This window comes from Dysgonomonas sp. UBA7630, assembly GCF_002483985.1.
Lineage (GTDB): Bacteria > Bacteroidota > Bacteroidia > Bacteroidales > Dysgonomonadaceae > Dysgonomonas.
Genome location: NZ_DLIY01000027.1, coordinates 12,814 through 54,161, shown reverse-complemented (window position 1 = coordinate 54,161; position 41,348 = coordinate 12,814). Strand labels below are relative to the sequence as shown.

Below are 41,348 nucleotides of genomic sequence, written 5' to 3'. Positions count from 1 at the left end.
GGTTCGTTCATCTGACCGAAAACAAGGGAAATCTGTGACTTCTGAAGCTCGTCGTAGTCAACCTTCGACAAATCCCAGTTGCCTTCTTCCATGCTTTTCTTGAACTCTTCTCCATAACGGATAACATTTGACTCTATCATTTCCCTTAGCAAGTCGTTACCTTCACGGGTACGCTCTCCTACTCCGGCAAATACAGAATATCCATTATGTTTTTTTGCAATATTGTTGATAAGTTCCATAATCAATACAGTCTTACCCACACCGGCTCCGCCAAACAGACCCACCTTACCTCCTTTTGCGTATGGAGCTAATAAATCCACTACTTTGATTCCGGTGAATAACACCTCGCGCGTTGTTTGCAGTTCTTCAAACTTAGGCGGTTCTCTATGGATAGGCGCACCATCTTGATTGCTCAAAGGCTTCATTCCATCGATAGAGTTACCGACAACGTTCATCAGACGTCCTTTTACATGGTCACCGATAGGCATTCGAATAGGCGATCCCAGAGGAATCGCTTCAAGCCCACGGCTTAATCCGTCTGTACTGTCCATAGCTACGGCACGCACTGTGTCTTCGCCTATGTGTTGCTTTACTTCGAGAATCAAAGAGCGACCATCAGGTCTTTTAACTTCAAGGGCATCATTGATCTGCGGCAGGTTTAGGGATGGATTGGCTGTATCAAAAAATACATCCACCACCGGCCCGATAACCTGGGATATGTGCCCGACTAATTGTGACATAAGCTTTTGTATTTATTATTGTTTATTTCTAATTTCTTTTGCTTCAACAAATAAAGCCTTATTAACTAAATAAGGTAAGAAGAACTATAATGATATAATCCTATAAATATTTCAAAAACCTCCTTATCTACAGGGATTTTGTGTGAATTAATAAAAGCTTGAGGTATCTATGCGAAATCAATATGGTACCAGACCCCTCTATCAATTGCCGAAGACAAATATAAGCAATATTAATATTTAATAGTATTTTTGTTGGCAGATTTTATAAGTAAACTTATTTTTTTTAAACCTAATTTAACCATAAATAATAAAGTCTTGAACAAATGCCAGCGATAGATACAGGGCATTGAGACAATAGAGCCAAGGGGCTATGATATTCAGTATGGTTTTAGAACAAAGAAAGAGTTTATAGATATTCTTAACAGGAATATTGACATTTATAAAGAAGAATATGATCGTTTTCAAGAAAAGAAATATCCTAATGATTATTTTTAGAATATCTTTGAACTTTGAAATAGACAAATTACAGGTTGTACAAAATAATTATCAATAAATAAAAATAGAGACATGGGAAAAGTATTAATTATCGGAGCCGGAGGAGTCGGAACCGTAGTTGCACATAAGGTCGCACAAAACATGGATGTGTTTACCGAAATAATGCTTGCCAGCCGTACAAAATCGAAATGTGATGCTATTGCTGCGGCCATAGGCGGCAACAAGATACAAACAGCACAGGTAGATGCTGACAACGTGGAAGATCTGAAAAGACTATTCAATTCCTTTAAGCCTGAACTTGTGATCAATGTGGCATTACCTTATCAGGATCTTACTATTATGGACGCATGTCTGGCATGTGGGGTAAACTACCTTGATACTGCTAATTATGAGCCGAAGGAGGAAGCTAAATTCGAATATAAATGGCAATGGGCATATCAGGATAAATTTAAAGAAGCCGGACTTACTGCAATATTAGGTTGTGGTTTTGATCCCGGTGTAACAAGTGTATTTACTGCTTATGCAGCTAAACATCATTTCGATGAGATACATTATCTTGACATTGTAGACTGTAATGCCGGAGATCATGGAAAAGCTTTTGCGACAAACTTCAATCCGGAAATCAATATTCGCGAAGTAACCCAAAAAGGCAAATACTGGGAAAACGGAGAATGGGTAGAAACCGAACCACACGAAATACACAAGCCGTTGAATTATCCTGAAATTGGGCCAAAAGAATCGTATGTTATCTATCATGAGGAACTGGAATCTCTGGTAAAGAATTACCCGACCCTCAAAAGAGCTCGCTTTTGGATGACATTCGGACAAGAGTATCTTACTCACCTTCGTGTAATTCAAAATATCGGTATGTCACGTATCGACCCTATTATTTACAATGGTGTTGAGATTGTCCCAATCCAATTCCTGAAAGCCGTGTTGCCTGATCCGGGCGAACTTGGAGAAAATTATAAAGGTCAAACTTCTATCGGATGCCGCATAAAAGGAATCAAAGATGGAAAAGAACGCACCTACTATGTGTACAACAACTGTTCGCACGAAGATGCTTACAAAGAAACAGGCACACAAGGAGTAAGCTATACAACAGGAGTTCCGGCTACCATAGGCGGTATCATGTTTATGAAAGGCCTGTGGCGCAAACCGGGTGTATTCAATGTTGAAGAATTTAATCCCGATCCGTTTATGGAGCAACTAAACAAACAGGGTTTGCCTTGGCACGAATTGTTTGATATAGATTTGGAAATGTAATAACAACGATATTAAACTTACAGCCCTACAAAGATTAATTTCTCGGTAGGGCTGTTTTATTTTACACCAAAAGGTTGACTTATATTAAGAATCTGTTATTTAAAAGCAAAAAGCTTTTCAGCATTTTCTGTTGTTATTTGTCCAACCTCTTCGGCTGGCAAGCCATATATTTCGGCTAGCTTATTTACGACATTCAATGTATAAGAAGACTCATTCCTTTTTCCTCTGTAAGGAACGGGAGCCAAATAAGGTGAATCTGTTTCGATGATTATAGAAGACAAATCCGTTTCTTTAAGAACTGTTGGCAATGTAGAATTCTTAAACGTGACAACACCGTTGATACCCAACATAAAATTCTTCAACGAAAGAATCCCGTCAAGCTCTTCTAGCGTTCCTCCAAAACTATGAAATACTCCTCTTAGGTGCTGTTCGCCTACATTCTTAATGCAGGATATACATTCGGCTATTGCATCCCTTGAATGTATTGCTACAGGCAAATCATATTCGATACTCCAACGCAGTTGTTCTTCAAAAACTAGCCTCTGCTGCTCCTCAAAAGTTTTATCCCAATAAAGATCAATCCCTATTTCTCCAATTGCAATATATGTGCGTTTAGAAAGCTCTTTTCGGATAATATCTAATTCCTCTTTCCAGTTTTCACCTACACTGGTAGGATGCAACCCCATCATTGGTATACAGTAGCCTGTATATCGATCAGATATATTGTGCAAGCGATTTATAGAAGAAGCATCGATGTTAGGTAGCAGTATTTTCTCTACTCCTGCTTGTTTTGCCCGTTTAATAACATCGTCTATATCGTTGTCAAATTCTTCAGAATAAATATGTGAGTGCGTATCAATAATTCTCATTTCGATCTGTCTGGTTCTCAAATTTTTCTTTTTCTTCTTTTCTCAAATAATATACAACTCCGTACTCCTTACACCTCTCCAAGCGTTCTTTTGGCCGCAAACCGGCAAAGGCTTTCTCTATCTGGTTCCACACCAAAGTCAAAGTAGCGTCTATATCTTCGCGTTGCTGACTTAAACTTTCCAGCTGGCGGGAAGTCGTATTTTGATATGTTTTTTGTGCAAAATATGCATCTTTAAACAGCGAAAATGCGACGTTCACCCGGGCAATTGTAGGATTGTAGATCGGCGTTCCTCCTTGTGAGATACGTGTCTGCTCTCCTTTTATTATATTTTCACCCCAAAAGAGTAACGAATCGTTGCTGGTAAGATCGGGCACAGTAAAATCGCTCGGATCAATCCCGTATAGTTGTTTCACTTCTTTTTTTATCTCATTGCGGATAACACTGAAGTTGAAAACTTGTATAAAATGTGATATATACAATCTTGCGTTTTTTACTAATCGCTGAAATTTACGATTAGCGGTAGCCTGTACTTCGAGGCTATCTCGATATCTCACCTGAGCTGTTTCAAAGTTGCGTAGTAAATGTTGTAGTTTATAAATATCCAGAGTAATTACATTCTGACTAAAAAATGTATTGCTCTTTTCTATTGCCGTTTTCAAAGCCCTTATCCGAGCATTATCAGTATTGGGTAAGCGTCTGTAAGGCATAGTTATAATGTTTCGTGTTATGAAATTCTTGTCATGAGGCTTTCTGCTAATTTATAAAGCTCTTTTTTCCGTGAGGCATCTATACTTACTTTGTCCAGACATGTCACCGCCTGCTTATAGTAATCATTTATTAGATCTTCTGACTTCTGTTTCAAATTCAGTTTATTATATATGGCTGTCACAGCTTTTATTTTCTCCGCTGCATCATAATTCTCTTTATTAACCCAGCTAATCAGATCATCTTTCACTTCTTCGCTCAATAGAGCATTGATAAACAAGAAGGTTTTCTTATTGCAAAGAATATCTCCTCCTATTTTCTTTCCAAAGTTGGAGCTATCTCCGTAAACATCAAGCAGGTCGTCCATAAGCTGAAACCCGAGTCCTACATGAATGCCATAATTATATAGATTTTCAGCATCCTCAGCCGAGGCTCCGGCAACGATAGCACCTTCCTTTAGCGAGCAAGCCAAGAGCACGGCAGTCTTCAAACGTATCATCTCCAAATATTCAGCGATAGTTACATCCATACGTTGCTCAAACTCCATATCGTATTGCTGCCCGCAACATATTTCGGTTGCAGTAGTAGAAAACAAATCTAAAACAGGCTTTAAATATTGGGAATCTATCTTTGCTATCTCTTTATATGCCTCTATCAACATGGCATCGCCCGATAATACAGCAGTATTGTCATTCCATTTGATGTGCACCGTTGGATTTCCTCTGCGCATATCGGCTCTATCCATCAAATCATCGTGAAGCAATGTGAAATTATGAAATATCTCTATACCCAGAGCAATTGGGATCACACGCTCCACATCTTCTTTATACAGGTTGTAAGACATAAGGGATAATGCCGGACGAACACGTTTCCCTCCAAGTGACAGGATATAAGATATTGGCTCGAAAAGAGACTTAGGTGCAGAACTGTATTCTATCTTTTTTATCTCTGTATTTACTATACTCAATATCTCATCAAAAGTATATAAAGAAGCCATGATTTCGTCTGGATTTTAGAGGTTGGACACCGTGATTTTTCGTGTGATAAATTTTGCTTATCTTGATCCCAACAAAGATAACTTTTTAGCTAGAAAAATCAAAATATTATAAAAACTGAATCTATCTAATCAAAAAAGTCCTATTTTTATGGTTCGGTAATAAAAAATGTATTATTAAATGAAAAACAATTATTTACTTATTTTTGCATGTCTCTCTATCATGCAGGCTTGTACGCCCAAGCAAGCCAACCCTGAACAAAAAGTCACCGCAGGAAACCCAATCGTCGAAGGATGGTATGCCGACCCTGAAGGCATAATCTTTGACGACAAATATTGGGTATACCCGACTTATTCTGCACCATATGACGAGCAAGTCTTTATGGATGCCTTTTCATCGCCAGACCTCGTAAACTGGACTAAACACGAACGGATAATCGACACTGCATCTGTCAAATGGGTTAAACGAGCCATGTGGGCTCCGGCAATTCTCAAAAAAGACAACAAGTATTTTCTTTTCTTTGGAGGAAATGATATACAAAGTGATAACGAGTACGGCGGTATTGGTGTAGCCGTTGCCGACAAACCGGAAGGGCCATTCAAAGACTACCTTGGCAAACCTCTGATCGACAAGTTCTATAATGGAGCTCAACCTATCGATCAGTTTGTGTTTAAGGATAAAGATGGTAGCTACTATATCTATTATGGTGGCTGGAAACATTGTAATGTAGCCAAATTGAATGATGACTTCACAGGCCTAGTTCCATTCGAAGATGGAACAATCTATAAAGAAGTAACACCTGAAAACTATGTTGAAGGCCCATTTATGTTTATACATAACAATAAATACTACTTTATGTGGTCGGAAGGCGGATGGACAGGCCCTGACTATAGCGTAGCTTACGCCATCGCAGACAGTCCGTTCGGCCCATTCAAACGTATAGGTAAGATTCTGCAGCAAGATCCAAAAGTAGCTACAGGAGCAGGACACCACTCTGTGATACATGAACCGAAATCGGACAAATGGTATATCGTATATCATCGTCGCCCTCTTACGGAGACAGACGGAAACCACAGAGTTACCTGTATCGATGAAATGCAGTTTGACGAGAACGGATACATAAAACCTGTGGTTATCACCAACGAAGGAGTAAAAGCAAATCCTCTTAAATAATAATTAAATCTAAGTTATGAAGAAAACGTGTTTAGCTGTATTAACAGTATTACTGTTGGCTGTTAGTTGTACAGAAAAAGCTCCCGTAAGCAAATTGACTGAGTCGGGACTCGACAAAGAGAATTTTGAAACAGAAGTAAATGGTAAAAAAGTAGGCCTGTTTGTCTTAAAAAACACAAATGGAATGGAAGTATGCGTTACCAATTACGGTGGACGCATTGTTTCTGTACTTGTACCGGATAAAGATGGCAATAAGAAAGATGTCGTAATCGGGTTCGACTCTATACAAGATTATATTAATGTACCCGGAAATAATTACGGAGCAGCAATAGGTCGCTACGGAAACAGAATCGGAAACGGAACTTTCGAACTTGACGGTGTAAAATATGACTTGCCTAAAAACAACTTTGGTCACACGCTACACGGCGGCGACAAAGGTTTTCATACTGTAGTATTCGATGCCAATCAAATAGATGATAAAACAATCGAACTGACTTATCTTTCGAAAGATGGTGAGGAAGGTTTTCCGGGAAACTTAAAAACCAAAATCACTTATACATTGAAAGATGACAACGCTATTGACATCAANNCAGATAAACCAACAGTGGTAAATCTGACAAACCATACATACTTCAATATGGATGGAGATCCGGACTCAAAAAATACGGATTGGTTACTCATGCTGAATGCTGACAAATACACTCCGGTAGACTCTACATTTATGACTACAGGCGAAATACTTCCTGTAGAAGGAACAGATATGGATTTCCGCACACCAACTGCTATTGGTGCAAGAATAGACAATTATGACTTTGTTCAGTTGAAAAACGGAAAAGGGTATGACCACAACTGGGTATTAAATACAGGTGGAGACATCAATAAAGTAGCAGCTACACTAGAATCGCCTAAAACAGGAATAGTATTGGAAACATATACTACCGAACCGGGACTGCAATTCTATGCGGGCAACTTTATGGATGGTAAAGACAAAGGTAAAAAAGGCAAAGCAAATCAATACCGTGCTGCTGTTTGTCTAGAAACTCAAAAATATCCTGATACACCGAACAAAAAAGACTGGCCTTCGGCAACTCTACGTCCCGGTGAAAAATATACAAGCGAAACAATCTATAAATTCTCTGTAAAGAAATAAGAGATTGAGCTTAAAGAACAAAAAAGAGAAAGATTTGATCTTTCTCTTTTTTTATATTAATCAGCTCATTGCTGTTGATATACAATTAATTTCTCATCAATATTTTGTAGGCGTATAGTCAATGAACTTTTCTAGCCTCTTTATATATACATGCAAGAAGTATAGAGGTATTAATCCGAACACAAAAAAATTTCTTCTCTTCTGTTTGTATAGCTCCGTTTAGTTTCATAGGGCAGGTTCTCTACTTCTTATTTTTCTTGACGCTTTTCTTTACTTCTTTCTTCTCCTCTTTGTCAAATTCTACAGGCTTTACTTTCCACATCAAATCTAATATTTTTGCCTGACGCCTCTGTATATAAGCAGATGGTTTTGCCGAATTAAATCGGATAGGATTAGGAAGCGTTGCCGCTATCAGCGCAGATTCTCCTGCTGTAAGAGCTTTTGCCGATTTCCTGAAATTCACCTGAGCGACAGCCTCAGCACCATATATATTTTTACCCATCTCGATAGAATTGAGATAGACCTCCATAATACGCTCTTTACCCCAGATATGTTCTATAAGGAATGTGTAATATACTTCCAGTCCTTTGCGAATATATGAATGACCCGACCAAAGGAAAACATTCTTTGCTGTTTGCTGACTGATTGTACTTGCACCCCTCTGTCGTTTTCCTTTTTCAGCCTCATTCAAAGCCTTTTCTATCTGATCGAAATCGAATCCTGAGTGGTCGAGGAATAAGTTATCTTCGGAAGCTACTACAGCAAGCGGCAGGTAACCTGAAATCTTATCTATCGAAACCCATTTGTGATGGCAAACGACAGCTTCTCCCGAGAACAATTGCCCCATATTGTTCCATACCATCAATGGAGTATAGTATACAGGAACAAATTTGAATAAAACGACTTGAAATATACTGAACAGAAAAAGAAATATTACAATTCTTTTAGCCCATTTCAACAGTTTCTTTACCATATACGAAATTTAGTATAAACGTCTCACTTTGAACTGCAAAGTAAGTAAAAATTCAATAATTAAGGAAGTAATTAAGAATATATTTTTTATGCAGTTCGGGCTTACAGTAACAAGTTAGACAGATAAATTTCGGCAGTTTAATTCCGAACGATATCAAAAACCTTTCAGGATAATACAGTTTCCAACTACAAATTAAAAAGCCTCTTAAATTACATGAATTTAAAAGGCTCTTCAAACGATTGGTTTACAAAATCAGTTATTATATAACTCCTTGCGCTATCATTGCCCGGGCTACTTTCATAAATCCGGCAACGTTGGCTCCTTTCACATAATTAATATATTCACCTTTGTCTTTTCCAAATTTGAGACATTGTCCATGTATATTTTTCATAATACCATGCAAACGTTGGTCAACTTCTTCGGCACCCCATTGTATATGCATTGCATTCTGACTCATTTCTAAACCAGATGTAGCAACGCCGCCTGCATTCACAGCCTTACCCGGAGCAAAGAGCGCATGCTGCTCGATGAAAAAGTCTACAGCTTCTGCCGTACAGCCCATATTAGACACTTCGGCTACACATGTTACCCCATTAGCTATCAAAGCCTGAGCATCCTGAAGATTCAGCTCATTTTGTATAGCGCAAGGTAAAGCAATGTCCACTTTTTCACCCCAAGGTTTTTTGCCTGCATGAAATACTGCATTCGGAAATTTCTCTGCATAAGGTGCTACAATGTCATTACCCGAGTCGCGCAATTCAAGCATATACTCTATCTTTTCACCACTCACTCCGTCTGCATCATAGATATAACCGTCAGGTCCGGAGATAGTCACCACTTTTGCTCCCAGCTCGGTAGCTTTGAGTGTTGCACCCCACGCTACATTTCCAAAGCCTGAAACAGCGACGGTCTTACCTTTAATGTCTATATTTTTTGCTTTAAGCATTTCATTCACAAAATAGAGAGCTCCAAATCCTGTTGCCTCAGGACGTACCAATGAACCTCCGTATTCCAATCCTTTCCCGGTAAAAGTACCGGTATTTTCACGAGCCAGTTTTTTGTACATACCATACATATAACCTATCTCGCGAGTACCCACACCTATATCTCCGGCAGGAACATCTGTATCAGGGCCAATATTGCGCCAAAGCTCGAGTATAAAAGCCTGACAGAAACGCATAATTTCGGCATTTGACTTTCCTCTCGGACTAAAGTCTGATCCTCCTTTACCACCACCCATCGGCAAAGTAGTGAGCGCATTCTTAAACGTCTGCTCAAACCCTAAGAATTTGAGTGAAGAAAGATTTACCGAAGCGTGAAATCTTAGACCTCCTTTATAAGGGCCAATTGCATTATTGAATTGTACCCGATAGCCGATATTCACCTGAATATCGCCGCGGTCGTCTACCCAAGGCACCTTAAATGTGAATATGCGGTCTGGCTCTACCAGACGTTCTATAATCCGGTTCTTTTCAAATTCGGGGTGTTGGTTATAAACATCTTCGATGGATACAAGCACCTCTTTTACTGCTTGCAAGAATTCGGATTCTCCTGGATGTCTTGCCTCTAAAGATGATAAAATGTCATTAATATTCATAATATAAAGGATTATGTCGGTTATTTTACTATACAAAAATATAAATAAAGAAGTTATTTATATCAATTTATTTTTAAAAAATTCATCTATAATAGCATGATTTATAACATATAATAATTTAACATTATCAAATTTCCAGAGATATTGTTTTAATTCTTATTTTTGTTTTCCACAACACTGAAAATCATGACTAATATTTACGAAATAGCGAATAAATTAAGAGCAGAATCAAAACATTTACCAATTAACAGAATAGAACTGGAAGATGCTTTGAACACATTGATACACCGTGTACTATTCCCTATTTGCGATCAGGAAAAATCGAGAGAGAAAAAGCTGTATTACTTTTACTCCATTATGGTGGAGAATATTTCAGCTTTGCTGGATAGGGCTCAAGCAGAAGAAACAGTCGGAAAATTCATTTCTCATCTACCGGAACTACAAGACCAACTATATGACGAAGCGGAAGTATATTACAAAAACGATCCGGCTGCAAAATCGATAGAAGAGGTAATCTTAACTTACCCCGGTTTTTTTGCGCAGGTAGTTTACCGTATATCGCATGAGTTCTACAAGATGAAAACGCCAATTATCCCTCGCCTATTTTCTGAATATGCACACTCTAAAGTGGGAATAGACATCAACCCCGGAGCAGAGATAGGAAAAGCTTTTTATATAGACCATGGTACGGGGATCGTTATCGGCGAAACAACAATCATCGGCGATAATGTAAAAATATATCAAGGCGTTACTCTCGGAGCTTTATTTGTAACCAAAGGTTTAGCGAACGAAAAAAGGCACCCGACCATCGAGAACAATGTGGTTATATATGCAGGAGCAACAATCTTGGGAGGTAATACCGTTGTAGGACACGACTCTACCATCGGAGGTAACGCCTGGCTGACAAAGAGTGTGGTACCATACTCATTAGTACAACAAAATGCAGAAATCAGAATACACAATACCCTAAAAACAGGTGAACATATTCTGGATTTTAATATATAGTTCAAAGCAGCCAATATTAATACAATGAAAAAGCTTTTGGTTTTAGTTGCTTTTTTGGTTTTATACGCTTGTATGATTCATGCACAGCTCCCCATCCCTGAATTTAAATGTGGGGTAGGAACTCTTTCAGGAAAGATACTCGGAAATGTACCAAAAGAACAAAAAACTGAAACACTTAATATCCGAATAAATAGAATAGGCTTCGACAATATTGGCTCTGAAATACCAATTGAGGACAACGGTACATTTAGTTTTAATATACCTATATTTACAGTTAGCCTCTGCGTTATAGAATCTCCTATTTACAGTGGGCTTATATATCTGTTACCAAATGAAAATACAAAGCTTAATATTTCTTTTGATAATAATGGCGAAAAGCACGTCAGTATAGAAAACAGCCTAAGTCCTCCGTTTAATTATATGAACATGGGAGACAAGCTGCTGGAAATATGTATGGGTAAAGATTTTGGTGTAGATGTAAATGATTACAATATTACCCCTAACGAATATGCACTAATTAGTAAGAAAGCATTATCTAACATCCTAGAAAAGCTGGAAGAAAGAAGTGACTTATCTGAAAACTTGAAGCTTATTATGGGCTGTGAGTTAAAAGCTCTTTTTTCTAATTTTTATATTTTAAACTACTCTCAAACAATAAAGAATAAATATAAGTTACATGACGACGAGAGTAATTACACGCCAACCGAGCCTGATATTTCGTATTATTCTATATTGAAAGACTTAAAGTTGAACAACCCATATTATCTATACTCGCCTTCCTATCAAATATTAATACAAAACTTACTAAATATCAACAACATTGGAATACCTCCTATTGAGATGTACTCTCTTGACGTGTGGAAAGATAAAACAGACTCGATCGTAAAATATATTATTGATGATGATCATTCTTTTTTCGACAAGATGTTAATTCTAAATGCATATACAAAGCAATTGAATGAATTAAAACCTCTGAGTGAATCGCAAAAAAAAGATATAAAATCTTATTACAAAGAAGAAGCTTTCTCTGAGATGTTATTTACGGAGAATGAAAAAGTAATAAAACTCATTCAATCCGATAGCTCTTCGAAAGATTTTAAGATTAATGAAACACCCAAAGTTTCAAAAGAACTGTTGATAAGCAGAATATTACAAAAATATGAAGGCAAAGTTGTTTTCATTGACTTTTGGGCAACATGGTGTGGTCCATGTTTGAAAAACATGAAACAAATAGAACCTGTAAAAAAAGAACTAACAGGAAAAGATGTTGTATTTGTATATATAACAAATCATACTTCTGTACGGAAGGCTTGGGAAGAAAAAGTTTCACAAATAGGAGGTGAACATTATTATCTGGACGAAAAAACATGGGATTATCTCAAAAATGATTTACAATTAATAGGAGTTCCAACCTATCTAATTTATGATAAATCAGGAGCACTGAAACATAAGGGTAACTCGATGGAGCCGAACAAAATGAGAAAGTGGATAAATGAATTATTGTAATACATTTTGAAATCCAAAGAAATAGGATAATAGAATATTTTTCGTACTTTCGTATAAAATAACTTTGTAGCTGAAAAAAAGCCAATGGAAGAAGTTCGTAAAAGTCCCTCATCGCTAATCAGAAGCACTTTTGTAGAGGCAATAGATACCCTATCAAAAGATTACCAAGGCAGCTCACTCACCGATGTATTTATTACTGTAGATAAAGAAAGTGGTGAAGTTGCATTCTATGATGATGAAGAGAACAAAGTCGCTGAAATCGTTATTTTCGACTGGGTAGATAAAGTTGAAGAGTTGAGCGACGATAAGGTTATTTCTATTCTAAGAGAAGTTACAGAAGAGTTGGATAAAGAAGAAATGTTTTCATCTTTAGACCTATACAAACCTTTTTCTGTAAACTATGCCGACGACAATCTTGAGGTAATAGAAGAGTTGTTGCTTATAAACGAAGATTCGACAATCAAGTTAGACAACGACCTGATGGAAAAGTTTGATCGTGAATTCGACGACTTTCTTAATAAGTTATTGAATGAGTAGAAGTTTTTATACCTCTACTCCTATCATCAGTTTACCCTTTTCTACATAACTCATATCANNAGAAGCATTGCCAATATACTCATTCCGTGTGATATAATAAGGATATTACCATTTCCTTTTCGTATCTCCTTTTCGGCAATCTCTTTCAAACTGGCCTGAGTACGTTGTTCTACCTGAGAAAAATTTTCAGCCATCCCCAGCTTATCTATTTTTTTTATGGCATTCAACACATCTCTGTAATTGATTTTCTTCGCTAATATATCTTTATACATTGCATCTACAGATGTGTAATGCAGATAAAGAGCCGCACTATTCCACATCGTATGATTGAAATCGGCTTCGAAACCACCAAAACACGCCTCACGCAGTCCGGACATTTCATATACAGGTATATCTTTTTGCCCTTTGGCCTCCAGAATAACCTCTACAGTTTGTCTTGTCCTGCGAAGATCGCTACAATATGCGGTTCTAAATACCACATCATTGAGACCATGTCCCAAATAACGGGCTACATCAATCCCCTCATCAGTAAGAGGAGAATCACACCACCCCTGAACTCTATCAAGAGTATTCATCAACGTTTTGCCGTGACGGGCAACATATAATGTTATTTTTGAATTCATTTTTTCTTATTCCCAATTTATATAATCAGCAAAAGCCTTGTCAAACATATCCGGCTTTGCCACTTTACCATTAATCAAACAAACTACCTCTATAACAGCGTCGGCACACAAAGTGTTGTCGGGCACACGGACGATTTGTTGATGAAAAAGATACCGAAGACCTTTGCGCATGATCTTAATACTACACACAAATTCTTCCGATCCCCGTAAAGAATTCCGATAGCTAATATTTACATTACGCACCACAGGTAGTATATTCGCTTCGGTGAGATCACGCAAACGAAGTCCACACTTCTCCATCAACTCGTGACGTGTAGCTTCAAAATAATGTAAATAAATAGCATTATTAACCACACCTTGCGAATCGCATTCGTAGTCGCGAACTTTCATTTTGTTTTCAAACGTGAGTGCCATAAGCCTATCTGCTAATATTCCGTTTATTGTAAAATATATTTACCCAAAACCTCATCAAAAATTTGAGGCTTTCCTACTTTACCATTCACCATACAGGCAATCTCAAACCGAGCTGTAGAACAAACCTTGTTATCCCTTAAACGAACTATTTTCTGATTGAAAATAGTTCGTATTCCTTCTCTTTCGATAGAATCGACGGTACAAATAAAGTCGTTACTACCACGCAAAGAATGCTTGTAACGGATATATACACTCACTACTACCGCATCTACACCTTGCTGATGCAATTCATAAAAATTAAGATTATGCTTTTCCAAAAATTCATGGCGCACAACTTCGTAGTAATGTTGGTAATTAGCATTATTGACAATACCTTGTGCATCGCATTCATAGTCGCGCACCTTCATTGCCTGTTCGAATAGAGTTTTTTTCTCTTCCATTTTTATATTTTAGTTCTACGAAACTTCAAAAAAGGAATAAAGGCAACAGCTATTTATAATATTTTAGCTGTTACCTTTCTATCCTTTACTTATGAATATCATTCGATATCCAAATGCAGATAATTTTATTTTTTAGTGATTACATTTTTCACCCACTCTCTTGCATTTACAAATGCTTCTATCCAAGGAGTAAAATCATCTCTACGATGTTCGAATGGCAGATATGCACATTGCCAAGGGAACAAAGAGCGTTCAAGGTGAGGCATAATAGCCAAGTGACGCCCATCCTTAGAAACAACACCTGCAATATCATAATCAGAACCATTAGGGTTGCCCGGATATTCGCTGTAAATATATTTAGCTATAACATTGTATTCCGATTCAGCCTTTGGCATCGAGAAACGTCCTTCACCATGTGCTACCCATATACCAAGCTTACTGCCCGATAGAGAACCAAACATAACAGATTCGTTCTTAGGAATCTCCACACTAACATACGTAGATTCAAACTTATGAGAAGCATTATGTTCCATCTTAGGTTTCACATCATGGTCTGGATATACCAGCCCAAGCTCCATCATCAGCTGACAGCCGTTGCACACACCAAGACTCAATGTATCTTCACGTTGGTAATACTTGCGAAGAGTATCTTTCGCTTTTTCGTTGTACATGAAGCTTCCTGCCCAACCTTTAGCCGAACCAAGTACATCCGAATTAGAAAAGCCTCCGCAGAATACAATCAGATTGATATCCTCAAGCGTTTCTCTACCAGAAGCTAAGTCTGTCATATGTACGTCTTTCACATCAAACCCTGCAAGATACAAGGAATATGCCATCTCACGTTCTCCATTAGTTCCTTTCTCTCTGATAATGGCCGCTTTTAGTCCGGTAGGATTTACTCTGTCCGGATCGATACCAAACTGAGCAAATTTGCCTGTAAAAGATGGATTATAGTTAAACTGTAATGGCTGATTTTTATAGTTCTGGAAACGCTCTGCGGCTAGTTTCTCTCCGCTTTGCTTTTTATCGAGCAAGTATGAAGATTCGAACCATACGTCACGCAGCTCGTCTATATCAAATTCTTGAACAAATGTATCTTTCTGAATTACCAGTTTTCTCTCCTCGATTGGTCTGGCAATAATCGCAAAACCAATACCATAATCATCAAGGATTTTTTCTACCAGATGATGATGTTTTACCTGAATAAGAATACCCGGATTTTCGGAGAACAATACTTTTATTATATCTGCATGATGCAACTTATCTAAGCGAGATTCAAGACCTCCCTGAGGATTTGCAAAACACATTTCAAGCATTGCGGTAACAAGACCTCCAGCTGAAATATCATGTCCAGCAAGTATCAGTCCTCTGTCTATTAACTCCTGAACAGCATTAAATGCATTTTTGAAATATTCAGTATCCTGAACGGTTGGCACTTCCTCTCCCAGCTTATTCATAGTCTGAGCAAAAGCCGAACCTCCAAGTTTGAAGGTATCGAAAGAGAAATCTATATAATAGAGGTACGTTCCTTTTATGTATGCCAATACAGGAGAAACGATCTTGCGTATATTCTTTACTTCACCTGCTGCCGAGATGATCACAGTGCCCGGTGAATATACTTTTTCGTCTCCGTATTTCTGAGTCATCGAAAGAGAGTCCTTACCTGTCGGAATATTTACCCCCAGTTCGCAAGCAAACTCAGAGCATGCTTCTACAGCTTTGTATAAGCGGGCATCTTCTCCCGGATTTTTACAAGGCCACATCCAGTTAGCACTCAAAGAAATACCCTTCAACCCATCTTCGATAGGTGCAAAAATTATATTTGTAAGCGATTCGGCAATAGCAAGCACCGAACCTGCCGCCGGGTCTACCATCGCAGCCTGGGGCGCATGTCCTATAGATGTTGCTATCCCTGCTTTTCCTTTATAATCTAAAGCCACAGCTCCAAGGTCACTCAGTGGTAACTGAATTTCTCCTTGTGTCTGCTGACGGGCAACTTTACCTGTCACCGAACGGTCAACCTTGTTTGTCAACCAGTCTTTACAAGCAACAGCCTCTAGTTGTAGTACATTTTTTATATAGTCTTCCAGTTTTGAGAGATCATATTCCGGATTGGTATATTCTTCTTCAAGCGTATCGTCGCGCATTATTGTTTTAGGCGCTTTACCAAAAAAGTCTTCCAACTTCAGGTCTATCGGACGTTTTCCGTCAGCTTGTTCAAACACCAACTTCATATCGTTAGTAGTTTCACCTACGACGTACATCGGTGAACGCTCACGTTGAGCAATTCGTTCTATTTTATCTACAGCTTCTTCTGGAATAAGCAAGCCCATACGTTCCTGACTTTCATTTCCTACAATTTCTTTCGAAGACAAAGTAGGGTCTCCCACAGGCAGTTTAGATACATCTATCTTTCCTCCCGTAGCTTCTATCAGTTCCGATAAACAATTCAAATGCCCTCCTGCTCCATGATCGTGAATAGACACGATCGGATTGTCTTTCGATTCTGCTAAAGCACGAATAACATTAGCTGCACGCTTTTGCATTTCGGGATTTGCACGCTGTACGGCGTTCAGTTCTATTCCGCTTGAGTACTGACCTGTATCAACAGAAGAAACAGCTCCACCGCCCATACCGATACGATAATTATCACCACCCAGTATTACTACTTTTTCTCCGGGTTTAGGTTCGCCTTTGAGCGCATCGCGCTTGTTGGCGTATCCTACCCCTCCGGCTAGCATAATTACTTTATCGAAAGCAAATTTCTTTCTGTTTTCTTCATGCTCGAATGTAAGTAATGACCCACAAATCAGCGGTTGACCAAATTTATTTCCGAAATCAGAAGCACCGTTAGATGCTTTTATCAGTATCTCCTCCGGAGTCTGATATAGCCAAGGTCTTTCTTCAATAGCTTCCTCCCATGCTTTTCCTTTTTTGGTTCTTGGGTAAGAAGTCATATAAACGGCTGTTCCTGCAATAGGCAAGGAAGCTTTACCTCCACCCAGACGGTCACGAATTTCGCCTCCCGAACCTGTAGCCGCACCATTGAACGGCTCTACAGTTGTAGGGAAATTATGCGTCTCGGCTTTCAGAGAGATAACCGATTTGATCGGTGTTACCTCAAAATAACTTGGTTTGTCTCCTTCTGTAGGAGCAAACTGTTCTATTTGAGGCCCCATATTGAAGGCTACATTATCTTTATATGCCGAAACTAATTTGTTCGGATTTGTTTGAGATGTCTTTTTTATCAGTTTAAATAAAGAACTTTCTTTTTCTTCACCATCAATGATAAAAGTTCCATTAAATATTTTGTGGCGGCAATGCTCTGAATTCACTTGAGAGAATCCAAACACCTCGCTATCTGTCAACTTACGCCCCAATCGTTGGCTTACACTGTTCAGATATTCAACCTCATCTTCACTTAAGGCTAAACCTTCCTGCTGGTTATATGCTTCGATATCATCGATCTCTATAATAGGTTCCGGCGTCTTATCTATTGTAAAAATACGCTGATTAAGCCCATTGTATATACGTTGGAGCATAGAATCATGCTCTGCATCGGTACTTGCGACAGAAAAAAATTCTTCGATACGCACAATTCCCTCTATCCCCATATTCTGGGTAATTTCCACAGCATTTGTACTCCATGGGGTTATCATCTCGCGGCGAGGACCAACAAAAAAGCCTGAAACTTCATCAGAATCAAGCATAGTTGCACCACTGAATGCCCATGTCAGGCGTTGGATAAAATCATCGTTGAGGGTGGAGCTTGTTTGAACAGCAATAATGTTCCCGGAAGGGGTTTGAAAGAAAGAAACCATATTTTTATTTCAAGTTAATGATTGACTTATAATAGGCATACAAAGGTAATGAAAAGTGACAATATATAGAAAGAAAAAGGAAAAATAGCAAACGCCTTTTATTACAGCTTTATATTATATATTAAACCTTTGCTACAAAGCGAAGTCTTAATGTTTGAACCTTAAAAAAAAGACAAATGAAAAAACTATTACTTTACATCGTACTATGCACCATTGCCTTCAATCTATACTCTCAAGAATCATATACATCTTTTGGCATCAGAGGTGCTATTGGAATATCCCAATTAAGAGGAATGAAGCCTTATGAATCGGCAGGGATTATACCGGGAAGTTATTTTACTACAACAGGGGCATATCAATCGGGCGTATTACCAACATGGGATATAGGCTATAGCATCCAAAAAGGAAAAAACAACTTTGTACTACAGATAGATTATCTTGTAACCTATATCAATACCGGTCTAAAAAATGCTTATATAGGAGAGTCTAAAAAAATAAAAAGAATAACGGGATTCTATACGAACTTAGCGTTCAACTTCGGCGTAAAATGGTCTATTAAAGACGATTATCGCTTGGTATTTGGTTTAGGTCCATACGTCGGTATGGATATTATGGGATCAATAGCAGGGACTGATCGCTCGTACGGAAAAGATAAAAAACCTAGCTCAGGTGTATATGATGAGGAGCTGAAAACAGATGATGCCAATTATAAATACTTTGATTGGGGTGGCAGTATATTGCTCGGAATAGAACACAACAATTATCAGTTTGCTCTCAATTACCATCACGGTTTATATAATATTGTATATGACCAATATCCGTTGTACAACAGAACCCTAAAGCTAAGTGTCACATATTTCTTTTAACAGACAGAGCCAAATATAGATTTAAGATAAAAGATTAATACTATATTTGTATTTCAAAATTAAGCACTACAAATATTTAGTTATTTATAATATTTAATTCAGGCATGAAAATCGCTATTGTTGGTACAGGTTATGTAGGTCTCGTTACGGGAACTTGTTTTGCTGAAATGGGAACGGAAGTTTTTTGTATCGATATCGATCAAAACAAGATAGATAAACTGAAGAATGGTATCATTCCTATTTTCGAACCGGGACTTGACGAAATGGTGGAACGCAATCATAAAGCGGGACGCCTAAATTTCACGACCGACCTTAGCTCTATCCTCAACGAGGTTGATATTGTATTCTCCGCAGTGGGTACACCTCCGGATGAAGATGGAAGTGCAGATCTGAAATATGTGCTTGATGTGGCACGTACTATTGGACAAGAACTAAACAAATATATGGTTATTGTAACCAAAAGTACAGTACCTGTAGGTACAGCCAAGCTGATAAAGAAAACCATTCAGGACGAATTAGACAAAAGAGGTTTAACGGATCTGAAATTCGATGTGGCTTCAAATCCCGAATTCTTGAAAGAAGGTGCAGCCATTACAGATTTTATGCAACCCGACCGTGTTGTGGTTGGTGTTGAGTCTGACCAAGCCAAGCAATTGATGGAAAGACTATACAAACCTTTCACATTGAACAACTACCGCATTATATATACCGATATTCCTTCGGCCGAGATGATAAAATATGCAGCGAATGCTATGTTGGCTACCCGAATCAGTTTTATGAACGATATTGCTAATATGTGCGAAATTGTAGGAGCTGACATCAATATGGTACGAAAAGGAATCGGAGCAGATGTGCGCATCGGTTCTAAATTTTTATATGCTGGATGCGGATATGGTGGAAGCTGCTTTCCGAAAGATGTAAAAGCACTTATACATACAGCTCAAAATCTGGGCTATGAAATGAAAATCCTCGAAGCGGTTGAAGAAGTGAATGAGTTCCAGAAGAAAATTCTCTTCGAGAAACTAATGAAATACTATGATAACGATATAAAAGGAAAAACTATTGCCGTATGGGGACTGGCATTTAAACCAAAAACGGATGATATGCGTGAAGCGCCATCGCTGGTTATCATTGATAAAATTTTAGAAGCAGGAGGAAAAGTTAAGGCTTATGACCCTGTAGCAATGGAAGAGGCTAAACGAATTCTAGGCGACAGTATTACATACGCAAAAGATATCTACGATGCTACATTAGAAGCAGATGCAATATTGATGGTTACCGAATGGAACGAGTTCCGCTTGCCGACATGGGAAGTAATAAAGAAAACCATGAAGAAACCTGTCGTTTTTGATGGAAGAAATATATACAACAAACAAGAAATGAACGAAATAGGATTTGACTATTTCGGTATTGGTATAAAATAAAACAAATGATTACTGTAGAAGGAATAACTAAAAGTTTTGGCTCGCTTAAAGTTCTCAAAGGCATAGATCTTCATGTAGAAAAAGGGGAGATAATATCGATTGTAGGTGCTAGTGGAGCCGGAAAGACGACCCTTCTGCAAATCATAGGGACACTGGATAAGGCTGACAGTGGTACAGTACACATTAATGGACAAAAACTGAACTCACTAAGAGATAGCCAACTGTCTGATTTCAGAAACAAAAACATTGGATTTGTATTTCAGTTCCATCAGCTTTTACCCGAATTTACAGCGCTGGAAAATGTAATGATACCTGCACTGATAGGAAAGGTTAAGGATTCTCAGGCAAAGCAAAAGGCAAAAGAATTACTCGACATGCTGGGCTTAGCCGATAGACTTGGTCATAAACCAAACGAACTATCGGGAGGCGAAAAGCAACGTGTTGCTGTAGCACGTGCCTTAATTAATAATCCGGCAATCATCTTGGCTGATGAACCGTCGGGTAGCCTCGACACTGAAAATAAAGAAGAACTACATCAATTATTTTTTAAGCTTCGCGATACATTAGGACAAACATTCATTATAGTAACTCACGACGAAAATCTGGCTTCTATAACAGACAGAACCGTACACATGAAAGATGGTCAGATTTTTGACCCTTTAAAAGAATCTATCTAAGAGATGAACCTTTCCTCTGATAAACGTATTTATCAGATTGCCCTCACCCTCATTCCGGGAGTGGGTGATATTACTGCTCGTAATCTTTTACAGATAATGGGAGATGAGGAAGCTATATTCAGAACAAACAGAAAAACTCTGATCTCTAAAACAGAAATCTCTCATAAGCTGGTTGATGGCATACTTAATCCGAAGGTTCTTATAAAAGCAGAAAAAGAACTCTCCTTTATAGAGAAGAACAAGCTTAAGACTTACTTCATCAATCAGACGGACTACCCTAAACGACTAAAAGAGTGCGCAGACGCTCCTGTATTATTTTATTTTGAGGGAGATATCGATTTCAACACCGAGAAGGTAATAAGCATAGTAGGAACAAGAAACTCCACAAATTATGGCAATAGTTTTTGCGATACTTTTCTGGAAGAAATTGCACACCTGCTACCTAATACCCTAATTGTAAGCGGACTTGCTTACGGAATAGATATCAATGCACATAGAGCCGCTCTGAAACATAATTTACCGACAATCGGGATACTGGCTCATGGCTTAGATAGAATATACCCGCATGTACACAAGCAAATAGCTCGAGAAATGGTCGCTAAAGGAGGGTTGCTTTCTGAGTTCCCAAGCAATACAGAGCCCGACCGATACAATTTTGTAAAAAGAAACCGGATAGTAGCAGGCATTGCCGATGCTGTTATTGTTGTTGAGTCTGACGTAAAAGGGGGTTCGTTGATTACGGCGGAAATTGCGAATTCATATTGTAAAGATGTGTTTGCCGTTCCGGGAAAAATGACTGATAAATATTCTCAAGGATGTAACAAGCTTATCTCGTCACACAAAGCCGATTTGTTCCGATCAACAGAATATTTCCTGCAACAAATGGGGTGGGATAACGAATCGTCAAAAAGGAGGAAAGCCCCTATTCAACAAAGTCTTTTCACCATATTGACCGATGATGAGCAAGCCATCGTTAATAAATTATCAGAAAAAGAATCTATACATATCGATCAGTTAGCCAGAGAGCTTGGTGTTCCGGCATACTCACTGTTTTCTACATTACTGGAGATGGAGATGAAAGGAATGATAAGAACACTCCCGGGAAACTTATATACGATATCCTAACTAGAAATCTTTCAGATTCGCCATATTCCACAAATTAAGATAGGTGGCTTTAGTAATATTTACCACTTTCTCATAATTAATTTTATCGGCATGATCGGTCGGCTTATGATAGTCTTCATGCAAATCGGTATTGTAAAATATAACAGGTATCTTTCTCATCGAAAAAGGAATATGATCACTTCCTCCGGGAGAATCATCCATAGAGCGAAAATCGGGAACCAGATTCAAATTATATGCGGCAATATCGTTCTGCAACCATTCTTTAAATACAGGTTTCTCAGGGGAGAAAAAACATGCTACATAATTATAATCAGCCTCCGTCTTATTTCTACCAATCATATCACAATTGATATAGCCTCTTATTTTAGGAGCTGTGAGTAAAGGAAAAGTTATGTTCTTAAAGTAATCTTCAACAAAATAAGATGAACCCAACAAGCCCAATTCCTCTCCATCCCACAAAGCAAAAATGACAGTGCGCAATGGTTTTTCGCCGGAAGCCAAAAAGGCTTCTGCTATCTGCAGAATCGCCGATGTCCCCGAAGCATTATCATCAGCTCCATTGTATATACTGTCATTCGTTTTGTTTGCTTTTACACCTATATGATCGTAATGTGCACCAACTATCACAACCTCATCCTGATACTCTCCGGGGATATATCCCAATACGTTACGCATCTTTAGAGAAGGATAGCGATCACTTTCGAAAGGTTGATAATAAGCATCTCTCCAAGGCTTAACACCGACTTTTTGAAGTGTACTTTTTATATATTCTGAGGCCTTCAATCCGCCCGATTCGCCGGCTTTACGCCCCTCTAAACTATCACTAGCCAAAACTCCTATATACTCCTTTGCCTTTTGCAAAGATATTGCTGCCAGACCTTTTTCTTTAGGTGTTTGTGCAAATAAAGAAAATGGAGTAAAAAAGAATACGACAAGGATAAGTTTACACCTCATGGTTTAATATGTTTTCAGGTTTGCTAAATTCCAGAGGTTAAGATAAGCAGCTTTCGTTATTTCGACAAGTTTATCCCAATTTATTTTATCGGCATGATCGCTCGGTTGATGATAATCGGGATGTCCGTCTGTATGATACCAAATCACAGGAACATCTCTTTTTGCGAATGAAGCATTGTCACTACCACCAATAGGCTTATCCCAAGCGCGATAATTAGGTTCTAAACCTAGTCGGTATGTCTTAATATCGCTCTTCAACCATTCACCAAACAGAGGGTGTGCTTCGGTATAAAAATACACGACATAATTTGGTTTCTGCTCGTCATTATTTCGTCCAATCATATCAAAATTAACATATCCTTTAATATCTAATGCGAAAGGGCATGTCTGCATAAAATACTCCGAGCCTAACAGTCCTAGCTCTTCACCATCCCATAGTGCAAAAATAATTGTACGTTCGGGCTTTTCTCCACTCGCAAGAAATGCTCTCGCTATTTGCAATACAGCAGAAACTCCCGAAGCATTATCATCGGCACCATTATATATCTTATCCCCATCGAGGACTTCATCCATACCTAAGTGATCGTAATGAGCACCCATTACAACATATTCATTCTTATTTTTACCTTCAATATATCCCAATACATTCCTTAACTCTAACTTACGATGAGCCGGAAGTTGACTATACTTCTGAATAGAATCGGGATGAACAGAAAAACGCACTCTTTTTTGTCTCTCGGGACTATATGCTTCAAAAGGCTGGAAATAAGAATCCTCATTCAGAGGTTTAAGTCCCATATCTTGCAACACAGACTTCACATATTCTCCGGCAACACGTCCACCATGCCTACCGGCCTCTCTGCCTTCTACTGCATCGCTTGCCAGAAAGCCAATATATGCTTTTGCGCTTTCTTTATTAATTGTTGCAAAACCTTTCTCTTTCGCCGACTGAGAAAATAAAGAAATAGATATAAATAATAAAAAAGGAAATATTGTCTTCTTCATATCAGTGTAATCCTAAAACCATATTGGCTACAATAATTAATAATACGACGATGGTTATCGCCACGTACATATAATCTTTCTCAATAAGGAAACCTATCACCGAAAATGCTACGCGCAAAATAGGCGTGGCAATGAGTACACAAACGCCTAATTGTATGATAGCCGCACCATCAAACTCTAATACCCGGGGAATAATCGTTGACAACTCACGTAGATATTGAGAAACTCCCGGAAAGGGCTGATCATCGGGTGTAGGTTTATAATGCTCGATAGGCAAACCGTGATTCTGGAATAAATAGATCAGACCTCCAAATACGGTAATACCACATGCCAACATAACTCCATATCGCAGCAACTTGCCAATAAGAAGCTCCATGTCTCTTTCTTCCCAAAACTCTTTAGAAAAAACTTTCTTCATCTTATTACATTTTACCGGTTAAAGCATTATAAATCATAGAAACAGCCAAGAAGAAAATGACAACACTAAATAGCAGTCTTAAATTTCTTACATTTGCTTTAGGTAGTATTTTAGAGCCAAAGAATGCCCCCAAAAGTACTCCCACAACAATAGGCATAGCTAATCCCGGATCGATATATCCTCGTTGGAAGTAGATTACAGCACTGGCAGCAGCTGTAACACCAACCATGAAATTACTGGTTGTTGTAGATACCTTGAAAGGAATTTTCATTGCCGTATCCATAGCCAATACCTTCAGTGATCCCGAGCCAATACCAAGCAGCCCTGATAAAACACCCGCAACCGTCATCAGTGAATACCCTCCGATTACATTATGAACATTATATTTTTCTACCTTCCCATCTTTGGTTGGGTAAGAACCATTTAGTTTCAACTTATCGCCCAATTTATCGCCCGGAGCAGAATAATCGATGCCATCTTCTTTCTTTGACACAGAACGTATCGCAGAAAAAATAAGAACAACACCCAAAATTATAGCGATATACATCTTATCAAGATACATAGCTACAATTGCACCTGCAACAGCTCCCGTCGTTGTTGCTATTTCGAGAAACATACCAATGCGCACGTTGGTTATCCCTTCTTTTATATATGCCGCGGCAGCTCCTGAAGATGTGGCAATAGATGTAACCAATGCAGCTCCTACTGCATATCTGATATCTACACCAAACCCAAGGGTTAAGATAGGGATTACAATAACACCTCCTCCTAAACCTGTAAGCGAACCTATAAATCCGGCAAAACATGCCCCGATAAATAAAACCAGGGAAAATATCTCTAAATTAAAATCCATATTATTTTGTTTTGACGCCGTAAAGGTAATCTTTTTAGAAAAGATACAAGGAAACACAGCATCAAATACTATAAAATATAATGAAGATGTAACACGGTTATTCTATATTTATTAACAAAACATTCTGCATATACTAGTTGTTTTAAGTATAGTCACTAAATAAATAATACAATATGAAACATTTAATTTTAGCAACTCTATTCAGTGTAATTTCTACAGTTATGATAGCACAAGTATCCTTATATGATTTTAAAGTAAAAGATATTGACGGTAACAATTTTGACCTTTCAAGCCTAAAAGGTAAAAAGGTTTTGGTAGTAAATGTTGCGTCTAAATGTGGGCTTACTCCTCAATATGACAAATTACAAGACCTTTACGAAAAATACAAAGACAAGAATTTTGTTGTAATAGGTTTTCCCGCTAATAATTTTAACGGCCAAGAACCCGGAACAAATGAAGAAATAAAAACATTCTGTACACTCAATTATAATGTATCGTTCCCTATGATGAGCAAAATAGACGTAGTAGGCGACAAGAAAGCACCGCTCTATAAATGGCTGACAGAGAAATCACAGAACGGGAAAATGGATGCAGAGGTACAATGGAATTTTCAGAAATTTATGATTGATGAGAATGGTCAACTTGTAGATTTTGTCGCTCCACGAGAAGATCCTTTTTGTGATAAAATCATCAACTGGATAGAAAAGTAATTCTTATATTCATATAAATATAGAAGTCCCATTTGTCGTATGGCACATGGGACTTTTATGATATTGGTATAGGAGAATGTTAATTAACACTCTCCTATTTTATCATTATAGACTCGTATTAGAGATTATTTCTTCTTTTTGAAGTCGTAACTCCTCTATAAGCGAAATAAATAACTAACGCAAATAGAATTATAGGAAGTGTAATATCTCCTATCGGAGCTGCTTCTCCTACTTGACCCGGGTCCGTTACTTCACCTCCTTGTCCAGGCAAGTCTGGATCTGTCCCCCAGTCTGTAAGGGCTCTTGTACCACCAACCTTATTTAATGTTGTAGCCATCGGAGAATTATCTGTCCTGCTTGCAATTGATAGATTTTCAATCTTTGATAAAGTTACAGCAGAAGGAGACTTGCTGGATATTACTTGCGCATCCATCGCATCCGTCTCTGCAGCATTTATTGAAACCGTTGGTATAGACAGCCCAAAGCATGTTATCAAAAACATAAATATCACTAGTTTTGTTTTCATTTGTTATATTTTTCGTACGTCTGTGTTCTAAAAAGCTAGTTGTGTAAGTTCACAAATTTTGTTGTAAAAGTTCTGTTTCCTGCTATTTTTACTATGTATGTTCCTAAGTTTAATGTTTTAGAATATTCCATTGATGGATAGTCATTTTTACCAACTCTGGTTTTTCCCATCAATCGTCCTTGCATATCATAAATCAACACATCGCTATTCACATCTTTCTCATTCAAGCCGGAAATATGCAATACCGGTTCATTATAATAGCAGGTTATTTCAGTAGTTTCTTCTTCTAGAATATCTTTAGTTTCGAAAAAGCGTAATATAAATCGATTTTCGTCCACAGCTTTCAGATCAGACGGACCTGATGAATACTCGTAAGATATACCCGGAGTCAGTTTCACTGTCTTATTGTTCTGGTAACGGTCTATCAACCAAACATCCTGAACAGATGTAACATTCTCCAAGTTATAAAAATTCAAAGACATTGTCTGTTGTGTAGCCGGAGGAGTCACATACAATGCTAACTCTTTAATATTTAGCGGAACTACATTCCCTAACATATTTACACCGTCACTCGATTTTGTGTAGATAAAAGTAGAACCCTCTTCAGGATATATCTTATCACTTTCATTTGGTACAGTAATCGACTTAGAGAGATTCTTCGGCGTATCCAGATTATCATCACTTGTCATTTTTGCGTTATCACGCAGTACTATTGCAGTTCTGTCTGCCGCCTTATCCGCAGAGCTGGCAACTTCAACCACAAAGAAGTCTGATAATAGATTCGATGTAGCACCACTCTTCAAATATCTTGTTGTTCCAAATGTTCTTAAAGCAGGGCTTAAAGAAATATCAAAGCTTTTGTTAGCCTGTACAATAAACATTTGCATAGGGGCAATTAAGAATTGTAGAGGATCTACAATATTCCTACCCGGGTCTGCCGGATCTGCCGATCCACCGGTTACAGTAACTCCATCTGTACTGATATAATCATAGCTAACCTGCATATGATATAGCTTATCACTATTGTCATATCTGATCAACCCATTATTTACAATCCAATATTTAGACCTTAGTACATTTTTTGTAGTTTCATTTTTAGCTGATGTATTTACATCTTGCCCAAAGTATTGCGACACATCCAAAACTCCGGCACTTAAATCTGTACCGAGTGAAGTTCCTTTGATATCATATCCTAATAACGGATTCAAACTGATTGGCGCCATGAAGGGGTTTCCTAAGAAGTTAAGTCCTTGCTCTAGAGTCACCGTTACAGCATCTGTTTTAAACTTCTCTGTTTCGAGCAATTCGATCCTATCTCTTCCAAAATCAGGCCAGTCTCCCAAGCCCTTCCAACCTCCGGGTTTTGTGCCTGCCAAGTCCGGTGAAAAGCGGGCAAAGCCCATTAAATAATCAGTAGATTCCGGATTAGGAACTCCACCGGCAATTGTATTACCACTTATTTTAGTGAAGTGATATCTCATCAATCGGCGATTGAATTCAAAACCTCCTCTTGCTCTATTGGCAGATTTGACATTCAAAACAGCCCATCTATCGTCAATATTCTTACTTCCATAATTCGTCACATCCATACTCATAAAGTACCCGTATCCGGCTTTCATCTTGTATAGAGGATCAAGGATAGTACCTTGATTCGAAGTCAGACTATTTTTGTTTGGCTTCATAAATACATGATAAAACAAATAGTCTGTACCCATTTCTTCAAATGGTGGAGTAAACCCTGTCAAGTAATTCCATACTTTCCCGTTTACTGTCTTACGGAGTGTATTAGCTCCGGTAGCAGCCTCATGAGTTGAAGAATTTATAGCTCCATCATCCTCACTGGTACCATTATATTTGTAATATGTCAGATTCACCTGACTATATCCGGGAAGGTCTGAACCGGTATCACTTACGATAAGTGCCTGCCCCAAATTCATTTTTTGCGTAATCGTAGCATCATAGCCTCCCTCTACAACAAACCTATTACCTCCCAGAACATTTGAACCATTGAGTGGTGATAATAATTTATTCACAACAACGGCAGCAGATGTATCAACAGCCACAAATCCTACCAATCGAGGATCAGCAGCATTAATATCTGTTACTGTTTTATCAACATGCAGCGTCGGGAAAGCTATATAATTGTATTTTTTTTGAGAGCCTTTGTTAGCTAAAAGACCTGTAGATCTTCGAATCGTTTGTTTATTATCCTTACCAACAAAAGCTACTACACCGATGCTCGTATTGGGGTCTTTAAACAAATGCGCATACTCACCGCCAACATCAGCACCATTACCTTGAACTCCGGGATCTTTTCCATTAATAAAATCCCCGGTCAACTCTGTACGGCCATTCTGAACTATGCCTGAACCATCAGCAAATTCAGCAGAACCTTTAACATACAAAGTTGTTGACTTAGACTGCGTTCCATCAGTCTCACTTCCGTACTTAACGTACATTTTACCCTTAGAGTAAAACACGACATCTGGCGAAGTAGATTGCCCTTTTATAAGTAAAGGCAAGAAGAGTAGTACAACTAATCCTAATCGAAATTTCATTATTGTAGTTTTAATAAAGTCAGTAATAGTCTAATAAAAGTCTGTAACGGTCAAGCAGTTATACTCGATCCTAGCTTTAGGAAAAGCTATATTGTAATAATGTAAAAATTCTTATTTCCGAGCAAAGATAATCCTTTTTTCTTTAAATAAAAACTTTGGCTATATTTTTTTAAGAATTACATACACAATCTTTTACATTTGAAAAAACAGAGTAAAAGACAAAAAAAGTCACAAATGGCAATCTCTTAGCAAATCATTTACAGTTTTTACAGGATTGAAAGTTTCGACCGGAACTTCAACAAATATTGTGTTCCAATCAGACATCGCACCATTCCATAAGCCGGGAAGTTCTAAAGCTTTAAGTTCCTTTCCGCTTTTTGATTTGATTGATATAAATCCGGTATTATAGTCTACATAATCTTTCAGATTGAAATGATTACCTCTGTAGTCTTTAATCCCACAAACTAAATCAACAGGATTGAAGTGAGTCCCTTTTTTAAACATCTCCTGTTTCGCAGGATCGGACATATCAATTTGCGAGCTTTCCATAATTTGAGGAGAGATAGTTCCATCTGAATTTACGGCTAGAAAAGGTCCACCTCCCGGTTCTCCCACATTTTTCACCATACCACATACACGACAAGGGCGATCGAGTTTTCTTTTCAGATAAAGTACAAGCTCTGCATCTTCCAGCAATTTTGTATCGGGATTTTTTATATTTAATTCTTTTTGTAGAAAATAAAGAATTTCTATTAGCTGATCATGTGTATATTTCCCGCTATCGAGAAGTTTCAAATAATCAAATATTTTTCTCTGAGTATCAACCAATACTCCCGCCAGTATCTTTTTATATTTGGTCTCTGTCTGCTTATATTTATCGGGGACAGTATTATCTATGTTTTTTATAAAAACGATATCCGCATTTAAGTCGTTCAGATTTTCTATCAGTGCGCCATGTCCTCCCGGACGAAATAATAATTTTCCATTTTCCCTGAAAGGCTCATTATCGGCATCCACCGCAATTGTATCTGTACTCGTTTTTTGTTCGCTAAACGTAACGTCATATTTTACATGAAGTTCGTTTTCAAACTTTTGTTTTTTTGTCTTTATCAGGTCGTCAAACAATATTCTATGCTCAGGCGATACAGTAAAGTGAATATTCACTTCTTCTTTATCATTCTTTGCATAAAGATACCCCTCCATCAAATGCTCTTCGACCGGAGTTCGGGATGTATCACTATATTTATGAAACTTAAGAAGTCCCTTTGGCAGATTTCCANAGTTAAGCCCTTTTGGCTTCAGCAAATTCTCAACAATTGATTTATATTTCCCTTCCGAAAGCAAAGCAGCAAGGGGTTGCCCTTCATTTTTCAGACACATGGCATCCAAATCGTTATAAAACGCGAACTTCTCTATCTCTTCAAAGAATTTCTTTTCAAAGCCTGAAGTCGGTACGGAATAAGGCGCATCCAAAAACTCGAACAAGTCTTTGAACATCCTGCTTGCGGCACCCGAAGCAGGAACAAATTTAACAATTTGTTTTCCCGATGACGCTTTGTACTCATCCCAATCGGTCAGATATTCTTTTTCCTGTTCAGGAGATATCACCTTAATACCTTTTTCTACTGACGCAGCAGCGGCAATACCCAAGAAAGGAAATCCTTGTTTAAAGTTATCCAATTGTTTGTTCAGTTGGTCTTCGGTAATACCTTTTTGTGCGAGATGGTTTTTATCTGATTCGGTTATCATAGCATAGTGTGTTATATACGTCTTATATGCAAAACTAGGAAAAATATTGGTAACTTACTTCAATTGTTTAGAAAATTCCCATATTACCATCCCGGCAGCCACCGAAACATTAAGAGAGTGCTTTGTTCCATATTGAGGGATTTCAACACAACAGTCGCAACGGCTCACAACATCCTGCTGCACACCCTTTACCTCATTTCCTAAAACAACAGCATATTTCTTTTTAGAATCCAATTGCAATTCATCCAGCATTATGCTATTTTGAGCTTGTTCCACAGCACAAAGAGTGTAGCCATTTTTCTTCAGTTCTTCTACAGCCTGATCTGTATCTGAGTAATATGCCCATGCAACCGAATTTTCAGCTCCCAAAGCTGTTTTATGAATCTCCACATTGGGCGGTGTTGCCGTAATTCCGCATAGATAAACAGTCTCTACAAGAAATGCATCCGAAGTGCGGAACACAGATCCGATATTATTAAGGCTTCTTACGTTATCCAATACAATGATAAGTGGAATTTTAGGTTCAGACTTAAACTCTTCGACCGAAAGCCTATTCAACTCTGTTATTTTTTTTACTCTCATCCGCTTAATCTATTAAAACAACACTGGCACAATCCAACTGAGCTCCCATCGGTGGATTTCGTTTCGAAAGCTTAATTTCCACATGTTCGATTTTTTTATACTTCTGCTTCAGGCATCGAACGATCCGATATGCGACATGCTCTAATAACTTGGAGGGAATTTGCATTTGCTCCTTCACATCATTGTATATATCGGCATAGCTGACCGTATCTTCCAACGAATCGGATTGAGCTGCATCTGTTAGGTTTACTTCTAATTTCAGATTGATCACAAATTCGTTTCCAACCTTCGTTTCATGAGGTTGTACGCCGTGATAAGCATAAAAAACAACATTCTCAAGCAAAATAAAACTTTTCATAAAGAGTCAAAATAAAACGGCACAAAGCTAAGTTTTTTATCTATATTTGTTCGTTATTGAGTTTACAAAGATATAAAACCTTGTGAAAACAGAGAATGAAAATTATGAGTAAATCAAGAGAAACAACACCTTACACAACATCCGGCACACACAACATTTTAGCGTCGGGCACACAACTAAAAGGAGATATATCTTCGGAGGAAGATTTCCGCATCGACGGCGCAATAGAAGGCAATATCCAGTGTCGTGGTAAAATTATCGTAGGTCAGAGCGGCTGCGTTATCGGCAATATAAATTGTTCGAATATAGACTTATTCGGCAAAGTAAAAGGAAACATTATATGTTCCGAAAATATTGTTCTGAAAGCGAGTTCCCTTCTTACCGGCGAGATTAAAACACGTACGATTGAGATAGAGCCGGGAGCCAATTTTGAAGGAACCTGTTCGATGCTAAACAATAGCGTAACCGGTTCTTTGGATGAGTAAGATAATACCAAAACAATATAGTTATGAATATAAATAAAAGACTTGCCGCACTACGCGAATTTATGGGAGAAAAAGGCTTACATGCTTTTATCATCCCCAGCACCGACTCCCATCTAAGTGAATACCCGGCTTCGCACTGGGCTTCGCGCGAATGGATCAGTGGATTCACAGGGTCGGCCGGAACAGTTGTAGTCACTCGCGAAAAAGCAGGGCTGTGGACAGACTCCCGCTATTTTCTGCAAGGAGCAAAAGAACTGGAAGGAGCTGATATCGAATTATTCAAAGAAGGACTTCCTTCAACCCCAAGTATAGAAGAATGGCTAACCTCCGAACTGGGAAAAGGAGAATACGTTGGTATAGATGGCACTGTGTATGCAGCTAAAGAAGCCATGAACCTTACCCACAAATTAAACATGAAAGGATTGCACCTTATCAGTGATTACGATCCGTTCAGCAAAATATGGAACGACAGACCCGAAATACCTACGAATGCAATCTTTGTTCTGCCTGAAAAATATGCGGGCGAAGCGGCACATAAAAAAATAGCACGTATTTGCGATGCTGTAGAGAAAAATGGAGCAGAATCTTTGCTTGTAGCATCATTAGATACAATTGCCTGGATTTTTAACATCAGAGGTAACGACGTGAAGTGCAACCCTGTAGCGGTTAGTTACGCCTATGTTTCGAAAGAAGAAACAGTATTGTTTATCAATCCTAAAAAACTAACATCGGAAATTTCCGATTACCTGAAAGCAGAAGGGGTTACAATTGCCGAATACGATAAGGTATTTGATTATGTATCGAAACTAAAGACACCTGTTTGTTTGGATGCGAACAAAGTAACCTTCAAGCTATATAATACGATACCCGACGAATGCCGCATCATCGATATGCCATCTCCGGCAGACCTGATGAAGAGTATCAAAAACGATACAGAGGTTCAGGGTATCCGCAATGCGATGGAGCGCGATGGTGTTGCATTGGTACGCTTCTTCATGTGGCTCGAAAAAGCAGTACCCGGTGGTAATGTGACGGAAATTATGATACCCGAAAAACTGGTGGAATACAGAAGTCAACAGAAAAACTTTGTAGGAGAAAGCTTTGATACAATCTCGGGCTATGGTCCTAACGGGGCAATCGTTCACTATCATGTAAGCAATGAAAGTTCACTACCCGTTAAACTCGAAGGTTTGCTGCTTGTAGACTCCGGTGCTCAATATTTCGACGGTACAACAGATATAACCCGTACACTGGCTGTAGGCCCGCTTACCGACCAGATGAAAAAGGACTATACCATGGTACTGAAAGGGCATATCAATCTGGCAACAGCAATATATCCTCAAGGCACAAGAGGAAGCCAGTTAGATATCTTGGCTCGTAAGGCATTGTGGGATGAAGGGCTAAACTACCTGCACGGAACAGGGCATGGTATCGGACATTTCCTCAATGTACACGAAGGACCTCAAAACATAAGAATGAATGAGAACCCTACAACTCTGCAACCGGGAATGGTAACATCCAATGAACCGGGACTGTACAGAGCAGGACAATACGGTATCCGTATCGAAAACCTCATTCGTACGAAGCATGAAATGACTACCGAATTCGGAGATTTCTATTCTTTCGAAACGCTGACTCTTTGCCCTATAGATACGACACCTATAGTGAAAGAAATGTTGACAGAGAAGGAAATCGTCTGGCTTAACGAGTATCACAAATTTGTATACGATCGTCTTTCTCCACTATTGACCGAAGACGAAAAACAATGGTTAAAAGAAAAAACTCATGAGATTTAAAATAACTGTTATATTATTGAGCCTCCTTTTCACGTTTGAGATGGAGGCTCAAACTATTAAAAGTCCCGATAACAAATTCAACTTAGAAGTGACTTATCCGGGACAGAGTGGCAAAAAGCTATATCTGGGACAATATTGGCGGGGCGCTACATACGCAAAAGACTCCGTTGTACTTTCTGCGGCAGGTAAAGGTGTATTTACAGCAAAAGAGAAGTATCCCGAAGGGCAATATTTTCTTTACATAGCACCTGACTTCAGAACAGACATGCTCTTTGGCAGCGAACAGAGCAAAATGCAGATAACAATCAACAAGGATAATTTCTTAAAAAGCACTGTAACAGGAAACGATGACACGCGCCTACTGTGGAGCTATCTCAACAAGGTAGCAGAAAATGATGCTTTGAGAGAGACACTCGAAGATCAGCTATCGGCATCAGATCTTACTCCGCAAAAAAGAGCCGGCATAGAAAAGGAAATAGCAACCGAAGAGCAAATAGCGCAGACCTATGTAAACAATCTTATCAAAGAAAATAAGACGAATTGGTTTGGAACTTTCCTAAAGGGTATGACTCCGATCACGCTACCTTACACCGACCCTAAGAATGATAAAGAGTTTGCAGAAAACAACAAGTACGGAAAAGTACATTATTTTGATAATATAAACCTTACCGACCCTCGTCTGTGGCGAACAAATTATTTGACCAGCTATATAGAATCATATATGACTCAGTGGGTAAATCCTACGCCCGATTCTTTGGCGATAGCAGCAACTAAGCTTGTAAGCAGAACAAAAGAGAATGAAGTGTGTTTTAAAGAAATGTTGTCTTATCTGATAAATACAACCACTTCGAGCGACAGAATGGGCGATGAGAATATCTGGGCAAAGCTTTGCGAAGATTACGTCTTCGGCAAAAACCTGGCGTGGATAGATAGTGCTCAAGTGTCGGGATTGCAGTATATGTATGAGCATATCAAAAACAATCGCATAGGCATGAGAGCCCGCAATATAAAACTGACAACAATAGACGGTAAGACAATTGAGACAAACGATATAAAAGCCGAATACCTGATATTGTATTTCTATGGTCACGACTGTAATCACTGTATAGAAGAAACACCTCGCATATACAATGAGGTATATACCAAATACAAAGACAAAGGATTGCAGGTAGTAGCCATCGACATAAAGGGAAGCGACAAAAAAGAATGGGATAAGTTTGTAAAGAATAATAAGATGACCGGCTGGATCAACGCCGCCGACCCGAATAATATATCACAATACTGGCTGAACTATGACACATCATACATTCCGTCAGTGTTTGTGTTGGATAAAAACAAAAAAATAGTTGCAAAGAAAATAGATTCTAAAGGACTGGAACAGTTCTTCGATTATTATACAAAATAAAAGATAATGGCATTAATAAAAGAAGTCAGAGGGTTTACACCTGAGATTGGAGAAAATACATACATGGCCGAAAACGCTACAATAATCGGCGATGTGGTAATAGGTAAAGATTGTAGCATTTGGTTTAACACCGTATTGCGTGGCGACGTAAACTCTATACGCATCGGAAACAGGGTAAACATCCAAGATGGCAGTGTGTTGCACACTTTGTACCAAAAGTCTGTAGTAGAAATAGGCGACGATGTATCCATCGGTCATAACGTGGTAGTGCATGGTGCAAAAATAGAAAACGGTGCACTGATAGGTATGGGAGCCATTGTTCTCGATCATGCAGTGATAGGCGAAGGTGCGATTATTGCAGCAGGATCAGTGGTACTGAGCGGCACACAGGTAGAGCCGGGAAGTATCTATGCAGGTGTACCTGCCAAGTTTGTAAAAAAAGTAGATTCGGAACAGGCGAAAGAAATGAACCAGAAAATAGCAAAAAATTACCTGATGTACTCGGGCTGGTTTAAAGAAGAATAAAACCGATTAAGGAAAATACTTATAATTAAATATGGGCAGAGGAATTTCACACCCTGAGAGATACGCTACATGAAGCAATCAATCAGTCGGAAAATGAAATTCCTCTGCCTAGAATAAAATACAAACAACATTCACTAAGCATAGATAAAAGGAATCGTGCGGTAAGATAAAACTTTCAGATCAAAAAAAGAAAACGAGCACGAATCCCCCAGACTATTTAAACTAAAACAATAATATGAGCTTAATAGAAGATCTTAAATGGCGACATGCATGCAAAGGCATGAATGGAGCCAAAGTTCCACAAGATGTAGTAGAAAGAATACTTGAAGCAATCAACCTCACCCCTACTTCTTTGGGAATGCAGGCATTCAAAGTATTTGTAATAGAGAACAAAGAATTAAAAGAAAAGATATACAATGAAGCATGCGAGCAACAGCCAATTACGGGATGTTCTCACCTACTGGTATTTGCTTCATATACACAAATTACAGAAAAGTACCTTGACGACTATTTCGATTTGATAAACAAAAAACGGAATCCGAGCAAAGAGTGGTGCGATAAATATAGAAAAAAGATAGAATTCTTTATTGAGAAAAATGGCAGCAATGTGAAAAATTGGCTTTCTCAACAAACTTATATCGCACTGGGAGTGGCGTGTACAGTTGCAGCGAACGAGCGCATTGAGACACTTCCTATCGAGGGCTTTGACAGGGATGCATTGAACCGTATCCTCGACTTACCAACACAGAACCTTTCTGCAACATTTATTCTTCCTCTGGGATACAAAGATGAAAACCTCGACTGGCTCCAGAATCAACCAAAAGTAAGAAAAGACCTCAACGACCTGATTGAAGTCATCAAATAATTTTCTGTGAGAATAATTATCTTTTTATATACAGATACTAAACAAAAAGCGGGGAAATAAGGTTACAAATAGAAACAGGGTAAAAACTGTCACTTTTGTCACTTTTTACATTATTGGAAATGACAGAAAAGAAATATAGTAATCTGGTTAATGTTATCATAGGAATATTACTGATAATACTAAATATATGCTGGATATATTTCCAACTCAGATTACTATATAATTATAACTTTGGCAACATCCTCTATCTTTACAAGATACCGGAATGGATACTGGTTTTGAATACAATTTGCGGACTGATCGGAGTTTTACTTGCAGTCAGGCTAATCAAAGACAAGATAAGCGCATGGACAGTAATACCCGCCAACTTCGGGCTTTTCTGCATCTGCATTTTGATTGAAAGTTTCCTAGCATAATAGAACTATAAATTAAATAGTTATGAAAAAAGAAATTCTGAAAAGGATAATTGCAAAACCCGGAGAAAAGCATAAAGTATCCAACTTCAAAACAGATTACACCGCCGGATTATCAAAACAGAAAGGGGAAAAGCTTCTTGAAGAAAGTATAGATAAACTGTCGAAACTGCAAGATAAACTTTATGCACAAGACCGCTATTCTGTGCTGATCATATTTCAAGCAATGGATGCTGCGGGAAAAGATGGCACAATCAAGCATGTGATGTCGGGTATCAACCCGCAAGGCTGTCAGGTATTTGCCTTCAAGCAACCATCGGCTGAGGAACTCGACCACGACTATCTGTGGCGCATCTATAAATGCTTACCCGAGCGCGGAAGAATTGGTATATTCAACAGGTCTCATTACGAAGATGTACTCGTAGCAAAGGTTCATCCGGCGATTGTATTAAACGGAAAATTACCCAATATCACAAAGACGGAAGATATCGATGATAAGTTTTGGGAAAAACGTTACAGGCAGATAAACGACTTTGAAAGGCATCTGACTGAAAATGGAACAATCGTATTGAAGTTCTTTCTCAATGTTTCGCACGATGAACAGGAGAAACGCTTTCTTGCCAGATTGAATGATGAGTCTAAGAATTGGAAATTTTCGGCAGCAGATCTCAAAGAGCGTGGATACTGGGACAACTATATGGAGGCATATTCAGATATGCTGACACATACATCGACCGACGAAGCTCCTTGGCACGTTATTCCGGCAGACAACAAGTGGTTTATGCGCTATATTATTGGTCAAATCATCAGTGACAGAATAGAAGAACTAGACCTTCACTATCCCGAACTGACGGACGAAGCCAAGATAGAGATAGAGAATGCCAAGAAATCCATGTCAAAACCGCAGGAAGAAAAGCCTAAGATAAAGAAGGAAAAGAAAGACAAGAAAAAATAAAAAAGAAGGCAACGCTGATTATCTCAACGCTGCCTTTATTTAAGTAATCAATTTACATTTAGATAATTACAACCACTTCTGTCGTCTAAAATAAAAGAGAATAACGGCAACAGCGGCGATCATCAGTCCGATAGAAAATTCGTAGCCATATTTCCATTCCAGCTCGGGCATCTCTCCAAAGTTCATCCCATAAATACTTGCGATAAGTGTAGGCGGCATAAATATAACGGAGATCACGGTAAACATTTTGATGATCTTATTTTGCTCGATATTAACAAACCCGAGGAATGTGTCTTGCAGGTAGTCAAGCCTGTCGAAGCTAAAGCGGATATGTTCGAGCAGTGAGTTTATGTCCTTTATCAGAATCGTAATTCTGGCATGCAGCTCTCTTGGCATCAATTCACTTTTGAGCATACTCGATACAGCCCGCTGCTTGTCGATAATATTCTCCCTCAGCATCATGGTCTTTTCCTGCAAGTCTTTGATTTCCATCAAAAGCTCTTCGTCAGCCTCTTTTATACTGATGCTATTAGACAACGACGTAATCTGCTGAGTCATGCGTTCGATCATGTCGGCATCGAGTTCTACCCGTGTCTCCAAAATAGCGACAAACACATGATAGCCGGTAGGATACATCTTAGGATTAGCCGAGATTTTCTTTATTGTCTCGTGGAAGGACGATAAGTCCTCACTGCGGACAGTAATAAGAATATTGTTCTTTATGATAAAAGAAACCGGCTCTCTTTCGAAAGTTCCAAGTAAGAAGTTGGAATTCACAACCAATGAGTCTGCTGTCTCCATATAACGGGACGACATCTCGATCTCTACCATCTCCTCTTCTTCCTGGATATATATTTTCAGATAATCTTCTAACTCGCTTTCTATCTCCTCATCTACATTATTAAGGTCGATCCACAGAAAATCCTTAATAGGGGTGGCTTTCAAAAATTCAATGCTACGGCTCATTCGTATAACATTGTCTTTGTGATAGAATAATTTTACTTCTGACATGAGCTATTCTTTTTTAAGTGTTAGGACTTCCTTTACTTCTCACTACTTCTCCCGGGCAGAAAAGCTGAGACTATATTTGTCAACTTTTCGAAATCTGCAACCGAGAGGCGCTCGGGTCGTTCGTCAAAGATAGGGTCGGCATACGCTTCGCAATCTTTTCCCAACAGAGGCTTCATAGAGTTTCTAAGGGTCTTCCGACGCTGATTAAATCCTGTTTTCACAACAGTTTTAAACAACTTCTCATCACAGTCCAGATGTTCCCTCTTATTGCGAACCAGCTTAACCACGGCGGATTTCACTTTCGGCGGAGGGTCGAATACCTTTTCGCTCACCGTAAATAGATATTCTATATCGTACCATGCCTGTAGCAAAACACTTAATATGCCGTATGTCTTGCCTCCCGGCTTAGCGGCTATACGTTCGGCAACTTCTTTCTGGAGCATTCCTGAGCAACACGGAACTTTGTCTTTATACTCAAGAACTTTAAAAAATATCTGGGACGAAATATTATAAGGATAATTCCCTATCACACAGAATTTGTCCGGATAGATAGCCGACAAATCAAGGGTAAGAAAATCGCCTTCTACTATACGCCCATGCAAAGCAGGATAATGGTCGTTAAGATATGGCACAGAATCGCGGTCGATCTCAACAACGGTCAAGTCTTTCTCCTTTTCGATAAGAAATTGAGTCAGCACACCCATTCCCGGACCAACCTCAATTACCGGCACATCGGTAAAATCATCCAATGTATCGGCAATCCGACGTGCAATATCCAGATCTTTGAGAAAGTGCTGTCCTAAGAATTTCTTCGGCTTAACTGCCCCCATACTTATAATTATCATTATATTTGCAGCGGCAAAGGTAGTATTTATTACTGAAAATCGTTCGTATTAAAAGACCTTTATTCTGAAACCACTACATTTAAATTTGGAGAATGGAAGAAACAGATGAAGTTGTAACACAAAAGAAAAGCTCTTTATTAAACAATCTTATAAAAGTCGTATTACCCCTAGGATTAGGAATTGCGATCATATATTATCTTATTAGTAAAATTGACCCGAGTCAACTTTGGGAAATATTGAAAGATGCCAATTGGGGGATACTATTATTCTCTCTATTCTTTGGGCTTCTAGGAAATACCATCAGGGGATATCGTTGGGCTCTCTTCATTACTCCATTGAGATACTCTCCCAAAATATCAAACCTCAATTATGCAATCTATGGCGGGTACGCCGTAAACTTTGCATTGCCACGAGCGGGCGAAATATGGAGATGCGGTGTAATAGCAAAAGAAGATAACATCCCTTTCTCCAAATTATTCGGAACGATGATTCTCGATCGGATATTTGACACAATTACCGTTGCTATAATATCTTTGGTGGCCTTTTTGTTCAACATGCAATTCTTTTTGACGCAACTGGAACAAAACCAAACGACATTCAATACCATATCCGGTATATTCAAGTCCCCTTTATTATACTTAGCTATCGGCGCTGCAATAATAACCACATACATTGTCTTTAGGTTTTTCAAAGAAAATGTTATTGTACGTAAGATAAAAGGATTCCTGTCAAGTATCGCAAGTGACTTGAAAGCAATTTGGAAAATGAATACCAAAGGGCGTGTATTCTTATATACGATAGGCATCTGGGGTTCTTATTTTTGTTATTTCTACATTACATTCTTCGCTTTCGATTTTACAGCCGACTTGGGAATCACCGCCGGACTCATCGCTTTTGCCTTGAGTAGTATAAGTATGGGAGTACCATCTAAC

General features: G+C 38.5%; 39 protein-coding genes and 1 pseudogene. 19 read left to right on the top strand and 21 right to left on the bottom strand.

Annotated features, from left to right (window positions below; all coding sequences use genetic code 11):
* A pseudogene (locus B3P17_RS12085) lies at nt 1-740 on the bottom strand (F0F1 ATP synthase subunit beta); the annotation flags it as partial.
* 567 nt (nt 741-1,307) lie between these two features.
* Between B3P17_RS12085 and B3P17_RS12080 the strand changes: the two are divergent.
* Entirely contained in the window at nt 1,308-2,501 is a 1,194-nt protein-coding gene (locus B3P17_RS12080) for a saccharopine dehydrogenase family protein (RefSeq protein WP_135103691.1), read from the top strand.
* Between the two features lie 95 nt (nt 2,502-2,596).
* Here the strand turns inward: B3P17_RS12080 and B3P17_RS12075 are convergent, their stop codons facing one another.
* From B3P17_RS12075 to B3P17_RS12065, 3 genes are read right to left on the bottom strand one after another with little or no spacing between them, the layout of a single operon-like run.
* On the bottom strand, nt 2,597-3,370 hold the full coding sequence (locus B3P17_RS12075; protein WP_252639187.1) for a TatD family hydrolase: 774 nt from the start codon (nt 3,368-3,370) through the stop codon (nt 2,597-2,599).
* The gene (locus B3P17_RS12070; RefSeq protein ID WP_252639189.1) at nt 3,357-4,079 is read right to left on the bottom strand and encodes a hypothetical protein; all 723 of its coding nucleotides are present in this window, start codon (nt 4,077-4,079) and stop codon (nt 3,357-3,359) included. The genes B3P17_RS12075 and B3P17_RS12070 overlap by 14 nt, the downstream gene beginning before the upstream one ends.
* Before the next feature lie 17 nt (nt 4,080-4,096).
* Nucleotides 4,097-5,074, bottom strand: a complete 978-nt coding sequence (locus B3P17_RS12065; protein ID WP_252639190.1) for a polyprenyl synthetase family protein — start codon at nt 5,072-5,074, stop codon at nt 4,097-4,099.
* 178 nt (nt 5,075-5,252) lie between these two features.
* Between B3P17_RS12065 and B3P17_RS12060 the strand changes: the two genes are divergently transcribed.
* Together B3P17_RS12060 and B3P17_RS12055 are read left to right on the top strand one after the other, a co-directional pair.
* Nucleotides 5,253-6,245 carry a glycoside hydrolase family 43 protein gene (locus B3P17_RS12060; protein WP_252639192.1) on the top strand — a complete coding sequence of 331 codons (993 nt, stop codon included), beginning with the start codon at nt 5,253-5,255 and terminating at the stop codon, nt 6,243-6,245.
* Between the two features lie 16 nt (nt 6,246-6,261).
* The gene (locus B3P17_RS12055; RefSeq protein ID WP_291105636.1) at nt 6,262-7,395 is read left to right on the top strand and encodes an aldose epimerase family protein; all 1,134 of its coding nucleotides are present in this window, start codon (nt 6,262-6,264) and stop codon (nt 7,393-7,395) included.
* 241 nt (nt 7,396-7,636) lie between these two features.
* Here the strand turns inward: B3P17_RS12055 and mtgA are convergent, their stop codons facing one another.
* The gene (mtgA, locus tag B3P17_RS12050) at nt 7,637-8,368 is read right to left on the bottom strand and encodes a monofunctional biosynthetic peptidoglycan transglycosylase (RefSeq protein WP_252639194.1); all 732 of its coding nucleotides are present in this window, start codon (nt 8,366-8,368) and stop codon (nt 7,637-7,639) included.
* A 259-nt stretch (nt 8,369-8,627) separates the two neighbouring features.
* Nucleotides 8,628-9,965, bottom strand: a complete 1,338-nt coding sequence (gdhA, locus tag B3P17_RS12045; protein WP_252639195.1) for an NADP-specific glutamate dehydrogenase — start codon at nt 9,963-9,965, stop codon at nt 8,628-8,630.
* A gap of 186 nt (nt 9,966-10,151) precedes the next feature.
* On the opposite strand from gdhA, the gene epsC reads away from it, so the two are divergent.
* From epsC to B3P17_RS12030, 3 genes are all read left to right on the top strand, one after another.
* Nucleotides 10,152-10,970, top strand: a complete 819-nt coding sequence (gene epsC, locus B3P17_RS12040; RefSeq protein WP_006842265.1) for a serine O-acetyltransferase EpsC — start codon at nt 10,152-10,154, stop codon at nt 10,968-10,970.
* A gap of 24 nt (nt 10,971-10,994) precedes the next feature.
* Nucleotides 10,995-12,476, top strand: a complete 1,482-nt coding sequence (locus B3P17_RS12035; RefSeq protein ID WP_252639196.1) for a TlpA family protein disulfide reductase — start codon at nt 10,995-10,997, stop codon at nt 12,474-12,476.
* Between the two features lie 84 nt (nt 12,477-12,560).
* Complete coding sequence (locus tag B3P17_RS12030) at nt 12,561-13,013, top strand: hypothetical protein (RefSeq protein ID WP_252639198.1); 453 nt, start codon at nt 12,561-12,563, stop codon at nt 13,011-13,013.
* A 50-nt stretch (nt 13,014-13,063) separates the two neighbouring features.
* Here B3P17_RS12030 and B3P17_RS12025 read toward each other — a convergent pair whose 3' ends face one another.
* The 4 genes from B3P17_RS12025 to purL form a co-directional block, all read right to left on the bottom strand.
* Nucleotides 13,064-13,588: a histidine phosphatase family protein gene (locus B3P17_RS12025; protein WP_422653396.1), complete on the bottom strand. Its 525-nt coding sequence runs from the start codon at nt 13,586-13,588 to the stop codon at nt 13,064-13,066.
* Between the two features lie 54 nt (nt 13,589-13,642).
* Entirely contained in the window at nt 13,643-14,050 is a 408-nt protein-coding gene (locus tag B3P17_RS12020) for an acyl-CoA thioesterase (RefSeq protein ID WP_252639202.1), read from the bottom strand.
* A 23-nt stretch (nt 14,051-14,073) separates the two neighbouring features.
* On the bottom strand, nt 14,074-14,490 hold the full coding sequence (locus B3P17_RS12015) for an acyl-CoA thioesterase (protein ID WP_252639203.1): 417 nt from the start codon (nt 14,488-14,490) through the stop codon (nt 14,074-14,076).
* A 125-nt stretch (nt 14,491-14,615) separates the two neighbouring features.
* Nucleotides 14,616-18,311 carry a phosphoribosylformylglycinamidine synthase gene (purL, locus tag B3P17_RS12010; protein WP_291105629.1) on the bottom strand — a complete coding sequence of 1,232 codons (3,696 nt, stop codon included), beginning with the start codon at nt 18,309-18,311 and terminating at the stop codon, nt 14,616-14,618.
* Nucleotides 18,312-18,487: 176 nt separating this feature from the next.
* Here purL and B3P17_RS12005 point away from each other — a divergent pair, with 176 nt between their 5' ends.
* The 4 genes from B3P17_RS12005 (at nt 18,488) to dprA (ending at nt 22,403) form a co-directional block, all read left to right on the top strand.
* Nucleotides 18,488-19,177 (top strand): hypothetical protein, encoded by a 690-nt coding sequence (locus B3P17_RS12005; protein WP_252639206.1) that lies wholly within the window; start codon nt 18,488-18,490, stop codon nt 19,175-19,177.
* A 104-nt stretch (nt 19,178-19,281) separates the two neighbouring features.
* A complete protein-coding gene (locus B3P17_RS12000; protein WP_252639208.1) occupies nt 19,282-20,601 on the top strand; it encodes a UDP-glucose dehydrogenase family protein in 1,320 nt (439 codons plus the stop codon).
* A gap of 5 nt (nt 20,602-20,606) precedes the next feature.
* Nucleotides 20,607-21,278 (top strand): ABC transporter ATP-binding protein, encoded by a 672-nt coding sequence (locus B3P17_RS11995; protein ID WP_252639209.1) that lies wholly within the window; start codon nt 20,607-20,609, stop codon nt 21,276-21,278.
* Between the two features lie 3 nt (nt 21,279-21,281).
* Entirely contained in the window at nt 21,282-22,403 is a 1,122-nt protein-coding gene (gene dprA / locus B3P17_RS11990) for a DNA-processing protein DprA (protein WP_252639211.1), read from the top strand.
* Here dprA and B3P17_RS11985 read toward each other — a convergent pair whose 3' ends face one another.
* From B3P17_RS11985 to B3P17_RS11970, 4 genes are read right to left on the bottom strand one after another with little or no spacing between them, the layout of a single operon-like run.
* Nucleotides 22,404-23,357 (bottom strand): M28 family metallopeptidase, encoded by a 954-nt coding sequence (locus B3P17_RS11985; RefSeq protein WP_252639213.1) that lies wholly within the window; start codon nt 23,355-23,357, stop codon nt 22,404-22,406.
* A 3-nt stretch (nt 23,358-23,360) separates the two neighbouring features.
* Nucleotides 23,361-24,362 carry a M28 family metallopeptidase gene (locus tag B3P17_RS11980; RefSeq protein WP_252639214.1) on the bottom strand — a complete coding sequence of 334 codons (1,002 nt, stop codon included), beginning with the start codon at nt 24,360-24,362 and terminating at the stop codon, nt 23,361-23,363.
* Between the two features lies 1 nt (nt 24,363).
* Nucleotides 24,364-24,780 carry a DUF1634 domain-containing protein gene (locus tag B3P17_RS11975; RefSeq protein WP_006842252.1) on the bottom strand — a complete coding sequence of 139 codons (417 nt, stop codon included), beginning with the start codon at nt 24,778-24,780 and terminating at the stop codon, nt 24,364-24,366.
* A 4-nt stretch (nt 24,781-24,784) separates the two neighbouring features.
* Nucleotides 24,785-25,633, bottom strand: coding sequence for a sulfite exporter TauE/SafE family protein (locus B3P17_RS11970; RefSeq protein ID WP_252639216.1), 849 nt, complete (start codon nt 25,631-25,633; stop codon nt 24,785-24,787).
* 221 nt (nt 25,634-25,854) lie between these two features.
* On the opposite strand from B3P17_RS11970, the gene B3P17_RS11965 reads away from it, so the two are divergent.
* Nucleotides 25,855-26,343, top strand: a complete 489-nt coding sequence (locus B3P17_RS11965; protein ID WP_393924982.1) for a glutathione peroxidase — start codon at nt 25,855-25,857, stop codon at nt 26,341-26,343.
* A gap of 118 nt (nt 26,344-26,461) precedes the next feature.
* Here the strand turns inward: B3P17_RS11965 and B3P17_RS11960 are convergent, their stop codons facing one another.
* The 5 genes from B3P17_RS11960 to folB form a co-directional block, all read right to left on the bottom strand.
* On the bottom strand, nt 26,462-26,869 hold the full coding sequence (locus B3P17_RS11960) for a hypothetical protein (protein WP_291105623.1): 408 nt from the start codon (nt 26,867-26,869) through the stop codon (nt 26,462-26,464).
* Between the two features lie 35 nt (nt 26,870-26,904).
* The gene (locus B3P17_RS11955; protein ID WP_252639220.1) at nt 26,905-29,427 is read right to left on the bottom strand and encodes a T9SS type A sorting domain-containing protein; all 2,523 of its coding nucleotides are present in this window, start codon (nt 29,425-29,427) and stop codon (nt 26,905-26,907) included.
* 228 nt (nt 29,428-29,655) lie between these two features.
* Nucleotides 29,656-31,176, bottom strand: a complete 1,521-nt coding sequence (locus B3P17_RS11950; protein ID WP_291105621.1) for a DUF4301 family protein — start codon at nt 31,174-31,176, stop codon at nt 29,656-29,658.
* Between the two features lie 54 nt (nt 31,177-31,230).
* Nucleotides 31,231-31,758, bottom strand: a complete 528-nt coding sequence (locus B3P17_RS11945; RefSeq protein ID WP_252639224.1) for an RNA methyltransferase — start codon at nt 31,756-31,758, stop codon at nt 31,231-31,233.
* 4 nt (nt 31,759-31,762) lie between these two features.
* Complete coding sequence (folB, locus tag B3P17_RS11940; protein WP_252639226.1) at nt 31,763-32,116, bottom strand: dihydroneopterin aldolase; 354 nt, start codon at nt 32,114-32,116, stop codon at nt 31,763-31,765.
* A gap of 104 nt (nt 32,117-32,220) precedes the next feature.
* On the opposite strand from folB, the gene B3P17_RS11935 reads away from it, so the two are divergent.
* From B3P17_RS11935 to B3P17_RS11905, 7 genes are all read left to right on the top strand, one after another.
* Nucleotides 32,221-32,601, top strand: a complete 381-nt coding sequence (locus B3P17_RS11935; RefSeq protein ID WP_228093655.1) for a bactofilin family protein — start codon at nt 32,221-32,223, stop codon at nt 32,599-32,601.
* A gap of 23 nt (nt 32,602-32,624) precedes the next feature.
* Nucleotides 32,625-34,397: an aminopeptidase P family protein gene (locus tag B3P17_RS11930; RefSeq protein ID WP_252639227.1), complete on the top strand. Its 1,773-nt coding sequence runs from the start codon at nt 32,625-32,627 to the stop codon at nt 34,395-34,397.
* Complete coding sequence (locus B3P17_RS11925) at nt 34,387-35,802, top strand: TlpA disulfide reductase family protein (protein ID WP_135103661.1); 1,416 nt, start codon at nt 34,387-34,389, stop codon at nt 35,800-35,802. The genes B3P17_RS11930 and B3P17_RS11925 overlap by 11 nt, the downstream gene beginning before the upstream one ends.
* A gap of 6 nt (nt 35,803-35,808) precedes the next feature.
* Nucleotides 35,809-36,327: a gamma carbonic anhydrase family protein gene (locus tag B3P17_RS11920; protein WP_135103660.1), complete on the top strand. Its 519-nt coding sequence runs from the start codon at nt 35,809-35,811 to the stop codon at nt 36,325-36,327.
* Between the two features lie 235 nt (nt 36,328-36,562).
* A complete protein-coding gene (locus B3P17_RS11915; RefSeq protein ID WP_252639229.1) occupies nt 36,563-37,192 on the top strand; it encodes a nitroreductase family protein in 630 nt (209 codons plus the stop codon).
* A 119-nt stretch (nt 37,193-37,311) separates the two neighbouring features.
* A complete protein-coding gene (locus B3P17_RS11910; protein WP_252639231.1) occupies nt 37,312-37,608 on the top strand; it encodes a hypothetical protein in 297 nt (98 codons plus the stop codon).
* A gap of 22 nt (nt 37,609-37,630) precedes the next feature.
* The gene (locus B3P17_RS11905; RefSeq protein WP_252639232.1) at nt 37,631-38,560 is read left to right on the top strand and encodes a polyphosphate kinase 2 family protein; all 930 of its coding nucleotides are present in this window, start codon (nt 37,631-37,633) and stop codon (nt 38,558-38,560) included.
* A 66-nt stretch (nt 38,561-38,626) separates the two neighbouring features.
* Here the strand turns inward: B3P17_RS11905 and corA are convergent, their stop codons facing one another.
* Nucleotides 38,627-39,571, bottom strand: a complete 945-nt coding sequence (gene corA / locus B3P17_RS11900; RefSeq protein WP_135103656.1) for a magnesium/cobalt transporter CorA — start codon at nt 39,569-39,571, stop codon at nt 38,627-38,629.
* Between the two features lie 32 nt (nt 39,572-39,603).
* Nucleotides 39,604-40,401, bottom strand: coding sequence for a 16S rRNA (adenine(1518)-N(6)/adenine(1519)-N(6))-dimethyltransferase RsmA (gene rsmA / locus B3P17_RS11895; protein ID WP_252639261.1), 798 nt, complete (start codon nt 40,399-40,401; stop codon nt 39,604-39,606).
* 107 nt (nt 40,402-40,508) lie between these two features.
* Here rsmA and B3P17_RS11890 point away from each other — a divergent pair.
* Nucleotides 40,509-41,348 (top strand): lysylphosphatidylglycerol synthase transmembrane domain-containing protein (locus B3P17_RS11890; protein WP_291105614.1); only part of this gene is annotated, 840 nt, incomplete at its 3' end.

What these genes read in the sequence shown, in the direction of transcription:
- B3P17_RS11935 (WP_228093655.1), top strand. Translation starts at nt 32,221, where the DNA reads ATGAGTAAATCAAGAGAAACAACACCTTACACAACATCCGGCACACAC.
- B3P17_RS11910 (WP_252639231.1), top strand. Translation starts at nt 37,312, where the DNA reads ATGACAGAAAAGAAATATAGTAATCTGGTTAATGTTATCATAGGAATA.
- B3P17_RS11945 (WP_252639224.1), bottom strand. Translation starts at nt 31,758, where the DNA reads ATGAGAGTAAAAAAAATAACAGAGTTGAATAGGCTTTCGGTCGAAGAG.
- B3P17_RS12070 (WP_252639189.1), bottom strand. Translation starts at nt 4,079, where the DNA reads ATGCCTTACAGACGCTTACCCAATACTGATAATGCTCGGATAAGGGCT.
- B3P17_RS11975 (WP_006842252.1), bottom strand. Translation starts at nt 24,780, where the DNA reads ATGAAGAAAGTTTTTTCTAAAGAGTTTTGGGAAGAAAGAGACATGGAG.
- mtgA (WP_252639194.1), bottom strand. Translation starts at nt 8,368, where the DNA reads ATGGTAAAGAAACTGTTGAAATGGGCTAAAAGAATTGTAATATTTCTT.
- folB (WP_252639226.1), bottom strand. Translation starts at nt 32,116, where the DNA reads ATGAAAAGTTTTATTTTGCTTGAGAATGTTGTTTTTTATGCTTATCAC.
- purL (WP_291105629.1), bottom strand. Translation starts at nt 18,311, where the DNA reads ATGGTTTCTTTCTTTCAAACCCCTTCCGGGAACATTATTGCTGTTCAA.
- rsmA (WP_252639261.1), bottom strand. Translation starts at nt 40,401, where the DNA reads ATGGGGGCAGTTAAGCCGAAGAAATTCTTAGGACAGCACTTTCTCAAA.
- B3P17_RS12075 (WP_252639187.1), bottom strand. Translation starts at nt 3,370, where the DNA reads ATGAGAATTATTGATACGCACTCACATATTTATTCTGAAGAATTTGAC.
- dprA (WP_252639211.1), top strand. Translation starts at nt 21,282, where the DNA reads ATGAACCTTTCCTCTGATAAACGTATTTATCAGATTGCCCTCACCCTC.
- B3P17_RS12065 (WP_252639190.1), bottom strand. Translation starts at nt 5,074, where the DNA reads ATGGCTTCTTTATATACTTTTGATGAGATATTGAGTATAGTAAATACA.
- B3P17_RS12000 (WP_252639208.1), top strand. Translation starts at nt 19,282, where the DNA reads ATGAAAATCGCTATTGTTGGTACAGGTTATGTAGGTCTCGTTACGGGA.
- B3P17_RS11930 (WP_252639227.1), top strand. Translation starts at nt 32,625, where the DNA reads ATGAATATAAATAAAAGACTTGCCGCACTACGCGAATTTATGGGAGAA.
- B3P17_RS12020 (WP_252639202.1), bottom strand. Translation starts at nt 14,050, where the DNA reads ATGGCACTCACGTTTGAAAACAAAATGAAAGTTCGCGACTACGAATGC.
- B3P17_RS11985 (WP_252639213.1), bottom strand. Translation starts at nt 23,357, where the DNA reads ATGAGGTGTAAACTTATCCTTGTCGTATTCTTTTTTACTCCATTTTCT.
- B3P17_RS11960 (WP_291105623.1), bottom strand. Translation starts at nt 26,869, where the DNA reads ATGAAAACAAAACTAGTGATATTTATGTTTTTGATAACATGCTTTGGG.
- B3P17_RS11980 (WP_252639214.1), bottom strand. Translation starts at nt 24,362, where the DNA reads ATGAAGAAGACAATATTTCCTTTTTTATTATTTATATCTATTTCTTTA.
- B3P17_RS11965 (WP_393924982.1), top strand. Translation starts at nt 25,855, where the DNA reads ATGATAGCACAAGTATCCTTATATGATTTTAAAGTAAAAGATATTGAC.
- corA (WP_135103656.1), bottom strand. Translation starts at nt 39,571, where the DNA reads ATGTCAGAAGTAAAATTATTCTATCACAAAGACAATGTTATACGAATG.
- B3P17_RS11970 (WP_252639216.1), bottom strand. Translation starts at nt 25,633, where the DNA reads ATGGATTTTAATTTAGAGATATTTTCCCTGGTTTTATTTATCGGGGCA.
- B3P17_RS11920 (WP_135103660.1), top strand. Translation starts at nt 35,809, where the DNA reads ATGGCATTAATAAAAGAAGTCAGAGGGTTTACACCTGAGATTGGAGAA.
- B3P17_RS12035 (WP_252639196.1), top strand. Translation starts at nt 10,995, where the DNA reads ATGAAAAAGCTTTTGGTTTTAGTTGCTTTTTTGGTTTTATACGCTTGT.
- epsC (WP_006842265.1), top strand. Translation starts at nt 10,152, where the DNA reads ATGACTAATATTTACGAAATAGCGAATAAATTAAGAGCAGAATCAAAA.
- B3P17_RS12060 (WP_252639192.1), top strand. Translation starts at nt 5,253, where the DNA reads ATGAAAAACAATTATTTACTTATTTTTGCATGTCTCTCTATCATGCAG.
- B3P17_RS11905 (WP_252639232.1), top strand. Translation starts at nt 37,631, where the DNA reads ATGAAAAAAGAAATTCTGAAAAGGATAATTGCAAAACCCGGAGAAAAG.
- B3P17_RS11955 (WP_252639220.1), bottom strand. Translation starts at nt 29,427, where the DNA reads ATGAAATTTCGATTAGGATTAGTTGTACTACTCTTCTTGCCTTTACTT.
- gdhA (WP_252639195.1), bottom strand. Translation starts at nt 9,965, where the DNA reads ATGAATATTAATGACATTTTATCATCTTTAGAGGCAAGACATCCAGGA.
- B3P17_RS11915 (WP_252639229.1), top strand. Translation starts at nt 36,563, where the DNA reads ATGAGCTTAATAGAAGATCTTAAATGGCGACATGCATGCAAAGGCATG.
- B3P17_RS12015 (WP_252639203.1), bottom strand. Translation starts at nt 14,490, where the DNA reads ATGGAAGAGAAAAAAACTCTATTCGAACAGGCAATGAAGGTGCGCGAC.
- B3P17_RS12080 (WP_135103691.1), top strand. Translation starts at nt 1,308, where the DNA reads ATGGGAAAAGTATTAATTATCGGAGCCGGAGGAGTCGGAACCGTAGTT.
- B3P17_RS11925 (WP_135103661.1), top strand. Translation starts at nt 34,387, where the DNA reads ATGAGATTTAAAATAACTGTTATATTATTGAGCCTCCTTTTCACGTTT.
- B3P17_RS11995 (WP_252639209.1), top strand. Translation starts at nt 20,607, where the DNA reads ATGATTACTGTAGAAGGAATAACTAAAAGTTTTGGCTCGCTTAAAGTT.
- B3P17_RS12030 (WP_252639198.1), top strand. Translation starts at nt 12,561, where the DNA reads ATGGAAGAAGTTCGTAAAAGTCCCTCATCGCTAATCAGAAGCACTTTT.
- B3P17_RS12005 (WP_252639206.1), top strand. Translation starts at nt 18,488, where the DNA reads ATGAAAAAACTATTACTTTACATCGTACTATGCACCATTGCCTTCAAT.